This window comes from Spirillospora sp. NPDC029432, assembly GCF_040703975.1.
GTDB lineage: Bacteria > Actinomycetota > Actinomycetes > Streptosporangiales > Streptosporangiaceae > Spirillospora.
In genome coordinates this window covers 1-46,906 of the sequence record NZ_JBEZWH010000062.1, presented here as the reverse complement: position 1 = coordinate 46,906, position 46,906 = coordinate 1, and the positions used below count along the sequence as shown (strand labels likewise).

Below are 46,906 nucleotides of genomic sequence, written 5' to 3'. Positions count from 1 at the left end.
CCCCCCCGCCCCCCCCCCCGCCCGGCCCGGTCAGTGGCCGTCCCAGGCGCGGTCGGCGTGGGCGACCGCGCCCGCGCCGCCCGCACCGCCGGTCCCGGTGATCTCGGTGGTCGCGGCCACCTCCGTCCGGAAGCGCGGCAGCGCCTCCGGGTGGTTCTCGCGGATGTAGGCCACCAGCCGCTCGCGGACGGCGCAGCGCAGGTCCCACCAGTCGGCGTCGTCGGCGGCGCTCATCATCGCGCGCACCTGGAGCAGGCCGTTCGGCATCATGTCGGTCACCGCCAGGCTCCAGTCGCGGCGGTCCCACAGCGGGTTGTCGCGCAGCATCTCGTACAGCTCGGTGCGCAGCTCCTCGACGGGCACCGACCAGTCCACGTAGAACATGACCGTCCCGAGCAGGCGGTTGCTGCGACGGGTCCAGTTCTCGAACGGCTGCTCGGTGAAGTACGAGACCGGCAGCACCAGCCGCCGCTCGTCCCAGACGCGCACGACCACGTACGACAGCGTCAGCTCCTCGACCCGCCCCCACTCGCCCTGCACGACCACGACGTCGTCCAGGCGCAGCGCGTCGCTGAAGGCGATCTGCAGCCCGGCGAACAGGTTGCCCAGCGCGGGCCGGGCCGCGATGCCGACGACCAGCCCGGCCACGCCCGCCGAGGCCAGCATCCCGGCGCCCAGCGTGCGGACGGCCGGGAACGTGAACAGCGCCGCCCCGACCGCGATCACCACGATCACCGCCGCGGCGATCCGGCGCAGCAGCAGCATCTGGGTGCGCGTCTTGCGGGCCCGCCGGTTGCGCTCGCCCTCGATGCGCATCAGCCGCTGCAGCGGCGGATCGGTCAGCGCGTACGAGATCCGCAGCACGAGCCAGGTGGTGGCGCCGATCGCGGCGATCTTGAGCAGGTGCCGCACCACGCCCTCGGCCGGATCGGCCAGGTAGCGGTACGGCATCGCGGCCGCGGTGCTGATCACCACGGCGAACGCGAAGGCGGGCGCGGTGCAGTTCCGGGCCGCCTCGCCGGCGCCCGGCCAGCGCGCCGACAGCCGCCCGGCCAGCAGCCGGCGCGCAGCCTCGACCACGATCACCGAGGTGGCCACCGCGGCCGCCAATACGGTCCAGCTCCAGAACGCCGACACGGCCCTCGCGACCCCCTCCGGTCTCAGATGGTGCGTTCCCGACAGTGCCTTTTCCGACACTATGCACTCTCCCGGGGCCCTCTTTCCGATGATCTGGCCCCGGAACGAGATCTCCGTCACCGGTGCCGGGCGTCCCGGAGCGCCCGGATGTCGGCCCCGGCTACTAGGCTTTCGGGCGTGGCTGACCCGGCGAACTACCGACCCGCCCCGGGGTCCATTCCGGACTCGCCGGGCGTTTACCGCTTCCGCGACGAGCACGGCCGGGTCGTGTACGTCGGCAAGGCCAAGAGCCTGCGCTCCCGGCTCGGCTCCTACTTCGCCGACTTCGCCGGCCTGCACCCGCGCACCCAGACGATGCTGCGGACGGCCGCCGGGGTCGACTGGACCGTCGTCGGCACCGAGGTCGAGGCGCTCCAGCTCGAATACTCCTGGATCAAGGAGTTCGACCCGCGGTTCAACGTCCGCTACCGCGACGACAAGTCCTATCCGTACTTGGCCGTCACCCTCGACGAGGACTACCCGAGGGTGATGGTGATGCGCGGCGCCAAGCGCAAAGGGGTGCGCTACTTCGGCCCCTACTCGCACGCCTGGGCGATCCGCGAGACGGTCGACCAGCTGCTGCGGGTCTTCCCCGTGCGCACCTGCCGCCCGGGGGTCTTCAAGCGGCAGCGCCAGCTCGACCGGCCGTGCCTGCTCGGCTACATCGACAAGTGCTCGGCGCCCTGTGTGGGCCGGGTGACGCCCGAGGAGCACCGGCTGCTGGCCGAGGACTTCTGCGACTTCATGGCGGGCAACACCGGCCGCTTCATCAAGCGGCTCGAACGCGACATGCGCGAGGCCGCCGCCGCCCAGGAGTACGAGCGCGCCGCCCGGCTGCGCGACGACATCCGCGCGCTGGAGCGGGCGCTGGAGAAGCAGACCGTGGTGCTGCCCGACAGCACCGACTGCGACATGATCGCGTTCGCCGAGGACGAGCTGGAGGCGGCCGTCCAGGTGTTCTACGTGCGCGGCGGCCGGATCCGCGGCCAGCGCGGCTGGGTCGTCGACAAGGTCGAGGCGGTCACCACCTCCGACCTGGTCGAGACGTTCCTCCTGCAGGTCTACGGCGACAGCGAGTCGGTGCCGCGCGAGGTCCTCGTCCCGGCCCTGCCGCCCGACGAGGCGGCGATGAGCGAGGTGCTGGCCGAGCAGCGCGGCGGTCCGGTCCGGCTGCGGGTGCCGCAGCGCGGCGACAAGAAGGCGCTGCTCGACACCGTCGCCCGCAACGCGATGGAGGCGCTCAAGCAGCACAAGACCCGCCGTGCCAGCGACCTGACCACCCGCAGCCGGGCGCTGCAGGAGATCCAGGACGCCCTGGAGCTGCCCGAGGCGCCGCTGCGGATCGAGTGCTACGACGTCTCCAACCTGCAAGGTTCCAACGTGGTGGCGTCCATGGTGGTGTTCGAGGACGGGCTGGCCCGCAAGAGCGAGTACCGCCGGTTCTCGATCAAGGCGGTGGAGGGGCAGGACGACGTCCGCTCCATCCACGAGGTGATCACCCGCCGGTTCCGCCGCTACCTCGCCGAGAGCGAGAAGTTCGGCGAGCTGGACGCGATCGGCGACGACCCCGAGGAGCGCGCCGAGAACCCCCAGGACGCCGCCGACCACCAGCCCATCGACCCCGAGACCGGCAAGCCCCGCAAGTTCGCCTACCCGCCCAACCTGGTGATCGTCGACGGCGGCCCGCCGCAGGTCGCGGCCGCGCAGCGGGCGCTGGAGGAGCTGGGCATCGACGACATCGCGGTCTGCGGCATCGCCAAGCGGCTGGAGGAGCTGTGGCTGCCCGCCGACCCCGACCCGGTGATCCTGCCGCGCAACAGCGAGGGCATGTTCCTGGTCCAGCGGGTCCGCGACGAGGCGCACCGGTTCGCGATCACGTTCCACCGGCAGCGGCGGTCCAAGGCCATGACCGCGAGCGAGCTGGACGGCGTGCCGGGGCTGGGGCCGGCCCGCCGGTCGGCCCTGCTGAAACATTTCGGGTCGGTGAAGCGGTTGAAGGAGGCGACGCCCGAGCAGATCGCCGAGGTCCCCGGCATCGGCCTGCGCAGCGCCGGGCAGATCGCCGCGGCCCTGCGCGGCGAGGCCGGGGAGGGCGCGCCGGCCACGGGGAGCGCGGCCGCGGGTAGCGAAGGCAAGGACCGGGGGGAGCCGAGTTGACCACCACCGATACTCAGATACCGGACATCGTGATCGTCACGGGCATGTCCGGGGCGGGCCGCAGCACCGCCGCCAAGTCGCTGGAGGACCTCGACTGGTTCGTGGTCGACAACCTCCCGCCCGGCCTGCTCGCCACGATGGCCGACCTGGGCGGCCGGGTGAAGGACGCGGTGCCGCGGATCGCCGTGGTGGTCGACGTGCGCAGCCGCGCGTTCACCGAGGACCTGCACTCCTCGATCGCCGAGCTGGAGGCGCGCGGCGTCCACCCGCGGGTGGTGTTCCTGGAGGCGTCCGACGCCGACCTGGTGCGCCGCTTCGAGAGCGTCCGCCGGCCGCACCCGCTGCAGGGCGACGGGCGCCTGGTCGACGGCATCGCCCGCGAGCGCGAGCTGGTCCGCGAGGTCCGCGCCGAGGCCGACCTGGTCCTGGACACGAGCGGACTCAACGTGCACGAGCTGCGTGCCAAGATCGTCGGCTACTTCGGCAACGACACCGGCGAGTCCTCGCTGCGCGCCACCGTGGTCTCGTTCGGCTACAAGTACGGCCTGCCCGTGGACGCCGACCTGGTCGTCGACTGCCGCTTCCTGCCGAACCCGCACTGGGTCCCCGAGCTGCGCCCCAAGACGGGCCGCGACACCGCCGTCCGCGACTACGTGCTCGGGCAGCGCGGCGCCAAGGAGTTCCTGGACGCCTACACCGAGGTCCTGCGGCTGCTCGCCGAGGGGTACGAGCGCGAGGGCAAGCACTACGTGACGCTCGCCGTGGGATGCACCGGCGGCAAACACCGTAGTGTGGCCATGGCGGAGCAGATCGCCGCCCGGCTGAGGGACGAGGGCATCGAGGTGCAGGCGTCCCATCGAGACCTCGGCCGTGAGTGACGCTTCCGGGCAGGTCCCGGACGACGAGAAGAACGGTATGCGGCAGAACGGCACGGGGGTGGCGGGGTGAGCCGGTCCGGTGCCGGGCCCGCGGTGGTGGCCCTGGGCGGCGGGCACGGCCTGTACGCCTCGCTGTCGGCGCTGCGCCGGGTCACCGACCGGCTCAGCGCGGTGGTGACGGTCGCCGACGACGGCGGCTCCAGCGGCCGGCTGCGCCGCGAGCTGGGCGTGCTGCCGCCCGGCGACCTGCGGATGGCGCTGGCCGCGCTGTGCGGCGACGACGAGTGGGGCCAGACCTGGCGCGACGTCGTCCAGCACCGCTTCCGCAGCCAGGGCGACCTGCACGACCACGCGGTCGGCAACCTGCTGATCGTCGCGCTGTGGGAGCTGCTCGGCGAGGGCACCGCCGCCTCGACGGTGGCCGGGCTCGACTGGGTCGGCCGGCTGCTGGGCGCCGGCGGCCGGGTGCTGCCGATGGCCTCGGTCCCGCTGGACATCGTCGCCGAGGTGCGCGGCGCCGACCCCGCCGGGCCCGACGAGGTGACCCGCGTCAAGGGCCAGGTGGCCTGCGCCAAGACGCCCGGGACGGTGCTGAGCGTCTCGCTCGTCCCGTCCGACCCGCCCGCCTGCCCCGAGGCCCTGGAGGCCGTCGACGCCGCCGACTGGGTGGTGTTCGGCCCCGGATCCTGGTTCACCAGCGTGCTGCCGCACCTCCAGGTGCCCGAGCTGGCCCGCGCCCTCACCTCCACCCGGGCGCGGCGGCTGGTCGCGCTCAACCTCGCGCCGCAGCCGGGCGAGACCGACGACTTCTCGCCGCAGACGCATCTGGAGGTCCTCCAGGCGCACGCGCCCGACCTGCGCGTGGACGTGGTGCTCGCCGACCGGGGGGTCGTCGACGACCCCGTCGCGCTGGACAAGGCCGTACAGGACCTGGGCGGCCGGCTGGAACTGGCCGACGTGGCCGCCGACGACGGCTCCCCGCGTCATGATCCCGCCCGGCTGGCCCAAGCCTTCGTGAAGATTTTCCGTGAGTGACGTCCGGCGCGGCCGACATCGGCCACACTGCTGGAAGTTCCTAGGGGGAGGGTGTCGAGCATGGCGATGACCGGTGTGGTGAAGGACGAGCTGAGCAGGCTGTCGGTGATGAAGCCCTGCTGCCGCAAGGCGGAGGTGTCGACCCTGCTGCGGTTCGCGGGGGGTCTCCACCTGGTCAGCGGGCGGATCGTGATCGAGGCCGAGATCGACACCGGCTCGGCCGCGCGGCGCCTCCGCAAGGACGTCGCCGAGGTCTTCGGCCACACCTCCGACGTGGTGGTGCTCGCGCCCAGCGGGCTGCGCAAGGGCAACCGCTACGTCGTCCGGGTCTTCCGCGAGGGGGAGTCGCTGGCCCGGCAGACCGGCCTGATCGACAACAACGGCCGCCCGGTCCGCGGGCTGCCCCGGCACGTGGTCGCGGGGGCGGCCTGCGACGCCGAGTCGGCCTGGCGGGGGGCGTTCCTGGCGCACGGCTCGCTGACCGAGCCGGGCCGGTCGATGTCGCTGGAGGTGACCTGCCCCGGCCCGGAGGCCGCGCTGGCGCTGGTCGGCGCCGCCCGCCGGCTCAAGATCCACGCCAAGGCGCGGGAGGTGCGCGGCGTGGACCGGGTCGTGGTCCGCGACGGCGACGCGATCAGCGCGCTGCTGACCCGGCTGGGCGCGCACGACAGCGTGCTGGCCTGGGAGGAGCGCCGGATGCGCCGCGAGGTGCGGGCCACCGCCAACCGCCTCGCCAACTTCGACGACGCCAACCTGCGCCGCTCCGCCCGCGCCGCCGTCGCCGCCGGCGCCCGGGTGGCCCGCGCCCTGGAGATCCTCGGCGACGACGCCCCCGAGCACCTGGTCAGCGCCGGCCGGCTGCGCCTGGAGCACAAGCAGGCCTCCCTGGAGGAGCTCGGCCAGCTCGCCGACCCGCCGCTGACCAAGGACGCCATCGCGGGCCGCATCCGCCGCCTGCTGGCGATGGCGGACAAGCGCGCCCAGGACCAGGGCGTCCCCGGCACCGAGGCCAACCTCACCGCCGACATGCTCGCCCCCTGAGCCGGAACCTGATCGGGCAGGTGGGGCGGTGCCTCCCTCATCGGGGGACGCCGCCTCACCCGCGATATCCCACGGCGCCGGTGTCGGGGTACGGGCAGGGCATTCGATAGGGTCGGGAGCGGGGCAGCCCCCCGCAATCCGCGTAGTGAGAGCCCGGATCCGACCGGGTGAGAGTCGACGTATGAGGAGAGCCGTTCCGTGACCATCCGAGTAGGCATCAACGGTTTCGGCCGGATCGGCCGTAACTTCTTCCGCGCCGTGAAGGCCTCCGGAGCCGACATCGAGATCGTGGCGGTCAACGACCTGACCGACAACGCCACGCTCGCCACCCTGCTCAAGTACGACAGCATCCTGGGCCGCCTCGGCGAGGACGTGCACGCCACCGCGGACGAGATCGTCGTCGGCGGCAAGTCGATCAAGGCGTTCGAGGAGCGCGACCCCGCCAACCTCAAGTGGGGCGAGCTCGGCGTCGACATAGTCGTGGAGTCCACCGGCTTCTTCACCGACGCCACCAAGGCCAAGGTGCACGCCGACAACGGCGCCAAGAAGGTCATCATCTCGGCCCCGGCCAAGAACGAGGACCTCACCGTCGTGCTCGGCGCCAACGAGGACAAGTACGACCCGGCCAAGCACACGGTGATCTCCAACGCCTCCTGCACCACCAACTGCCTGGCGCCGCTGGCCAAGGTCCTGCACGACAACTTCGTCGTCGAGAAGGGCCTGATGACGACGATCCACGCGTACACCCAGGACCAGAACCTGCAGGACGCCCCGCACAAGGACCTGCGCCGCGCCCGCGCCGCCGCGCTGAACGTGGTCCCGACCTCCACCGGCGCCGCCAAGGCCATCGGCCTGGTGCTGCCGGAGCTGAACGGCAAGCTGGACGGCTACGCGCTGCGCGTCCCGGTGCCGACCGGCTCGGCCACCGACCTGACCGCGACCGTGTCCCGCGAGGTCACCGTCGACGAGGTCAACGCCGCGTTCAAGAAGGCCGCGGAGGGCGAGCTCAAGGGCTACCTCACCTACACCGAGGACCCGATCGTCTCCTCCGACATCGTCACCGACCCGGCCTCCTGCATCTTCGACTCCGGGCTGACCAAGGTCATCGGCGACCAGGTGAAGGTCGTCGGCTGGTACGACAACGAGTGGGGCTACTCCAACCGCCTCGTCGACCTGGTCAAGCTCGTCGGCTCGTCGCTCTGATCTCCGCTGATCCGCTCGTGCCCGCCGTGGCGGCGCCGCCCTTGACAGGGCCGCGCGGCCACGGCGGGCCCGTATCCGGAAGGACACCGCATTCCGATGCGCACCATTGACGATCTGGACGTGGCCGGGAGGCGCGTCCTGGTCCGCGCGGATCTGAACGTGCCGCTGGAGGACGGCCGGATCACCGACGACGGCCGGATCCGGGCCAGCGTCCCGACGATCCAGAGGCTGCGCGACAAGGGCGCCCGCGTCGTCGTCTGCGCCCACCTCGGCCGCCCCAAGGGCGAGGTCAAGCCCGAGTTCTCGCTGGCCCCCGTGGCCGCGCGGCTCGGCGAGCTGCTGGGCGCCGACGTGGCGTTCGCCGGCGACGTGGTGGGCGAGTCCGCCCGGGCCGCCGCCGAGGGGCTGGCCGACGGGCAGGTCGCGCTGCTGGAGAACCTGCGCTTCGAGGCGGGGGAGACCAGCAAGGACGACGCCGAGCGCGGCGCGTTCGCCGACCGGCTCGCCGCGCTGGCCGAGGCGTACGTCGGCGACGGGTTCGGCGCGGTGCACCGCAGGCACGCCAGCGTGTACGACGTGCCGAAGCGGCTGCCGCACGCGGCCGGCGGGCTGATCGCCGCCGAGGTCGAGGTGCTGAAGAAACTGACGGAGGACGTCGCGCGGCCGTACGCCGTCGTCCTGGGCGGCTCCAAGGTCTCCGACAAGCTCGGCGTGATCGACAACCTGCTCGGCAAGGCCGACCGCATCCTGATCGGCGGCGGCATGGTCTTCACCTTCCTCAAGGCCCAGGGCCACGAGGTCGGCGGGAGCCTGCTGGAGGAGGACCAGCTCGGCACCGTGCGCGAGTACCTGCGCCGGGCCGAGGAGTCGGGCGTGGAGTTCGTGCTGCCGGTCGACATCGTCGCCGCGACCGCGTTCGCCGCCGACGCCGAGCACTCGGTGGTGGCCGCCGACGCCATCCCCGCCGACCGGATGGGCCTGGACATCGGCCCCGAGTCCGGCAAGCTGTTCGCCTCCCGCCTGGCGGGGGCCGGCACCGTCTTCTGGAACGGCCCCATGGGCGTGTTCGAGATGGAGCCGTACTCCCACGGCACCCGCGCGGTCGCGCAGGGCCTGCTCGACTCCGGCGCGTTCACCGTCGTCGGCGGCGGCGACTCGGCCGCGGCGGTCCGCACGCTCGGCTTCGACGAGAACGGCTTCTCCCACATCTCCACCGGCGGCGGCGCCAGCCTCGAATATCTCGAAGGCAAGACGCTGCCCGGCCTGCAGGCTCTGGAGGACTGACGCATGGCCCCGAAGAACCCCGCTTCCAAGCCCGCCGGCCGCAGGCCGCTGATGGCCGGCAACTGGAAGATGAACAACAACCACTTCGAGACGATCAAGCTGGTCCAGCAGCTGGCGTTCGGGCTCAAGGACGCCGACTTCGACGCCGTCGACATCGCCGTGCTGCCGCCGTTCACCAACCTGCGGACCGTCGAGTCGCTGGTGGAGGCCGACAAGCTGCGGATCACCTACGGCTCGCAGGACATCTCCCCGCACGTCTCCGGCGCCTACACCGGCGAGATCTCCGGGGCGATGCTGGCCAAGCTGCGGTGCACGTACGCGACGGTCGGGCACTCCGAGCGCCGCCAGTACCACAACGAGGACGACGCGCTGGTCAACGCCAAGGCCAAGGCCGCCCTGGCGAACGAGATCACGCCGATCGTCTGCGTGGGCGAGGGGCTGGAGGTCCGCAAGGCCGGCCGCCATGTCGAGCACACGCTGGCCCAGGTCGAGGGCGCGCTGGAGAAGATCCCCGCCGACCAGGCCCGCACCGTGGTGATCGCGTACGAGCCGGTCTGGGCGATCGGGACGGGCGAGGTGGCCACCCCGCAGGACGCCCAGGAGGTCTGCGCGGCGATCCGCGGCAGGCTCGCCGAGCTGTACGACGGCGAGGTCGCCGCCGACGTGCGTATCCTGTACGGAGGTTCGGTCAAGGGCGGCAACGTCGCCGGGATCATGGCGCAGTCCGACGTGGACGGCGCCCTGGTCGGCGGTGCCAGCCTGGACGCGGGCGAGTTCATCAAGATCTGCCGGTACCGGGACCTGCCGGTCACGGTCTGACCGGGCTCGGGACCGGCCATGAGGGCCGGTCCCGGCATGGTCTGTTCTGATCAATTCGGTTGCGGTACGGGGATTCTTGCCGAACCAGCGGGAAGTTCGTCGTACCCTTCCGTACTGACGGGCCGATCGCCCGGCATACCGCGTCCGTGAACCTGAATACAGCGTTCCCTTGAAGAACAAGCGCCCCGCCCCGGCGGGGTCGGCCGGAAGAGGCACTCAACAGTGGCAATCATCGCAACGTCCGCCGTGCTCCTGCTCACCAGCGTGCTGATGGTGGTCCTCGTCCTCGCGCACAAGGGCAAGGGCGGCGGGCTGTCGGACATGTTCGGCGGCGGCGTCACCTCGTCGCTGGGCGGCTCCTCGGTGGTCGAGCGGAACCTGGACCGGCTGACGGTCGCCACCGGCATCATCTGGTTCGCCTCGATCATCGTCCTCGGGCTGCTGTTCAAGAGCAAGGGCGTCGGCTGAACGGGCCGTACAGGCAGAGATGAGAAAGGGCCCCCGCCGCGCGGTCAGGGCGGCGCGGGGCGCACACGAGCGAGGAGTAATCCGTGGGTAGTGGCAACGCGATTCGGGGCAGCCGTGTCGGGGCCGGTCCGATGGGAGAGGCCGAGCGGGGCGACGCCGCCCCCCGGGTCTGGGTGACGTTCTACTGTGCCAACCGGCACGAGACCCGCCCCAGCTTCGCGACCGACGTCGCCGTCCCCGACACGTGGGACTGCCCCCGCTGCGGGTTCCCGGCGGGCCAGGACTCGGACAACCCCCCGGCCCCGCCGAAGACCGAGCCGTACAAGACGCACCTGGCGTACGTGAAGGAGCGGCGCAGCGACGAGGACGGCGAGGCCATCCTCGAGGAGGCGCTGGCCAAGCTCCGCCAGAAGCGCGCCGCGGTCAAGGCCGCCATGGAGTCCGCCGGCCGCGTCTGATCGGCTCCCGGCTCCAGCGAGCAGCGTGCACGGCCCGGTTCCCGTTGGGGAGCCGGGCCGTGTCCGTCACAGCCCCGGCCCGTGGCCGCTCGTCTGGCGGCTCGCGGCGGTGGCCGTGACCGTGCCCGGCGCGAGCGCGACCTCGCTCCGCGACCCGGCCGGTGCGGCCCGCCTGGCCGGTGAGGCGGCGTCCTCGCGCGCTGAGCGGGGCTCCTTGGCGGCGAGCGCGAGGCGCCGGCCGTAGCGGTGCAGGGGGGCCTCGACCGCCCGGTACGTCAGCTCGCTGAGCACCAGGACCAGGATCAGGTAGGGGACCAGCAGCCAGGGTGCGTCCCGGTCGGGGCGGCCGATGGTGAGGTCGAGGCCCATCAGCAGCACCGGATGGACCAGGTAGACCGAGTAGCTGATCACGCCCAGCCGGGCGAGCCACCGCGGTACGGCGCGGTGCCGCAGCGCCATGCCGGCGGCGAACACCAGCGCGGTCACCAGGATCGTGATCACCCAGGACCGCTTGAGGATCTCCTCGCTCTGGCCGGGCGCCCAGACCCGCAGGTGCCACAGGCCGCCCGCGATCGCCGCGACGAGGACGGCCCCGGCGGCGACGGCGGCGGCCCGGACCCGGATCTGGCGCCGTTCGGCACGGTGGATCGCGGTGCCGGCGAACATCACCCCGAGCAGCGTCAGGCCCTCCCAGGGCTCGACGCGGCCGTTGAACAGCACCAGCGCCGCCGCGAGCGCCCCGCCCAGCAGCGCCCCGGCCCGGCTCACGGCGGTCCGCGACGAGCAGGCCGCCCAGATCGCGGCCACCATGATCGCGAAGCCGGCGACCGCGACCGGGGCGACACCGTACCGCGCCGACAGCGCAGCGCTGGGCAGCAGCAGCGCCAGGCTCAGGGCCGCCAGCGCCAGGACGGTGGCGATGGTCGCCGAGTGCCGGTTCGCCCGCCCCGCCGCGAACAGCGCCACCACCATCAGGTAGAAGGCCATCTCGTACGACAGCGTCCACAGGACGTTCAGCGCGCTCGGGACGGCGAGCAGGTCCTGCATCATCGTCAGGTGGGCGAGCGCGGCGCCGAGCGGGTCGAAGTCCGTTCCCAGGCCCTGCCGCAGCGGGGTGAGGCCGGCGAGCGCGACCAGCAGGGTCGCGGCGAGCACCACCAGCAGCAGCGGGTAGATGCGGAACAGCCGGCCGATCCAGAACCGCCGCACCGATCCGCTCCGTTCCAGTGAAGCGGGAATGATGTAGCCGCTGACCAGGAAGAAGACCAGGACGCCGGCGTGCCCGGGATCGACCCAGCGCAGGATCTCGTGCCGGAACTGCGGCAGGTAGTGGTAGCAGCCGTGGTGCAGGGCGACGACGAAGGCGGCGATGCCCCGCAGGCCGTCCAGCCAGCCCAGCCGGACGGGCCCCGCGCCCGCGGCCTGCGCCGCGGCAGGGGCGTCTGGGGTGGGATGTCCGGTTTGCATGGCACGCCGACAGTAGTCGACGTGATCTGTCAAATCCCTGCGAACGGGACGGATGACATCTGATCTTCAGCAAACTGTCAGCCTGGCCGGCCGCGGCGGAACGGGCGGGCGTCGGCGGCCGGGACGGAGCGCCGCATAAAATTCGGAGATGAGCTCGATGGACGCGGTGGATCAGGCGATCCTGCGCCGGCTGCAGCGCGACGGCCGGCAGACGAACCGGGAACTGGCCGACGCGGTGGGCATCGCGCCCTCGACGGCCCTGGAGCGCACCCGGGCGCTGCGCGCCCGCGGCGTGATCACGGGTTTCCACGCCGGGGTCGACCTGGAGGCGCTGGGCCGCGGCGTGCAGGCGCTGATCTCGATCCGGATCCGGCCGCAGTCGCGGGAGGCGATCGAGTCGACCCGCGACCACATGGCCGCGATGCCCGAGACGCTGGGCGTGTTCGTGGTGACGGGCGCCGAGGACATCCTGGTGCACGTGGCGGTGCCGAGCACGCAGTACCTGCGGGACTTCGTGCTCGACCGGCTGGCGCGGCGCAAGGAGTTCGTGGACGTGCGGACGACCGTGGTGTACGACTACGTCCAGCCGGCGGAGCAGTCCGAACTTCCCACGCCGGATCGCCGGGATCGCCGAAACCCGTACGCCTGAGGCGGCGCTCGCGGGCTTCCCGCCGTACAACAGCCGGTCCCCGGTGCTTGAACCGAACGAAATACGGACTCAAAGCGACCAGCCCGCACTTTTGCCTAGCGTTGCGGGCATGGACCAACGAAACGGCTTCTCCGGTGTCCTGCTCGTCCTGGCCGCCGGTGTCCTCTGGGGGACGGTCGGGCCGGCGCAGGTGCTGGCGGACTCGCCGGCCCCGCCGGTCACCCTGGGCGCGGCGCGCATCCTGTCGGGCGGGCTGCTGCTGGCGCTGTTCGTCCTGATGACGGAGCCGCGGGCGGTCCGCGGGCTCGGCGGGACGGCCCGGCTGCCGCTGCTCGCCGCCGCGGCGGCCACGGGCACGTTCCAGGCCGCGTTCCTGACCGCGGTCGACCGTACCGGCGCCGCCGTGGCCACCGCGATCGTCTTCGGCCTGGTGCCGGTCTCCACCGGCGTCTGCGAGCGCCTGGTGCTGCGCACCCGGCTGAGCCGCCGCTGGGCGGCCGGCACGGCCTGCGCAGTCGGCGGCTGCGCGCTGCTGATGGTGCCCGGATTCACGGGCGCCCTCGATCCGGTGGGGCTCGCGCTCGCCCTCGTCGGCGGATGCTGCTTCGGCGTCTACACCGTGTCCGCCAAGATCCTGGGCGAGCGCGGGGTGAACATGGCGGCAGCCGTCGCGGTGACGCTGCTGGCCGGCGGCGCGCTGCTGCTGCCCTGGGCGCTGCGCGGGGCGCCGGAGCTGGCCGTCGGCCGTTCACCGGCGCTGGTGGCCTGGCTGGGCCCGGCCACGACCGCGGTCGCGTACATGTGCTTCGTGATCGGCCTGCGGCGGGTCACCGCCGCCACCGCGGGCACCCTCAGCCTGGCCGAGCCGCTGGTCGCGGCCGTCCTGGCCCTCGCCGTGCTGGGGGAGCGGCTGTCGGCGGCGACCACCGCCGGATGCCTTCTCCTCCTGGGCGGCCTCGTCCTGGTGTCCGTTCCAGGCCGGATCCGCCCGCCCCGCCGGACGCGGCGGGACGCGCCGCTATGCTTGCCGGACGCGACTGGCGCAGTCAAGGTGGAGTCGACCACCGGGGAGCGAAGCTAGTCCGCACACCGCGCGCCTGGGTGTACGGGCCCCTCAGCCGGGGGTCCGCGCACTGGACCGCCGGCGCGACCAGTGCGGAGGCCGCCATGCACCAGCCGTCCCTCTCCCAGCTGCGCGACCAGGACCCCGATCTGGCCGGGCTCGTCGAGGCCGAGGCCCGGCGCCAGTTCGAGAAGCTCCGGCTCATCGCCTCGGAGAACTACGTCTCGCCCGCCGTGCTGGAGGCCACCGGCTCGGTGCTGACCAACAAGTACTCCGAGGGGTACGCCGGCCGCCGCTACTACGAGGGCCAGCAGCTCGTCGACCCGGTCGAGCTGCTGGCCGTCGAGCGGGCCAGGGAGCTGTTCGGCGCCGAGCACGCCAACGTCCAGCCGTACTCGGGCTCGCCCGCCAACCTCGCCGTCTACATGGCGTTCCTGAACCCGGGCGACACCGTGATGGGGCTGTCGCTGCCGATGGGCGGCCACCTCACCCACGGCTGGTCGGTGTCGGCGACCGGCAAGTGGTTCAACCCCGTCCGGTACGAGGTGCGCGCCGACACCGGCCGGGTCGACATGGACCAGGTCCGCGACCTGGCGCTCAAGGAGCGGCCCAAGCTGATCTGGTGCGGCGGCACCGCGATCCCGCGCACGATCGACTTCCCCGCGTTCGCCGAGATCGCCCGCGAGACCGGCGCGGTGCTGGCCGCCGACATCGCGCACATCGCGGGCCTGATCGCCGGCGGCGCACACCCGTCCCCGGTCGGGCACGCGGACGTGATCACCACGACCACGCACAAGACGCTGCGCGGCCCGCGCGGCGCCATGGTCATGGCGACCGCCGAGCACGCCGCCGCGATCGACAAGGCCGTCTTCCCCGGCCTGCAGGGCGGCCCGCACAACCACACCACGGCCGCCATCGCGGTCGCGCTGCGGGAGGCGGCGCGGCCGGAGTTCGCCGACTACGCGCACCGGGTCGTCGCCAACGCCCGGGCGCTGGCCGCCGCGCTGGTGGAACGGGGCTTCGACCTGATCTCGGGCGGTACCGACAACCATCTGATCCTCATCGACCTGACGGGCAAGGGCGTCCCGGGCAAGCCCGCGGCCAAGGCCCTCGACGCGGCCGGGATCGAGCTCAACCACAACGCGGTGCCGTTCGACCCGCGCAAGCCGTTCGACCCCTCCGGGCTGCGGATCGGCACCGCGGCGATCACCACCCGCGGGCTCACCCCGGACCGGATGCCGCAGGTGGCCGCGTGGATCGACGACATCGTCCAGGCCGCCGCGCGCGGCGAGGGCGGGGAAGGCACCGAGGGCGCGGAGGGCAGGGAGCGGGAGCGGGTCGCGGGGGAGATCCGCGAGCTGCTGGCCGATCACCCGATGCCGGGCTGGGCGCCCGCGCCCTGACCGGTCAGCCGGCCCGGCGGAACACCGTGATCATGCGCCAGGCCTCGGGGGCGGTCACCGCCACCTCGCCGAAGTCCCCGTACCGGGCGACCTGCTCCAGGGCGCCCGACAGGCGTGCCGCGGCGTCCAGCTCGGTCGCGCTCCAGAACCGGTAGGGCACCACGTCCCGCAGCACCCGGGCGGGCCCGCCGCCCTCCTCGATGACCACCGTGACGTGGTCGTCGGAGACCTGCGTGATCGGGTCGAGCAGGTCGGTGGGCTCGCCCCAGCGGACGGTGGCGCGCGCGTCGGCGCGCTCCACCGTCCATCCGCCGCTCACGCTGGGCTCGTCGCCGAGCCGGTCGCGCGGGTGCGCCATCTCCACGATGTAGAGGCCGTCGCCGGCGAGGTGCTCGGCGGCGCGGTCGAGGTGGGCGGTGAACGCGTCCAGCGTCATCAGGTGGGAGGTCGAGTCGAGCATCGTCACGACCAGGTCGAACCGGCGCCCCAGCGCGAAGTCGGTCATGTCCTCCTGGACGACCTCCAGTTCCACCCCGGCGGCCGCGGCCTGTTCCGCCGCGTACGCGCACATCGCCGGATGGATGTCGAGGGCGGTCGCCGCCACGCCCCGCCGGGCGAACTCGACGGCGTGCTCGGCCGGGCCGGCGGCCAGCTCCAGGACCGTGCGGACCGGGCCGGGGGAGCGGCGGTGCCGCGCGCACCAGCCGAGCAGCGCGTCCACCTCGGGCGGCACCGTGCGGAACGAGCACGCCAGTTGGTAGGCCCAGGGATCGTCGTAGATGCCGGTCACCCGGACATCCTGCCACCCGCGCTTGGACCGCTCCATCGAGACCGCTCCATCGAGACGGGGCCGCCGCCGGCGGGCCGCCCGTCGAGCCGGAGCCGGACCTCCACGATCCCGGGCTCCTCGGTACGGCGCGTCCGCCCGCCCAGCGAGGTGAACAGCCGCCGCATCCGCGCGTTCTCGCTCAGCGCGGTCGCGCGCGCCTCCACCAGCCCGCGCTCGCGGCCCAGCACCAGCAGCAGTTCCGCGAGAGACCGCCCGAGCCCCCGGCCCTGCCAGGCGTCCTCGACCAGGAACGCCAGCTCCGCCACGCCGGGATCGACGACGTGGATCATGTGCGCGAGCGCGAGCAGCGACCCGTCCGGCCCCTCGGCCACCAGCGTCAGACCGCGCGCGGGGTCGCAGAACCGGTCGATCGCGCGCTGCGGCAGCGACGCCTTGCCGCTGAAGTAGCGCATCCGGCGGCTCTCCAGCGAGCAGCGCCCGTGCATCTCGCGCAGCCCGGTCGCGTCGCCGGGCTCGATCGGCCGCACCAGCACGCGCGTCCCGTCCCGGAGCGTGAGCGTGCGCTGGTCGGGGCGCGCCCGGCCCGGCGGCGGCAGTACGGCCCGTACCAGCGCGTCCGCCCGCGCCGCCTCCGTCGCGGTGAACGGCAGCCCCGCCCGGCGCAGCCGCACGGCCTGCCCGGGCCCGGCCGGTACGGTCAGCACGTCGCGCCCGCTCTCGGCGGTGTCCGTCCACGCGGCCTCGCCCGCGCGCAGCAGCTCGCCCAGCGCGGCGGGCAGCGCCCGCGGCTCGGCGCGCACCCGCGCCACCAGCGCCAGCACGTGCGTCGGCTCGTCCACCAGCTCGTGCGGCCGGGCCGGGACCACGGTGGTCCGGGCGCCGCCCGCCGCCTCCAGCTCCTCGCGGACCCGGTCGGCGGAGGGCATGTCGACGATGAACTCGTCCACCACGCCCTCGGTGCCGACCTGCACCGACAGCCCCAGGATGTTGGCGCCGCGGGCGGCCAGGGCGGACGCGAGCCCGGCCAGCCGGCCGGGCCGGTCGTCGATCTCGGTACGGATGCGCAGCAACGGCATGGGGACCGTTCCCCCTTCGTCGGGTACATCCGCAACGCTCGGTCATGCCTGTTACGGAACCGCTACGCCGCCGTGTGCTGAGAGTTTCTCCTTGGGGACGACGCTTGAGCGCCCTCCCGGCGAGGCCGTAGCGTGCCAGGCATGATCGACCCCGTGAGCCCGACGCCCGGCGACGACCGGCTGCCCCTGCTGAAGCCCGAGGTGCTGGGCGAGGAGCAGCGGGAGGTGTACGAGGCGATCACCGGCGGCCCGCGCCGCGAGCGCCCCGCGCCGCTGCGCTACATGGACGAGGAGGGGCGGCTGCTCGGCCCGTTCAACGCGATGCTCTACAGCCCGGCCGTAGGGCTGCCGCTCCAGGAGCTCGGCGCGGCGCTGCGGTTCCGCACGGCGTTCACCAAGCGGGAGCGGGAGATCGCGATCCTGGTCGTGGCGGCGTGCCGGCGCTCGGACTTCGAGTGGTACGCCCACGAGCGGATCGGCCGCCGCGCCGGCCTCACCGACGGCGAGCTGGCGGCGCTGCGCGGCGGGCGCGCCCCGCTGCTGGGCGACGCGCGCGAGCGGGTCGTGTACGAGGCGGCGCGGCAGCTGGCGGACGACGGCGACCTCAGCGACCCGGTCTACACCGAGGCGGTCGCGACGCTGGGCCGCCCCGCCGTGGTCGAGCTGGTCGCCCTGGTCGGCTACTACGCGGCGCTGGCGCTCCAGCTGCGGGTGTTCCGGGTGGGCGTGCCGGAGGGCGAGGACGCACCCGACTGGGACTGAACCAGACTGGGACTGAACCAGACTGGGAGTGAACCGGACCGGGAGTGAACCGGACCGGGAGTGAACAAGTCCATCGTCGCGTGCCGCGCTTTGCAGCAGGATGAGGCCATGGACGTTCCCGGTGTCCCGCTCGCTCCCGATTTCGACGCCGGCGGGACGCCGTACTGGTTACGCGCCCTCGGCGACGCGCCGCCCGGCAGGCGGCTGCCAGGCCCGATGACGGCCGACGTGTGCGTCGTCGGCGCCGGCTGCACCGGCCTCTGGACCGCCTACTACCTCAAGCGCGCCGATCCGGGCCTGCGCGTCGTCGTCCTGGAGCGGGGGACGCCCGGCCGGGGCGCCTCCGGAGCAGGCGGCGGCCGCCTGTCGGGGGAGTCGCCGGCCTCGTGCGCGCGGCTGGCCCGGCGGCACGGCCGCTTCGCCGTGATCGCCCTGCAGCGCGCGCTGTTCGAGACCGTCGACGAGATCGTCCGGGTGGCCGTCCACGAGGGCGTCGACGCGGACCTGCTCAAGAGCGGGCTCCTGTACGTCGCGCGCAACCCGGCGCAGCTGGCCCGCCTGGAGACTCACGTGCGCCTGAGCCGCACCTGGGGCTGGGCCGAACGCGACCTGCACCTCGACACCCTCGCCCGGGTGAACGTCGCGGGCGCGGCCGGCGCCGCGTGGAGCCCGCACGGCGCGCGCGTCCAGCCCGCCGCCCTGGTCAGGGGGCTGGCGCGGGCCGCCGCCGGGCTGGGCGTGGAGATCTACGATCACACCCCCGTGCTGCGGATCCGCCCGCGTTCGAGCGTCTCGCCCGCCGCGGCCGCCACCCCGCACGGGACGGTCGCCGCCGAGTACGTCATCCGCGCCACCGAGGGCTTCACCGCCGCCCTGGAGGGCCACCACCGGGACTGGCTCCCGATGACCGACTCCATGATCGTCACCACCCCGCTGCCGGACGCGGCGTGGGCGGAGATCGGCTGGGAGGGCGCCGAGCCGCTCACCGACGTGGCGCACGCCGGCGTCCGGCTCCAGCGCACCGCCGACGGCCGCGTCGCCGTCGGCGGCCGCGGCCGCCCGTACCGCTACGGGTCGCGCGTGGCGGACTCGGGCCGTGCCGATCCCGGTGCCGTGGCCGCCCTGTGGCGCGCCCTGGTCGCGATGTTCCCGGCCGCGTCCGCCGCGTCGGTCGCCGGTGCCTGGACGGGCGTGCTGGGCGTGCCCCGCGACCGCTGCCCCTCGGTCACCCTGGACCACCGCACCGGCCTCGGCCACGCGGGCGGCTTCTCCCTGAGCGGCCTGACGGCGTCCAACCTCGCCGCCCGCACCCTCCGCGACCTGCTCCTCGAACGCGACAGCACGCTCACCGCGCTGCCCTGGGTGCACTGGCGCAACCGCCGCTGGGAACCCGAGCCGCTGCGCTGGCTCGGCATCCGGGCCGGCTACGCCCTCTACCGCGCGGCCGACGCCCACGAACGCTCGTCCGCCTCCCCGAAGACCTCGCCCCTGGCCCGCGCCGCCGCCGTCCTGACCCGCCGCTAGGACGCCTCCGCCACCATCCGCTGGACGTCGGCGTAGGAGGGCACGCCCGCCGGGGCCGCCTGATCCAGGGCCGCCGTGACGGCCGCGTGCAGCGCCGTGCGGAAGAGGAGCGAGCCGTAGCTGATCCGCCTGACGCCCATCCGGGCCAGCTCGTCCACGGCCGTCCGTCCCGGCAGGAACAGGACGTTCAGCGGCAGGGGCGTGGCGTCCACGAGGCCGCGCACGTCCCGTTCCGCCGCGACCCCCGGGACGAAGATCCCGTCGGCGCCCGCGGCCGTGTAGGCGCGCACCCGTTCCAGCGCCTCCGCCTCGTGCCCGGGCAGCCAGTGGGCGTCGGTACGGGCGTTCACGAAAAGGTCGGGGGCGGCCGCCTTCACCGCCTCGACCAGGGCGGCGTGCTCCTTCACGGGCCGTAGGGAGCCGTCCGCGCGCCCGTCCTCGATGTTGATCCCGGCGACGCCGTACGAGGCGAGCTCCCCGGCCAGCGCCGCGACCTCTTCAGGACGCTCGGAGAAGCCGCCCTCGACGTCGACCGTGACCGGCACCGGCAGCCGCACCAGCGACCGCGCCAGGCGCAGGGTCTCGGCCCGGGTGGCGTTCTCGCCGTCCGGCAGGCCCGCCGCCGCGGCGACCCCGAGGCTGGTCGTCCCGATCGCCGGGAAGCCCGCCGTCGCCAGCGCCGCGCCGCTGGCGAAATCCCAGGCGTTGGGCAGGAGCAGCGGGCGTTCCCCGTAGTGCAGCTCGCGAAAGGTCATGTCCCCGACGCTACGCCGGGGACATTTCGACACCGCCCGAAGGACGCCCGCCCCGGGCCCGGGCGGTAGGGCGGGCCCTACCCGGAGGTAGGGGGCAAACCAGATTGTCTCAGACGAGACTATCTCTGGAGACTCCTACCTAGCCGACCCAAGGAGTCCCCCATGCGGATCAGCCGCCGTACCGCCCTCCGCGCGGGCGTCCTGGCCACCGCCGGTGCCGCCGCCGGTGCCGCAGGGCCCGCCGCCGCCCACGGCCCCGCCCGGATCGACACCCACCACCACGCGCTGCCGCCCGCCATGCGCAAATGGGCCGTCGAGCACGGCCTGCTCCCGCCCCAGGGCGGCCCCCGCTGGGGACGGTGGGACCTGCGGGAGACCCTCGACGCGATGGACGCCAACCGCATCGAACTCGGCGTCGCCTCGGCCCCCGCCCCGTCCTTCGTCTTCAAGGACAGGGCCCTCGCCGCGTCGGGCGCCCGCACATTCAACGAGTCCCTCGCCGGCCTGGTCCGGGACCACCCCCGCCGCTTCGGCTTCTTCGCGTACCTGCCGCTCCTGCACATCGACGTGGCGCTGGAGGAGGCTGCGTACGCCTTGGACGAGCTGGGCGCCGACGGCGTGCTCATGATGAACACCGCCGGCGGCCGCTACCTCGGCGACAGGGCCTTCGACCCGCTGTTCGCCGAGCTGGACCGCCGCCGGGCCGTCGTCTTGACCCACCCCGACGCCCTCCCGGAGGACCCCGAACCGCTCCCCGGCATCGAGAACTCGGTCGCCGACTTCATGCTCGACACCACCCGCTGCGCGCTCAACCTGATCCGATCCGGGACGCTGGACCGCCACCCCGGCGTGTCGATCATCCTGTCCCACGGCGGCGGCTTCCTCCCGTACATCGGAGGCCGCGTCGAACGCGCCGGCCGGATGGGCGAGGGCCCGCCCCCGGACGCCTTCCGCCGCGCGCTCCGCCGCTTCCACTACGACACGGCCCTGCCCCTGTCGCCGTACGCCTCGCCCACCCTGCTGAAGGCGGCCGGAGCGGGCCGCGTCCTGTACGGCACGGACTGGCCCCAAGTGAACGCGTCCGAGGTCGCCATCGCCCGCCGCGCCTTCGACCGCGACCCCGACCTGACCCCGCGCGCCCGCGCCGCGATCAACCGCCACAACGCCCTCCGCCTCCTCCCCACCGTCGCCGCCCGCCTCACGCGCTGACGAACCCGGCCCACACGACGGTCCGTACACCCTCGGCGCGGTACCCCCAGCGCAGGGCGAGCGCCTCCACGATCCGCAGCCCCCGCCCCGACTCGCCGCCCGCCTCGCCCCGCACCGCCGGCCGCGCCCCGCCCGCCCCGTCGTCCCCGACCTCGACCCGCAGAAGCCCGCCCCCGCCGTACACCCTGACGGTGACCTTCCCGCCGCGCCCTGAGGCGGTGTGCCGCACCGCGTTCCCGACCAGCTCGTCCACGACCAGCGCCATCTCGTACAGGACCTCGCCGTCCCGCCCGAGATGCTCCGGCACGAGCGTCTCCCGCAGGAACCTCCGGGCCTGCGCCGCGGACCGGTCCACCCCGGGCAGCGTCACCTCGCCCAGCAGCCCGCTCACGCCCGAGCCTCCGCCGCGATCCGGCGCGCCACCACGTCCAGCCGGTCCGCCTCCAGCTCGCCGCCCCGCCACACCAGCAGCCACCGCCCGTCCCGCTGCACCGCCAGAACCGCCTCCCGCCGCCCGTCCCGGCACGGCACGTACAGAACGGCCTCCGCGTAGTACGGGAACACCAGCACCGCCGACGCGAGCACCGCCCGCAACTCCCAGGCGAGCCGCACGAGCAGCCCGTACCGCGCCCCACAAGCCCCCATCACCCACTCCTCCCGTTGAACTCACGGCAAGCGTGGTCGCGGACGGTCACCGGCTCAACACTTCGCGGGGAGGTTAGAGGTATCCATCCGTGGTCTGCGGCGCTGCGGATATACCAGTAACGAATATATTCGGATCTTCACGGTCGGGATTCGGGTGGACACGGAGCGTGTCAGGATCGCCGCATGCGATACGACGAACGCATGACGTATCGCCGACGAAAGATCGGCGACACGCTGCGGCGGCTCCGAGAGGAACGCGGCTACACCCAGCGCGCTGCCGGCCGCATACTCGAACGCTCTCAAGCGTCCCTGAGCGCGTACGAGAACGGCCACCGCGCCATCCGCCCCCGCGACCTTAAACACATCCTCGACCAGTACGGAGTCACAGACGTTTTCCTGCGCGAGCGCCTGCTCTCCCTGGCTAAGCAGGGCCGCCAGGACGGCTGGTGGCACGACTTCGACGAACGCCTGGAGCCGGGCGTGGTCGACTTCGCCTCTCTGGAAGCCGATGCTTCCCACATCCGCATCTTCGGGCCGCAGGTCGTGCACGGGCTCTTTCAAACCGAGGAATACGCCCGCCTCATGATCAGTGGCTCCGGAATGGCGCTCCGGAGCACGCCGGACATCGATACCCAGGTCGGCTTCCGCCTGAACCGGCAGAGGATCCTTCAGGGGACGGTTCCCCCGGCAGTCTCCGCGGTCCTGGGTGAGGGGGCGCTGCGTCAGCGGATAGGAGGAGCCGACGTCATGCGACGCCAAGGGCTCCGCCTGCTCGCGCTCGGCGAACTTCCCCACGTCGAGCTTCAGATCCTCCCCTTCTCCGCTGGCATCCACCCGGGTGGAGACGGCGCATTCACGATCCTCGGTGTCGGACAGGGGGCGATGCTCGATGTCGTGGCGATCGACAGCCTGACCCGCAGTTGGTACGTGGATGAGCCTTCGGACGTCGACCACTACGCTGACACGTTCGACATGCTCAGGGAGATCGCCCTTTCCGAAAGCGATTCTCGTACGATGATCGAACGGATAGTGTCCGAGTCATGAGCGACCAGTTCTCCAGCCTTCGGTGGCGGACGAGCAGTTACAGCACTGGAGAAGGCACACAGTGCGTGCAGATCGCCGAGCTGAGTCCCTATTCGATCGTCGCGGCGCGTGACTCCAAGGACCCGGACGGCGGGACGCTCGCGTTCTCGCGCGGGGCGTGGGGTGCCCTCGTCGGGCAGATCAAGGCAGGGGTTCTCGACCCGCGCTGAACGGGTCGACCGCGTGATCACCTCCGGCCTCTGGGGGAGGTCCGCGTCCATCAGGACTGTCGGTGGGGGCTTGTTGGATGGCGGGATGACCGCATTTGAGCTTGCAGCCCGGCTCCCGTCGATCGCGGCGGTCCGGAGGCTGAGCCGGTCCTTCGCCGTGCTGGACGCGATCTTGAGCGATGGCGGGGACGGTACCTACGGTTTCGATCGGCGTTGGGGTCCGGATGCGGAACTGGCCTCGATGGACAACGGCAGCGGGGACGAGTACTCGATCGTCTTCACCGCCGCCGGCGCGTTCGTCCGGGGCTTCGATCATGAATCGGTGATGAGCCCTTACGGCGACGAGAACCACCGCACCTGGCCGGGGCTGATCGAAGCGGTTCCCCTGGAGTTCGCGGAATGGGTGAGCGAACCGGCCTTCTGCGATGACGGCGGCGCGGGGCCGTTCCTGGCCGCCACCGTGTGCCTGTGGCGCCGCCATGACCAACCGGCCTGGCAGACGGGCGACATCGAGTTCCCCACCGGCCGCCGCGCCGGAGGCGACCCGGACGGCGCGTCCTGGCTGTTCCATCTCCTCGCCGACGGCACCCCAGACGCCTACTGCAGATATGCCGCCGACTACTTCGGCCACCCTGTCGACCCGGCGGACGTGAGGCACGTCTTCGAGCACCGCCCGCTCGACCCGGAACTCGTCCGGCGCCTCAACCCCGACGCCAGCCTGGCCGGTCTGGCCGAACCCCTCGACACCATCGGCTTTCCCTCGCCCTAGTACGGCCGCCGGATCAGGTCGTGCGGTAGCGGAGGAGGACGACGCCGTTGCGGAACGGGCGGGCCTCCACCATGCGCAGCTTGTGCGTTCCGGCGTTGTCGGTGAAGAGCCGGGCGCCGTGGCCCAGGACCACCGGATAGACGAACAGCCGGTATTCGTCGACCAGGCCCGCCGCCATGAGGCCGTGGACGAGCGTGATGCTGCCGGTGGTGACGATGTCCCGGCCCGGCCGCCCCTTCAGTGCACGGATCTCTTCGCTCAGATCTCCGCTCAGTACGGTGCTGTTCTCCCATCGCGGGTCGCGGAGTGTGCCGGAGACGACGTACTTGGCGACCTTGTTGAGGTAGTCGCTGACGCCGCTCGTGTCGCCGGTCTGGTTCGGCCAGTAGCCGCGCATGTCCTCGAACGTCGCGCGCCCGAACAGCACGGCGTCGGCCGCCGCGCTCTGCTCCCGGAGCGCCCCGACCAGGTCCGACTGGTCGGCCTCCTCGTCGTCGGCCACGCTGAACCAGCCTTCCGAGGCGTCGATGACCCCGTCGAGCGTGATGTTCTCGGTGACGATCAGGTCCCTCATCCCGGTCCCTCCGTGCGCAGGTCGTGTACGGGAAGGAAGACCGGCGCGGGCGGCCGGAATCATCGATGGCGGACCGGTTCCTCTGGGCGGTCCCCGACTTTGGTCTATCCGGAATAGCCGGGCGACGGGTGCCGGGGCGGGACGGGCGCTCGTAGCGTGTGAATCCGGGTGGCCGGGCCGGCGGAGGGGACACGGGCGTGGACGTCAAGGGGATCTCGTACACGGTCGACGACAGGCCCGAGGAGCTCGTGCGCAGGGATTTGCGCGCCATCGCCGCGGACCTGCACTGCACGACGGTGATGCTGATCGGGACCGACACGTCCCGGCAGATGAAGGCCGCGCGGTGCGCTCTGGAGATCGGGCTGGACGTCTACATCCGGCCCTACCTGCCCGACCGTCCGCGCCGCGCGCTGCTCGCCCATCTGGGGGAGGCGGCGGTGGGCGCGGAGAAGCTGCGGCTCGAGTATCCGGGCCGCGTCACGCTGCTGGTCGGCAGCGAGTTCTCGCTGACGTCCCCGGGCATGCTCCCGGGGCCGCGCGTGTTCGTCCGCCTCCAGGTGCTGGTGCGGCCGCGGCTGAGGCGGCTGTTCGACCGGCGGATCACGCGGAGGCTCAACGGGCTGCTCGCCGCCGCGCTCGCTGTCTCGCGCCGGACGTTCCAGGGGCCGGTCACGTACGCGGCGGGCGCCTGGGAACGGGTCGACTGGGACGGTTTCGACGTGGTGGGCGTCAACCTCTACCGCCAAGGCGGCGACCTCGCGGGCTACCGGGAACGGCTGCGGGCCCTGGTCCGGGAGAGCGGCAAGCCGGTGGTCATCACGGAGTTCGGGTGCGGCGCGCACGAGGGCGCGTGGCGGCGGGGGCCCGCCTCGTTCCTGATCGTGAACTGGTTCGCCGACCCGCCCCGCGTGAAGGACGGGAACGTGCGGAGCGAGCGTACGCAGGCCCGCTACCTGGCCGAACTCCTCGATCTGTACGCGGCGGAGGGCGTCCACGGCGCCTTCGTGTTCACCTTCTCCATGCCCGACTTCCCCCACCACCCCGATCCGCGCCGCGACCTGGACATGGCCGGGTTCGGCGTGGTGAAGCAGGCCGCCGACGCCCCCGACTGGGAGCCCAAGGAGGCGTTTTACGAGGTGGCGCACCATTATGGGGGCGCTGGGCCGAATACCCGTTGAGGGCGAGGCCGGGCGCCCGGAAGACTGGCGGCATGGGCGCCGAGCGGTACGTGTTCCTCGATCCCGACGGTACGGCCGGCGGCTGGCTGTACGTGATCGTCGAAGCTCCGACCGGCGTCGTCTACCAGCAGCAGTACGGCGGGACCGCCTGCCGCCAAGGCCGCCTGGAGGGCTTCCTCGTTCCGGTGCACGGGCCCGACGCCCTGGAAGAGCTCCGGCGGTTGTTCGAGAAGCACTTCCGTGGCGCCGGGACCTGGAACCACGCGTGGGCCGATGAGGAACGCCGCAGGCTGCGCGGGGCCGTCGAAGGGATCGCCTACTGGGCATGCGATGGTGACGACGAGGAGCCGGCCCCGCTGCGCCTCGACGAGACCCGGATGCCGGACGCCGACGAGGCGTGGGTGCCGGTGGCGACGCCCGACGGGCCCGGGATCCTGGTGTGGCTCAACTCCGACTGAAGGCGAGGGCGCGTGGATCAGCCGCCGGCGACCGCCACCGCGTCCACTTCGAAGAGCATGCCCGGCAGCGCGAGCGCCGCGACGCCGTTGAGGGTCTGCGTGGGCGGCCGGGCTCCCCAGATCGCCGCGATCCGCTCGCCGAGGATGCCGAGCTTCGCCTCGTCGTGCCCGACGATGAACGTGCGGAGCTGGACCACGTCCGCGTACCCGACGCCCGCGGCGGCGAGCGCGGTGCCGAGGTTGGCGAAGGACCGTTCGACCTGCTCGGCGAAGTCGTCCGACGTGACCTGGCCGTCGCCGTCGGAGGCGTACTGGCCGGCGATGAAGACCAGGTCCCCCGACGCGCGGGCGACATGGCTGTAACCGAAGCGGGCGGGGTCGTGCAGGCCCTCGGGGTTGATGATCTCGGGCATCGCTGCTCCCAGGCTGATCGTGCGGGTGACCGTGCCGATGATCTTCATGGCACGTCCACGCCAACGCCCGGGCCGCGCGATGCCTTCCCGGGATCAGCGGTGGCGGTTGCGGATCAGGAAGAGCACGGCCGCGATCAGGGCGGCCAGCGCCACGGCGACGGCGACGAGCAGGAGCCAGCCGGGGGCGTCGTTCTCGCGGGCCACGTCGGCCAGGATTCCGGTCATTCGCGTTCTCCCGTCAGATCGCCCGCGCCCGCCAGGAGGGCCAGCAGTACGGGGAATTCCAGATAGGCGTGGTAACTCGCGACGGCACCGTACAGCGTCTTGCCGCCCGCGTAGTCGGTGGCGAAGAGGACGGCGAGCAGCGCTCCGCCGGCCAGGCCCAGCAGCCATGCGCGGCGGCCGCGCAAGGCTCCGGCGCGCCGCTCGAAGCGTTCCGTCGCCGGGCGCGCGTAGCGGGGCATGAACCACACCCACACCACGTAGTGCATCGTCTGCAGGAACGCGAAGACCACGAGCAGGCGCAGCGCGAACGCGGTGTCCAGCCAGGCGGGCGGGGTGTAGGCGGCCATGAGCCGCTCCCCTCCGCCCGCGAACGCCGCGGCGGCCCCGTTCTGGTCGCCGCCGACCCAGGCGTCGAACGTCCCCGCGAGGATCAGCGCCGGGATGAGCAGCACCCACACGACGTGCGTCGCCCGGAACGCGGCGCGGCCTTGCCGCAGCTCCCGCGCCCATTCCCAGAGGAAGAACAGCGGTACGACATTGTGCAGATGCGTGAGGAAGACGAAATGGTAGGCGGGGAACGCGAGTGAGCCGCCGGCGGCCAGTACCAGGAAGGCGAGGGCGGCCACGAGCAGGGGAGCGCGGCGGCGCAGCCCCCACCAGCACGCCACGCCGAGCACGGCGTAGCCGAGCAGGATCTCGGCGGGCGCGGACCAGGAGAGCATCGGCACGAGCCGGCACAGCATGATGCCGGTGATGAGAACGACCAGGAGACCGAGGAAGCGGCCGGTGAGGATCGCGGCGAACCGCCCCGACACGTACCGGATCTCCAGCACGTTGTGCAGAATGCCGAACATGGCCAGGCCGAGCACCGTCACAGTGGCGGGCAGCCGCAGCGCGGCGACCAGCGCGGCGCCGGCCACCACGCAGAAGACGGCGATCGGGGCGGCGGGCGTCGCGGCGGCGAACGGCCGCCGGCCCGGCAGCACCTCGGCGGCGATGACCGTCCCCCTCGTCCCATGACCGGTTACCCGGCCGCGCTCGCTCTGACCCTGGCCGCGGAACTCCCCGTGTACGCCGTCGCGCTGCGCGTCCTGCTCGGCGTTCGCGTCGCGGCGGCCCTGGCGGCGGCCACCGGCGTCAACCTGGTGACACATCCGCTCGTGTGGCTGACGCTGGGCGCGGCGGCGCGGTTCCAGGGAGGGTACGAGATCGCGCTGCTCCCTGTCGAGATCGCCGCCTGGCTCACCGAGGCGGCGATCCTGTACGCACTGCTGCGGCGGCGCGGCCGGAACCTGGTCTGCGTCGCGGTGGCGGCCAACGCGGTCTCGTTCCTGGCGGGCCTGCTCGTCATCGGGATATGAGAACGGCCGTGGCGAGCGGTTCCGGCGCGCCCCCGATCGCGCCGCCTAGACCTTGACACCGTCCATGGCGCGCAGGACGGACGTGGCACGTTCCCGCAGGAACTCCTCGGCGTCCCGCTCCGCGATCGCCCGCAGGTGGGGGAGGAGGTCGCGGTACCCCGTGTACGAGGTGGCGAACACCGAGGCGTAGCGCACCCGCGCGTCCCCGTCCCGGAGGGCCGCGCCGATCCGCTGGGACACCTGCTGGTCCGGCTTGCCCGGCGCCGCCAGCCCCAGCCGCAGCACGGCCCGCCCCCGCGACCGCGGGTCGGCCGCCTGGTCGAGGGCCTGGCAGAGGTCCTGGACGGTCCAGGGCCGCAGCGTCTGGTCCGCCGTCGAGGCCAGCGTCTCGGCGACGTTCTGGGGATCGCCGGTGAAGAAGATGTATCCGATGCCGAACATCGCGTCCTGCACGTAGCGGAGCGAGCCGGTCTTGAGAGTGCGCTTTCCGAGCGTGTGCCCGTCGGCCTGCCAGACGACCTCGCCATCGGTGCCGGCCTCGCGGTCGCGTTCGGTCACGCTGACCATCGGCCACTGGAAGCCCTTGGCGAACTCATCGACATGCTCGACCGTCGTCTCGGGGCGGAGGACGCGCCGTCGCGTCGCGAAACGATCATGTGAACGAGACATGCGCGGCATTGTCCTGGTACATCTGACCCACCGCCACCGGAATGCCACATTTGGCGCACGCCCCTCACGCTGCGTCGTCCGGCTCCCGCGGCCGCAGCGCCCGCCGGAACCGCTCCGGCCGGACGCGCGGCGGCCGGACCTGCTCGTACAGCTCGGCGATGGTGAGTTCGAGTTGCGTGAATCCCAGTGGAACCCAGTGCTCGGGCAGGCAGAATTCCGCCACTCGGACCCAGAGTTCGATCAGGTGGCCGTGGGCGCCGTTCCTGTGAAGCGCGTCGAGGCAGCGTTCGATGACCTGATCGAAATGTTCCAGAAAAGTTGAATCTCCGCGGCAAATAGCCCATTCCTCAAGGAGGCAGCAAGCGGCCTGAAGATATTGTTCGGGCGTGGTCTCGGGAAGTTCGACGATTCGTTTGATGAGTATGGTTGCGCAGAGTGGTGTCTCGCTTCGCGCGCGATCCTGATAGAAATCCAAGACTCTCTGTACGAGTTCGTGGCTCATGCGACCGTTGCCGACCTTGTCGAGGATCCTTTGGAGATCTTCGATGAGACTCGCGTCTCTCGGCATCGCTCCATCCGGGAAGACGATCCGCAGGGTGAACTCGGCCAGGCTCTCCGTGTCGCCGTCGCTCGTGCGGAGGTCGACGACCGCCCAGGAGGCATTCGGAATCGGCTGGACGGCGTGGAGCAGCAGATCAGTGCTCGCGTCGCAGAGGAAGGCGCCTTCGAGCGGTAGATCGATATCGTAGCCGGCTGTACCGGAGAAGTGACGCGGAAAGGGGGTGGTGAACGTCCAGGTGAGGTTGATATTTGCACCCGTGTATGGCGGAAAAGGTCGCAACTCGAGGTCGCCGCGCGCGATTCGTGAGACCTCCACGACGGTGATGAGGTTCTGCCATGCTTCCGTGGGGAACTGGGATTTCCAGAGGAGAGCGTGCCGCCGCCAATGGTCGGCTGCGTCCACCGCATCATTGAACAACCTGGACGCGTGTGCTGTGCCCCGCGCAGAGGAACCTGAGGATGACGGCGTTGGCGCTCAGGTTGGCGCACCTGGCGATTTCGGAGATCGGTGCCGGTGCGTAATCGGCGATATCGGCTTGTGTCGGTGAGTAGAGGGCACCTGCGAGCAGGTCTCCGACGATGCTGTCCGCGATCTCCAACCGCCACGGATCGAAGGCCCGCAGAGCGGCGAAGAACTCGGCCAGGAAGTCGGCGATCGGCCGCCGCGAGACGAGGAGGGCGAAGCGCAACAGGGCTCTCAGCCGACCGACCCCCTGCCGTACGGCCTGCAAGCCGTCGACCTCGTGCAGCCGGACCAGGCGGGCGATCTCGTTGGCGACGAGCCGCGCCGTGAGGTATTCGCCGAACGTGGCGTGCAGAAACTCGTAGGTCCGCCAGCGGGTGTCCCCGTACGACGCCTGCGATTCGTGAACGAAGAAGAACCGGCCGACGATCAGCTGCGCCGGTGTGAGCCGCTCGTCCATATCCGGAGGACGAGACGCCGTGGAGCCCGAAGAGTCCAGAAGCGCGCGCAGATCCCGGTCCACCTCCTCGTCCTTGACGGCTTGGCGGCCCCGGTTGAACATCGCGATCGCGACGACGCTCAGCCGCTCCAGCTCCTTCTGGATCTCCGCGGCCATCGCGTGCGGAGGCAGCCCGGGCCGTGCAGCCGTGCCCGCACGGCCTCGCGGGGCTCGTGCGGGGCGGGGAGCGGGAGGTCCGCGCGGAGCAGTCCGTCGAGCAGTTCGCGGGCGCTCCCGCTGTCGATGACCTCGCCGGTCGCGAGGGTCAGCTGGTCGGCCCTCGCCAGTCGCAGCCTCTTCGGGTTGAACGGGAGTTCGGTCGCCTCGAACGCGTCGAAGTACGCGGTGATCACCAGGATCGAGTGGGCGGCGGCGAGCAGTTCGGTGCGGTCGCGGCCGCGGGCCGGGCCGACCTTCGCGCGCAGGTCGGCGACCAGCATGTGGGAGGCGCGGACGAATTCCGCCCGCGGGTCGAACCAGCTCAGGATCTCCTGGACGCCGGAGACGCCCAGGCCGAGCATGAGCGGGCCGGAGACGCGGTCGATGGCGCGGACGACCGCGCTCTCCTGGCCGCCGAGCAGGCGGACGGCGTCGTCGTAGCTGTACGTCCTCGGCACGCTTCGAAAGTGTGCCGAACGGATGTGTCAGACGTCCGCCGAGCCGACGAAGCGGGCGAGCAGCCGGGCGAACTCGCGGCGTTCGTCCTCGGTCCAGTCCCGCATGCCCGCGGCGAACGCGGCGCGGCGGGTGGCGCGGGCGGCCTCGACGATCTCGCGGCCCGCGTCGGTCAGTTCGAGGTGGATGCGGCGGCCGTCGGACTGGGAGGCGACGCGGCGGACGTAGCCGGCCTTGACGGCCTCGGCGACGATGCGGCTGCCGCGGGAGGCGTCCACGCCGAGGCGGGCGGCGACCAGGCCGACGTTCATCTCCTCGCCGGGACGGTCGGGGCCCTCGTCGATGACGTCGGTGACGTGCAGGACCTGCAGGTCGACCGGCAGGTTGTGCTCCCGGATGGCGGCCCGGCCCAGCCGCTGCCGGCTCATCCCGCGGCGCAGCCGGACCATGCTCCGCTCCACCGCGTCCAGCGCGTCGCCGCCCGTCGTCATGCTCCGAAGTCTAGCCGAGCGGTTGCGTCCCTCATGTAAGTGCGTTAAGCATGTATATGTCTAAAGCAGCTAATTCGGAGGCGGGCATGACCAAGGCTGGAGCGGCGGCGATGTCGCGGCGGGACCGGCTGCTGGTGTTCGGCGGGCTGATGCTGGCGAGCCTGATGTCCTCGCTGGACGCGACGATCCTCGGCACGGCGCTGCCGACGATCGTGGGGGAGCTCGGCGGCCTGGAGCGGATCGCCTGGGTGTCCACGGCGTACGTGCTGGCCACGAGCGTGACCATGCCGCTGTCGGGCAAGCTCGGGGACCTGTACGGGCGGCGCCCGGTGTTCGTGGCCGGGCTGCTGGCCTTCCTCACCGGGTCGGCGGCCTGCGGCGCGGCGCCGTCGATGGACTGGCTGATCGCGTTCCGGGCCGTCCAGGGGGCGGGCGCGGGCGCCCTGATGGCCTCGAACTTCGGGCTCGCCGCCGACCTGTTCGAGCCGCGCGAGCGGGCCAGGTACCAGGGGTACGCGGCGATCAACTTCGCGGTGTCCAGCCTCGCCGGGCCGCTGATCGGCGGGTTCTTCACCGAGCACCTGTCGTGGCGCTGGGTCTTCTACGTCAACATCCCGCTGGGCGCCATCGCCCTGGTGACGGCCCTGGTGTTCCTGCGGCTGCCCCGGCCCGAGGGCAGGCCGCCGCGCGTCGACTACCCGGGGATCCTGCTCCTCGGCGGCGCGGTCGTCTGCTTCACGCTCCTGACCAGCTGGGCCGGGACCCGGTACGGGTGGACCGACCCGGTGATCCTGGGGCTGGCGGCCGGGACGGCCGCGCTCCTCGCGCTCTGGACGGCGGCCGAACGGCGTGCCGCGGAGCCGGTGATCCCGCTCTCGCTGTTCCGGAACCGGTCGTACGCCGTGGCCTGCGCCGTGGCGCTCGCAGGAGGCGCGATCGGGTTCGCGCTGGCCACGTACCTGCCGATGTTCTTCCAGACCGTCGGGGGAGTGGGCGCCACGGACTCCGGGCTCCTGCTGCTGCCGATGATGCTCGGCCTGCTCGCCGCCTCGATGGGCGCCGGCCGCTACATCCACGCCACCGGCCGCTACCACCGGCTGCCCGCGGCGAGCATGGCGGTCGGCGCGGCCGCGATCGTGCTGCTGGCGACGATGACGGCCGGCACCGGGCCCGTCACCGCCGGGCTGTTCATGGCGGTGCTGGGCTTCGGTACCGGCCTGTCGCAGCAGGTCGTCATGCTGGTCGCGCAGCAGGCGGCGCCCAAGAGGGACATGGGCGCCGCCGGGTCGGGGGTCTTCGCCGCGAGGATGGTGGGGACCGCGGCGGGGATGGCGGTCTTCGGGGGCGTGCTCTCCAGCAGGTTCGCCACCGAGATCGCCGCGCGCGTGCCCGCCGGGACGGTCCCCGCCTACGACGACGTCGTACGGCCGGAGTTCCTGAGCACGCTGCCGGATCCGGTACGCGACGATGTCGCCCAGGCGAGCGCGGAGGCGTTCCAGGTCCTCTTCCTCACCGCGCTCCCGGTGGCCCTCGCGGGACTGGCCGCCGCGCTGCTGCTGAGGAACGTCCCGCTCACTTCACCTCCCGGCGGGAGAGGCGGACCAGGCCGATGACCAGCGGGAGCAGCAGCCACACCGCCAGCGACACGCCGATCCTGGCCCATTCTCCGGCGGTCGCGACACCTCCGGCCGGATCGGACAGGACGGCCAGCGTGCGGTTGGCGTCCAGCCACTCGGCGGGCTTCTGCAGCTTCTTGACCAGCTCGTTCAGCGTCGACCAGAGCGTGGGGATCACGAAGAACAGCACGATCGACAGCGCGGGGCTCTGCAGCAGCAGCCCGAACGCGACGCCCATGAAGACCATCGCGAGCGAGAAGACCAGCAGCCCGCCGAGCTGCGCCGGCGGGATCGACCAGTCGCCGGCCGAGCGGCCGAACGCGCCGCCCAGCGCGCGGGTCGCGGCGGCCACGGCCAGTCCGATCACCAGGAACGCCGTGGCCAGCAGGCCGGTGGCCGCCGCCTTGGCGCCGAGCACCCGGAACCGGCCGGGCACCAGGGCGAACGTGGTCAGCGCCGTCCGCTGCGACCATTCGCTGGTCACCGCCAGGATGCCGACGACCGGCAGCAGCAGCGACACCCCGGCCTGCGTGGCGACCAGCATCTCCAGCAGCGTCTGGTCCCGCTCCGGAACGGTGAAGACGATCACCGGCATCAGCGCCACCGTCGACAGCGCGATCACGATCAGCAGCCATCGCCCGGAGCGGGTGTCGGTCATCTTGCGCAGCTCGACGGCCGTCAGCCGCGCCGCCGAGGGCCGGGCCGGCTCGGTCAGGACGGCCGGCGCGGGAGCGGTCATGGTCACTTGAGGGCCTCCTCGGCCGGTACGGGAACGGAGGCCGGGACGGCGGGCGCCCCGGCGGTCAGGGACAGGAACAGCTCCTCCAGGCCGCCCCCGCCCGCCTGGCGCAGCTCGGTGAGCACGACCCCGGCCGCCGCCGCGGCGCGGCCCACGGCCTCGGCCGGCGCGTCCACCGTGAAGGCCCCCGCCCCCTCCGGACGCGCCGCCAGCCCCGCGGCCGCGAGCGCGGCGTGCAGCGCGGCGGCGTCCAGGCCGCGCACCAGCACCCCGCCCGGCGCGGCCAGCAGGTCGTCCTTGGTGCCCTGGGCGGCGATCCGGCCGCCCGAGATCACCACGAACCGGTCGGCGACCGCCTCCACCTCGCGCAGCAGGTGGGACGACAGCAGCACCGTCCCGCCCCGGTCGGCGAACTCGCGCAGCAGCGTCCGCATCCAGAAGATGCCCTCCGGGTCCAGGCCGTTGGCGGGCTCGTCCAGGATCAGCACGCTCGGGTCGCCGATCAGCGCCTGGGCGATCCCCAGCCGCTGCCGCATCCCCAGCGAGTAGCCGCCGACCCGGCGGCGGGCCGCCTTGGCCGGCAGGCCGACCCGGTCGAGCATCTGCTGGGCCCGCGCCTGCTCGACCCCGAGGACCTGGGCGGCCAGGCCCAGCGTCTCGCGGCCGGTCCGGCCCGGGTGCATGGCGGCGGCGTCCAGCAGCACGCCGACGTGCCGGCCGGGGTTGGCGATCCGGGCGTACGGGACGCCCAGCACGGTCGCCTCGCCCGCGCTCGGCGGCGTCAGCCCGCAGATCATCCGCATCGTGGTCGACTTGCCCGCCCCGTTCGGGCCGAGGAAGCCGGTGACGGTCCCGGGCTCGCAGCGGAACGACACCGCGTCGACCGCGGTGACCTCCCGGTAGCGTTTGGTCAGCTGTACGACATCGATCATGCCTTCAGGCTGCCGGGCCGGCCGGGGACCGCGCGTCGGCCGATGGTCGAGGATCCCGCGACCGAAGTCGATTCCCGCCGGGCCGAACGGATCAGGCGCCGGCGGCCGCGTCCTCGCCGCCGCTCGCGTCGTGCACGAGCAGCGCGATCTGGACCCGGTTGTTGAGCTCCAGCTTGGTCAGCATCCGCGACACGTACGCCTTCACCGTCGCCACGCTCAGCGACAGCTCCCTGCCGATCTCGCTGTTGGTACGGCCCCGCCCCACCAGCGTCGCCACCGCCCGCTCGCCGTCGCTCAGCCGGTCCAGCAGCGCGCGGGCGCGCTCCCGGCGCGGGTCCACTCCGGTGCCCGCGACGTAGGTCATCATCCGCCGCAGCACCTCCGGCGAGATCATCGGCTCGCCCGCCGCGACCTGCCGGATCGCCCGGATGATCTCCGGCGGCGGGGTGTGCTTGAGCAGGAAGCCGCTGGCCCCGGCCCGCATCGCGCGCAGGATGTGGTCGTCGGTGTCGAACGTGGTCAGGATGATGATCTCGGGCGGCTCGCGGCGCGCGCGCAGCCGCTCGGTGGCCGCCAGCCCGTCCAGCCGCGGCATCCGGATGTCCATCAGCACCACGTCGGGGCGGTGCTCGTTCACCGCGGGCAGCACCTCGGTCCCGTCGGCGACGTCGGCCACCACCGCCAGGTCGTCGGCGGCGGCCAGCATCATCGACAGCCCGGCGCGCACCAGCGCGTCGTCGTCCACGATCAGCACCCGGATGGGGGAGTCCATCCGGCCACCCTACTGAGAGCCGGTCACCGCCCGTGCGCGGGCGCGCGCAGCGCCGACCGGCGCGGCGGCGAGACGGCCGGGTCGGGCGCTCGCGGGTGCGGGCCGGCCGCTCCTCGATCGCCCGCCGCCGGACACGGTGGTCAGGGGGCGTCGGCGGGGTCGGGCGGTGGCGGGAGACGGGCATGGAGGCGGAAGCGGCCGTCGCCGGTGCGGCCGTGGTCCAGCGTGCCGCCGAGGATGTCCACCCGCTCGCGCAGGCCCAGGAGTCCCGCGCCCGCGCCGGGCAGATCCAGCGCGCGGGCCGGGCCCGGCGGCAGCGGGTTGGTGATCTCGATGTCCAGGCCGCCGCCCTCGGCGGGCCCGATCGCGACATGGACGCGGGCGCCCGGCGCGTGCTTGCGCGCGTTCGTGAGACCCTCCTGGACGATCCGGTACGCGTGCCGCCCGATCCGGGACGGGACCGCGCCGGGCTCGGGCACGCGGTCGTCCAGCGTGACATGGGCCCCGGTCCGCCGGGACTCCTGGACGAGCGACGGGACGTCGGCGAGCGTCGGCTGCGGCCGCTCGGCGCCCTCCGTGCCCTCCGTGCCCTCGCCACCCGGCTCGCCGGGCCCCGGCGGCGGCCCGCGCAGGAGGCCGAGGACCTCGCGCAGATCCTCCATCGCCTCGTACGCGCTGCGGCGGATCACCCCCGCCGCCTCGCGCTGGTCGGCGGGCGCGTCGGCGTGGAACTCCAGCGCCCCGGCGTGCACCGCCAGCAGCGAGATCCGGTGCGCCAGCACGTCGTGCATCTCCCGGGCGATCCGCTCGCGCTCCAGGTGGCGGGCCTCCTCCACGCGCAGCCGCTGGCCCTCCTCGGCCTGCCGGGCGCGCTCCTCCAGCGACTCGATCAGCTGCCGCCGGGACCGGATCAGCAGCCCGGTGCTGATCAGGACCGCGTACCCGAGCGGGAACACGATCATCGACTCGATCCGCTCCTGCCTGCTGAGCGAGGGCACCACCAGGAACGTGACCGTGATGATCGACAGGTTGAGCGCGGTCACCGCCGCCGTGGCCCGCCAGCCGCGGTTGACCGCCACGGTGAACACCGCCATCGCGGTCGCGCCCCAGGCCGAGGAGGCGAACAGGCCGGCGGCCGTCAGGACCAGGCAGATCCGCACCGGCCAGCGCCGCCGGAAGGCCACCAGCACCGTGCACGCGATCGCGCCGATCACCAGGTCCCGGACGAGGTGGGCCTCGCCCGGGTCGGGGTAGGTCTGCCGGGCGCCCTCCAGGACGAGCAGGCCGAGCGCCGCGGCCAGCACCGCGATGCTCGCCTCGCGCACCAGGAAGAGCCTGCGGAGCCTCACGGTGCCAACGCTATCCAGCCCCGGCCCGCCCGGCACCGGCCGCAGGTCGGTGCCGCCACCGACTTTGGTCGGTACGTCAGCCAAGGGGCAGGCCCTGAACGGGCTTGCCGAGGGCGCTCCCGGCGACCCAGTCCTCCCACGACTTGGCCCACGGCGTCGGGCCGTTCCCGAACTCCAGCTTCCGCGTCGTCCCGCGGACCTCGATGACGTCGCCGCGGTTGGTGAAGTCGTAGAACCACTTGGCGTCGCCGGGGGAGGCGTTCACGCAGCCGTGGCTGACGTTCGCGCTGCCCTGCGAGCCGGTCGACCAGGGCGCCGAGTGGATGAACGTGCCGCTGTAGGTCATCCGGACGTTCCACTTGGTCGGCGTCCGGTACTCGCCCGGGTTCCCCGTGGTGGCCGAGTCCATGACCATCTTCGCCTGCTTCTCCTGCGCGATCATCGAGCCGGAGTAGCTGTCGTCGCCGGGCTTGCCGAGGCTGACCTTCATCGTCCGCACGGTCCTGTCGCCGTCGGTCACGGTCGCCCGGTACTTCTTGGCGTCGATCCGGGTGACGTGCTTCGGGCCGACCGTGAAGTTCAGCGTGCGGTCCTTCATGCCGTACAGGCCCTCGCCCGCCCTCACGCCGGCGAGATGCGCGACGACCTGGACCTTCTGCCCGGCGGGCCAGTACTCGCGGGGCCGGAAGTCGACCTCCTTGTCGCTGATCCAGTACCAGGCGCCCTCGACCGGCGTGGACATCCTGACCTGCAGCGAGCGCTCGACCGCGGCCTTGCCCTCCTTGGTCGTCACCGGCCTGCTCAGCAGCAGCTGGATCGGCATCCCCACGCCGACCTTCTCGCCCTCCAGCGGCGACATGCCGCTCTCCAGCTTCTGCTTCGGGGTGAGCGTGGTGAACGTGGACGTCGACGTCATCGGCTTGCCGCCGTCCGCCTCACCCTTGGCGGTGACGGTGTACGTCGTCGCCGGCCGCAGGCCCCAGGTCGTCCGCCAGGACGCGCCGTTCTCCGCCAGCGCGCCCTCGGCCTTGCGGCCCTTGGCGTCCGCGACCGTGACGCTCGTCAGCTTCCCGCCGTCCGCCTTCACCGTCACCGGCTGGTCGGGGGCCACCTCGCGGGCGCCGTTCGCCGGGGTGACGGCCACCTTTCCGGCGGGGGAGCCGTCCCCGCCCGATCCGCCACCGCCGGACGAGCACCCGGCGGCCACCACGGCGACCGCGCAGCCCGCCGCCGCGACGGCCCTGGCCCGCCTCGCCGCGATCCCCTTCGCTCCGACCCTGCCTGACGTGATCGCCCGGCCCATGAGCACTTCGGACCTCCTCAACGCTCGGAGTCTCGCCCCGCGGAAGGGCCTTCCCCCGCCCGCCAGACTATGCCGGGCGGGCGGGGGCGAGCGTCGGATCGGTCAGGGCGAGGCGATGCGCTGGATGCCGGGAGGCAGCCGCCCGGCCGCCGCCCGGTCCAGGAGGAACAGCGTCCGGAGCCGCCCGCGCGCGCCCGCGACCGGGACCTGAACCGGGCCGGCGCCCGACAGCCCCATCCGGACCGCGCCGGCCTTGCCCTCGCCCGCCGCCAGCACCCAGACCTCCTGCGCGGCCTGGATCGACGGCAGCGTCAGCGAGATCCGGGTCGGCGGGGGCTTGGGCGCGCCCCGCACCGCCACCACCGGGCGCTCGTCGTACAGCGCCGGCATCTCCGGGAACAGCGACGCCACGTGCGCGTCCGGCCCCATGCCGAGCATCAGGATGTCGAACGACGGCACCGGCCCGTGGTCCTCGGGACGGGCCGCCGCGCGCAGCTCGGCCGCGTAGCGGGCCGCCGCCGCCTCCGGATCGGCGCCGTCCGGACCATCGGTGGACGGCATCGGGTGCACCCGCGCCGGGTCGGCGCCCACGTGGTCGAGCAGCGCCTCGCGCGCGCCCGTCTCGTTGCGCTCGGGGTCGCCGGACGGCAGGAACCGCTCGTCGCCCCACCAGATGTCCAGCCGCGACCAGTCGATCGCGTCGCGCGCTCCGTTGGCGGCCAGCTCGGCGAGCACGGCCGTGCCCACCCCGCCGCCGGTGAGGACGATCGACGCGGCGCCGCGCGCCGCCTGCACGTCCACCACCCGGGTGACCAGCCGCGCCGCCGCGGCCTTGGCCAGCAGCTCCTGGTCGCGGTGGACCAGGACGGACGGCGGCGTCACTTCCGCTCGCCCTCGGCGCGCGCCTCGGCGGCCGCCGGGCCGGCCTCCGCCGCCTCGGGCGCCGACACCGCGTCCGGGTGGCCGGGCCGCTCGACGACCGAGGCCAGGTCCTTGGCGAAGCGCGCCGCCGCGTCGTGGTACACCTCGTCCGGGTCCAGCCGGCGCAGCTCCTCGGCCAGCAGCTCCGGCAGCGGCCGCCGCATCAGCGACACCTGCCGGTCCGGCTGCTCCGGCCGCGACAGCGTCGCCACCCGGCCGTCCGGCCGGGAGACGCCGATGTCGCCGGCGACCGTGGTCAGCCGCACGCCGGTGATCCCCGGCCCCTCGGACACCACCCGCGACACCGGCACCCCGAGCCGCACCGCCAGCCACGCGGCCAGCAGCTCGGCGCTCGGGCTGTCGGCCTCGGCCGCGACCTCGCCGGACACGATCTCGTCGTGGTCCTGGTCGAGCGCGGCCGCCAGCAGCGCCCGCCACGAGGTCAGCCGCGTCCAGGTGAAGTCGGTGTCGCCCGGCTTGTACGCGTTGGCCAGCCGCGCCAGCGTGCCCAGCCGGTCGCGCGCCGCGTACGAGTCGGTGACCCGCCGCTGCGCCAGCCGCCCCAGCGGGTCCTCGCTCGGCGCCGGCGGCACCTTGCCGCCCGGCCACCACGTCACCACCGGCGTGTCGGGCATCAGCAGCGGCACCACCACCGAGTCGGCGTGCAGCGCCAGCGGCCCGTACATCCGCAGCAGCACGGTCTCGCCGGGCCCGGTCTCGCCCATCCTGATCTCGGCGTCCAGCCGGGACGAGTTGCCCCGCGAGTCCCGGGAGATCACCGTCAGCACCCGGCAGGGGTGCTCGCGGGCCGCCTCCGTCGCCGCCCGGACGGCGTCGTACTGCGCCGACTCGTCGGTCACGATGATCAGGGTCAGCACCATGCCGACGGCCGGGCCGCCCATCAGGTGCCGGGCCTGGGTCAGCGCGTCCTGGATCCGGCGGGTGCTGGTGTTGGTGAGATCGATGTTCAACTTAGAGTCGCCTCCATGCGCGGCCGTCGCGGGCCATCAGCTCGTCGGCGCTGTCGGGGCCGTACCCGCCGGACTTGTACTGGTCGACCGTGCCCTGCGCCGCCCAGTGCTCCTCGATCGGGTCGAGGATCTTCCAGGACAGCTCGACCTCCTCCTGGCGGGGGAACAGCGGCGGGTCGCCGATCAGCACGTCCAGCAGGAGCCGCTCGTACGCCTCGGGGGAGGACTCGGTGAACGACTCGCCGTAGGCGAAGTCCATGTTGACGTCGCGGATCTCCATCGAGGTGCCGGGCACCTTGGAACCGAACCGGACCGTGATGCCCTCGTCCGGCTGGACCCGCATGACCAGCGCGTTCTCGCCCAGCTCCTCGGTGTCGGTCTGCGAGAACGGCAGGTGCGGCGCCTGCTGGAACACCAGCGCCACCTCGGTCACCCGCCGGCTGAGCCGCTTGCCGGTGCGCAGGTAGAACGGCACCCCGGCCCAGCGCCGGTTGTCGATCTCCAGCTTGACCGCGGCGTACGTCTCGGTCCGGGAGCTCTCCGGGATGCCCTCCTCCTCCAGGTAGCCCCTGACGTTCACGCCGCCCTGCCAGCCCGCCGAGTACTGGCCGCGCGCGGTGGCCCGGTCCAGCTCGCCCGGCACCCGCACCGACGACAGGATCTTGGCCTTCTCGGCGCGGACGGCCTCCGCGCTGAACGACGTCGGCTCCTCCATCGCCGTCAGGGCCAGCAGCTGGAGCAGGTGGTTCTGGATGACGTCGCGGGCGGCGCCGATGCCGTCGTAGTAGCCGGCGCGGCCGCCGATGCCGATGTCCTCGGCCATCGTGATCTGCACGTGGTCGACGTACGACCGGTTCCAGATCGGCTCGAACATCGTGTTGGCGAACCGCAGCGCCAGGATGTTCTGCACGGTCTCCTTGCCGAGGTAGTGGTCGATCCGGAAGATCGACTCCTCGGGGAAGACGCGGTGCACGGTGTCGTTCAGGTCCTTGGCGCTCGCCAGGTCGTGGCCGAACGGCTTCTCCACCACCACCCGGCGCCAGGAGCCCTCGCCGTGCTCGGCCAGCCCGCTGCGCTGCAGCTGCTCCACCACCTGCGGGAAGAACTTGGGCGGGATCGACAGGTAGAACGCGTAGTTGCCGCCCGTCCCGCGGCTCTCGTCCAGCTCCTTGACCGCCATCGCGAGCGCGTCGAACGCCCCGGGGTCGTGGAACTCGCCGGGCACGAAGTGCATGCCCTCCGAGAGATGCGTCCAGACGTCCTCGCGGAACGGCGTCCGCGCGTGCTGCTTGACCGACTCGTACGCGATCTGCCGGAAGTCCTGGTGGTCCCAGTCGCGGCGGGCGAAGCCCACCAGCGAGAAGCCCGGCGGCAGCAGCCCGCGGTTGGCCAGGTCGTAGATGGCCGGCAGCAGCTTCTTGCGCGACAGGTCTCCGGTCACCCCGAAAAGCACCAGCACGCACGGGCCCGCCACCCTCGGAAGCCGCTTGTCCCGGGGATCCCGGAGCGGATTGGGTGTCTTGGTCACGTGACGGCCCCCTCTTCTAGCACCATGCCGTGGAGCCTTCCTGCCCACGCTGGCGTCCCTATGCAAGTCGTCCCTATGCGACAAGTCATACGTATGTGATGTGTCATCCGGCCGCCTCGCGGGGGTGCCGGGCCGGGAACCCGTGCCGGCGAGCCCACCACCTCACCGCCCTCCCCGGGCGGACTCCAGCAGCCGGGCCAGACCCGCCCATCGATCCCGCAGGTGCAGCCGGACCACCGGCCGGCCGCCGCGCGCCGCGGCGCGGGCCTCGCCGAGGGCGCGCGCCACCTGCAGCGGGCCGAGCCGCTGGTGCCGGCCCGGAACCGGTACGTCGTGGACGACGTTCCCGGTCACCACCAGGTATACGCCCTTCTCCCGGTGATCATTCCCGATCGCCGGGTAACGGTGGCCCCAGCTGATCGTCACGGGCCGGGCGCAGCGCGCGGCCAGCACCGCGGCCAGCCGCCTGACCTGCGCGCCCTGCCCGCGCTCGGGGTCGGGGTCCAGATGGGCGACGATCGCCAGGTGCCCGTCCGAGGCGGCCCGCCGGACCACCGCGTCCAGCAGCCCGGCCAGGTCCGCCGCCGCGGCGAACGCCGGGTCGGCGGTGTGCACCTCCACGGCCTGCCCGGGATCCCCCTCGGCGAACATCACCGGGTCCGGCGCGGCCTCGGCGGGGTCGCGCTCGGGCGCCCGCAGCGGGTCGATGTCCAGCAGGTGCGCGGCCACGGCGGCGGCGTACTCCCACAGGACGAGCTGCGCGGCCAGCGGACCGGACACGGTCGCGTCGTCCTGCCGCGGCCGCCCCTCCAGCGTCACCAGGAACAGGTCGTCGTCGGGGACCACCGGCAGCCCGCCGTGCTGCACCACCGGCAGCAGCCGACCGCCGGTCGCCTCCGCCAGCAGCGGCGCGATCCAGTCGGCCGTACCGGGCGCGGCCGAGTCCGCGGACCCGGCGAGGTCCGCCGGATAGCCGCCGAGCACCATCGTCTCCCGGCCCGAGCGGACCGCGCCGCCCAGGATGGCGCCCAGCACCAGGCCGGGGTTGTTCTCCGGGCGGGTCAGCGAGGGCAGCACCCGCGCCGCGCCGTCCAGCAGCGCCGCCACGTCGGCGCCCGCCAGCCCGGCCGGGACCAGCGCGTACGGCGACAGCGCGCCGAACGCGGTCGGCTCGGGCGCCTCGATCAGCGGGTGCCCGGCGTCGGCGGCCTTCTTGGCCGGCACGCCGCCCGGGGCGGTCACCACGACGAACCGCCGCGCGATCTCCTCCGGGGCGAGGTCCAGATCCTGGAACAGCTGGACGAAGACCCGCCGCAGCGTGTCGGTGGCCTGGTCGTTGCCCGCCACGACGACCAGCGTCCGGCGCAGCCGCTCCCGGTCGCCGGCCACCCGCAGCAGCGGGCCCGGCTCGAGGCCGTCCAGCACGGTCAGCGACATGCCGCCCGGCCCGCGCGGCGGCCCGGCTGGCCAGGACGCGGTCTCGAACGCCCCCACGGCCGCGGCGGCGCCCGGCGGGACCTCGATCCCGTCCGCGCCGGTGCCGTCCGCGCCGGTCCCATCTGTGCCGGTCCCGTCCGCGTCGATCCCGTCCGCGCCGACCTCATCCGTGCCGGTGCCGTCCGCGCCGCCCTCGCCGCCGCCCGCGTCCGCGTCCCCGTCCTCGGAAGGCGCGGCCCGCCCGGCCGCCGCCTCGGCCTCCGCCTCCGCGTGCAGCGCGGCGAAATGCCGGAAGACCAGCTCGGCGGCGCGGGCCGGGGCGCCGCGGCCCAGCAGCGCCACCTCGGTCAGCCCGTCGGCCTCCGCCGCGGCGCGCAGCTCGGCGATCCGGTCCAGCAGCGCCCGGGACGGGCCCGGCTGGCCGGGCCAGCACAGCTGCCGGCCGTCCTGCCCGGCCCGCGCGGCCGACGGGAACAGCGCCGGATCCTCCGACGCCAGCCGGACCGGGATCTGGTCGATCCACAGCCGGCCCAGCATGCGCTCGGCGGCCTCACGGATCGGGCCGCGGGCCGTGATGGACGCCTTTCCGGAGACGACCGCCGTGTAGGTCGTCACGCCCGCGCCGCCGTCCGTACCGCCTCGGTGAGCCGGCCCGCGCCCGCCACCGGGTCGCGCAGGTGCAGCCGGACGACCGGCAGGCCGCGCCGGCGCAGCGCGCGGACCTCGGCCATCGCCCGCGCCAGCCGCACCTGGCCCAGCGTGTACGGGCGGCCCGGCACCGGCAGGTCGGCGAACGCGTCGCCCGCCGGCGGCTCCCCGGTGACGATCAGGAACGCGCCGCTGCCCGGCCCGTCCTTGTGCACCGCTCCGGTGGCGTGCAGATGCCCCGGGCCCGGCCCGTACGACACCGGGCGGCCGCGGCGGCGGGCCAGCGCGGGCGCCAGGTAGCGGCCGGAGAAGTCGCCCGACAGGTACGTCACGATCGACAGGTAGCCGTCGTCGGGGACCGAGCCCAGCAGCACGTCCAGCGCCCCGGGCACGTCCCGGCCGCCCATTCCGGCGCCGGACGGCCACCCCAGGTCGGTGTGCACCTCGATGTCGCCGTCGACCAGGACGGGCGGATCGCCGGGCAGCGGACCGCCGGCGGCCGTCCGCAGCAGCGTCGCGGCGTCGTCCTCGGCCTCCTGCACCACCGTGCTCCCCGGCTCGAACGGGTTGACGCCCAGCAGCCAGCCGGTCACCGCGGCCGCGTACTCCCAGAGCAGGAACTGCGCGCCCAGCGGCGCCCACAGCGAGGTGTCGGCCTCGTTCTGCGCGTCCCGCGGGTTGATCGCGATCTCGTGCGCGTCGCCGAGCCCGGACTCGGGCATCCCCGGCGGATCGAACACCAGCACGCCGCGGCCGCGCTTGCCCGTGCCGACCGACAGCAGGTGCGAGATCCACGCCGGCAGCGCGCCGGACCCGCCCGGCTCGCGCAGCACCAGCTTGTCGCGGGCGACGCCGCCCTCGCCCTGCTGCGCGCAGCCGCCGAGGATCGCCCCCAGCAGCAGCCCGGGGTTGTCGTCGTCCTTGCCCAGCGACGGCGCCAGCGTCGCCGCCTCCTCCAGCAGCCCGAGCGCGTCGGCGCCCGCCAGCACCGAGGGCACCAGCCCGTACGCCGACAGCGCGCTGTAGTGGCCGGGCAGGTACGGGTCGGTGAGGCCGATCCGGAACCCGCTCTGCCGCGCGAAGTCGTGCAGCGGGCTGCCGTGGTCGGTGATGACCAGGAACCGCCCGGAGATCTCCCGCTCGGACAGCCCGTGCCGGCGGAACGCGTCGGAGAAGATCCGCCGGTACGCGTCGCCCTCCAGCGACACGCCGGACTTGCTGGACAGCACCACCAGCGTGCGGTCGAGCCGGTGCAGCGCCCGGCCCAGCGCGGCGGTGTCGCCGCCGTCGAGGACGGTCAGCTCACCGGCCGCGGACCCGGCCGGCTGCGCCGCCATGATCGCCTCGGCGGCCATGCTCTCCGCGCCCAGCCCGATCAGCACGATGTGGTCGAGGCCGGAGTAGCGGACCTCCCCGATCAGCCCCTCGATCTGGTCGAGCAGGCCGCGGGAGGCGTAGGGCAGGTCGAGCCAGCCCAGCCGGCTGTGGTCGACCGTCCGCCGCCCCCACAGCCGCGGGTCCTTGGCGGCCAGCGCGCCCGGCACGCCGCAGCTCACCAGGTAGTCGCGCGCCTGCAGCGCCGAGTCGAGCACGTCGCCGCGCGTCAGTACGTCGAATCCGGACACCCGTCCCTCCTGGCTTCCTCCCCGGCTCCCTATCGTTCCAGGATTGAACGGGCGTCCGCGACCTTCTCCGCGATCTTCTGGTTCCGCAACGTGAGATACCGCGCGCCGATTCCGCCCCGCCGCGCGCCGTTCACGGGACGTCTCAGGAGGTGAGCGCCTTGGTCAGCTGGGCGAGGCCGTCGACGCGGTCGCGCAGATGCAGCCGCACGACCGGGCGGCCGATCGAGCGCAGCGTCCGCATGTCGCCGTACGCCTGCGCGCGCTGCAGCTCGCCGAGCGTGTACGGCCGGCCCGGCACCGGGAGATCGCCGGCGACCTCGCCGGTGATCTGCAGGAACACCCCGCCGCGCGGGCCGCCCTTGTGGAACTGGCCGGCGGCGTGCAGGCAGCGCGGCGCCCACCCGAACGTGACCGGGACCGGATTCTTGCGGACCGCGGCGCCCCGGTCGGCCAGCAGCGAACGCATCCCCGCCGCGTCCGGGTCGCCCCAGCGGTCCAGGAACGCCGTCACCGCCAGGTAGCCGCGGTCGGGGACCGCGCCCAGCAGCGCCTCCAGCGCCCCCGCCAGGTCCCGGGCGCCCTTCAGCAGCCCGCCCGGGTCGTGCACCTCCACGGCGTCCGACACCAGCGCCGGCGGCCGGTTGACCACCGTCGGCCCCGCGCCGTCCTCCGACCGCAGCAGCCCGGCGGTGTCGTCCCGCGAGGCCCGCACGTCCGGCTCGTCGAACGGGTTGACGCCGATGACCCGGCCCGCCACGGCGACCGCGTACTCCCACAGCAGGAACTGCGCGCCCAGCGGCCCCGCGACGACCAGCCCGGCCTCCCGGCCCGGCCCCGGCGCGTCGGCCCGGCTGCCCAGCAGCACCCGGCAGTGGCCGGGGGCCGCGGTGAAGCCCGGCGCGTCCACGCTCTCGACCACGACCGGCAGCAGGCCCTTGCCGCCCTTGCCGGTCGACTCGGCGACCAGGTGCTCGGCCCAGCCGGCGAAGCCCGCCAGCCCCGAGCTGTGATCGGCGATCACCAGCTTGTCGCGGCCGGCCAGCGCCGCGGCGCCCAGCGCGGCGCCCAGCGCGAGCGCGGGATTGTCGTAGGGCTGGCGGAGCGCCGGCGCCAGCGCCGCCGCCTCCTCCAGCAGCCGCGCCACGTCCGCGCCCGCCAGCGCGCTCGGCACCAGGCCGGGCGCGCCCAGCGCGGCGTACCGGCCGCCGGTGTCGGCGTCGGCGAGCACCAGCCGGTACCCGGCGTCGCGCGCGAGCGCCTCCAGCGGCGACCCCGGCGCGGTGACGGCGATGAACCGGCCGGCCAGCTCGGCGCCGGTGATCCCGGCCCGGCGGAACGCCTCCTCGAAGATCCGGCGGTGCGCGTCGGTCTCGATCGAGGTCCCGCTCAGGCTGGACACCACGACGAGCGTGCGGGCCAGCCGCTCGTCCTCCAGCGCCGCCCTGGCCTGGTGCGGGTCGGAGCCGTCCAGGACGGTCAGCTCCACCCCCGCGGTACGGGTGACCGCCTCGGCGGCGAGCGCGGACCCGCCCGCGCCGGCCAGCACGACCCGGTCGAGCCCCGCGCCGCGCGCCTCGCCCGCCAGCTCGGCCAGCCGGCCGGGCAGCGGGCGCGAGCGCGCGGGCAGGTCGAGCCAGCCCAGCCGGCGGGCGGCGGTCGCGGCGGCGTCCGGCC

The 46,906-nt window shown here is 73.4% G+C and carries 49 protein-coding genes; 22 read left to right on the top strand and 27 right to left on the bottom strand.

Going from position 1 to position 46,906, the window contains the following annotated elements; genetic code table 11:
* Positions 1-30: 30 nt before the first annotated feature.
* Positions 31-1,197, bottom strand: a complete 1,167-nt coding sequence (locus tag AB0881_RS33220; RefSeq protein ID WP_366623407.1) for a mechanosensitive ion channel domain-containing protein — start codon at positions 1,195-1,197, stop codon at positions 31-33.
* 87 nt (positions 1,198-1,284) lie between these two features.
* Here AB0881_RS33220 and uvrC point away from each other — a divergent pair, with 87 nt between their 5' ends.
* From uvrC to AB0881_RS33175, 9 genes are all read left to right on the top strand, one after another.
* On the top strand, positions 1,285-3,333 hold the full coding sequence (uvrC, locus tag AB0881_RS33215) for an excinuclease ABC subunit UvrC (RefSeq protein WP_366623405.1): 2,049 nt from the start codon (positions 1,285-1,287) through the stop codon (positions 3,331-3,333).
* Positions 3,330-4,211 carry an RNase adapter RapZ gene (gene rapZ / locus AB0881_RS33210; RefSeq protein WP_366623404.1) on the top strand — a complete coding sequence of 294 codons (882 nt, stop codon included), beginning with the start codon at positions 3,330-3,332 and terminating at the stop codon, positions 4,209-4,211. The genes uvrC and rapZ overlap by 4 nt, the downstream gene beginning before the upstream one ends.
* A 93-nt stretch (positions 4,212-4,304) precedes the next feature.
* Complete coding sequence (yvcK, locus tag AB0881_RS33205) at positions 4,305-5,246, top strand: uridine diphosphate-N-acetylglucosamine-binding protein YvcK (protein WP_366623412.1); 942 nt, start codon at positions 4,305-4,307, stop codon at positions 5,244-5,246.
* A gap of 60 nt (positions 5,247-5,306) precedes the next feature.
* Positions 5,307-6,287, top strand: coding sequence for a DNA-binding protein WhiA (gene whiA, locus AB0881_RS33200; RefSeq protein ID WP_366623402.1), 981 nt, complete (start codon positions 5,307-5,309; stop codon positions 6,285-6,287).
* Positions 6,288-6,485: 198 nt separating this feature from the next.
* Complete coding sequence (gene gap / locus AB0881_RS33195) at positions 6,486-7,490, top strand: type I glyceraldehyde-3-phosphate dehydrogenase (RefSeq protein WP_366623400.1); 1,005 nt, start codon at positions 6,486-6,488, stop codon at positions 7,488-7,490.
* Between the two features lie 96 nt (positions 7,491-7,586).
* On the top strand, positions 7,587-8,774 hold the full coding sequence (locus AB0881_RS33190; RefSeq protein WP_366623398.1) for a phosphoglycerate kinase: 1,188 nt from the start codon (positions 7,587-7,589) through the stop codon (positions 8,772-8,774).
* Positions 8,775-8,777: 3 nt separating this feature from the next.
* A complete protein-coding gene (gene tpiA, locus AB0881_RS33185) occupies positions 8,778-9,593 on the top strand; it encodes a triose-phosphate isomerase (RefSeq protein ID WP_366623396.1) in 816 nt (271 codons plus the stop codon).
* Positions 9,594-9,821: 228 nt separating this feature from the next.
* Positions 9,822-10,061, top strand: coding sequence for a preprotein translocase subunit SecG (gene secG / locus AB0881_RS33180; protein ID WP_366623410.1), 240 nt, complete (start codon positions 9,822-9,824; stop codon positions 10,059-10,061).
* Between the two features lie 83 nt (positions 10,062-10,144).
* A complete protein-coding gene (locus tag AB0881_RS33175) occupies positions 10,145-10,519 on the top strand; it encodes an RNA polymerase-binding protein RbpA (protein WP_197012671.1) in 375 nt (124 codons plus the stop codon).
* A 66-nt stretch (positions 10,520-10,585) separates the two neighbouring features.
* Here AB0881_RS33175 and AB0881_RS33170 read toward each other — a convergent pair whose 3' ends face one another.
* Positions 10,586-11,986 (bottom strand): acyltransferase, encoded by a 1,401-nt coding sequence (locus AB0881_RS33170; protein ID WP_366623394.1) that lies wholly within the window; start codon positions 11,984-11,986, stop codon positions 10,586-10,588.
* A 148-nt stretch (positions 11,987-12,134) separates the two neighbouring features.
* Between AB0881_RS33170 and AB0881_RS33165 the strand changes: the two genes are divergently transcribed.
* The 3 genes from AB0881_RS33165 (at position 12,135) to glyA (ending at position 15,101) form a co-directional block, all read left to right on the top strand.
* Positions 12,135-12,635 (top strand): Lrp/AsnC family transcriptional regulator, encoded by a 501-nt coding sequence (locus AB0881_RS33165; protein WP_366623392.1) that lies wholly within the window; start codon positions 12,135-12,137, stop codon positions 12,633-12,635.
* A gap of 109 nt (positions 12,636-12,744) precedes the next feature.
* Positions 12,745-13,716 carry a DMT family transporter gene (locus AB0881_RS33160; protein WP_366623390.1) on the top strand — a complete coding sequence of 324 codons (972 nt, stop codon included), beginning with the start codon at positions 12,745-12,747 and terminating at the stop codon, positions 13,714-13,716.
* A gap of 86 nt (positions 13,717-13,802) precedes the next feature.
* Positions 13,803-15,101 carry a serine hydroxymethyltransferase gene (glyA, locus tag AB0881_RS33155; protein WP_366623388.1) on the top strand — a complete coding sequence of 433 codons (1,299 nt, stop codon included), beginning with the start codon at positions 13,803-13,805 and terminating at the stop codon, positions 15,099-15,101.
* Positions 15,102-15,105: 4 nt separating this feature from the next.
* On the opposite strand, the gene AB0881_RS33150 is transcribed toward glyA, so the two are convergent.
* Both AB0881_RS33150 and AB0881_RS33145 read right to left on the bottom strand, forming a co-directional pair.
* Positions 15,106-15,891 (bottom strand): class I SAM-dependent methyltransferase, encoded by a 786-nt coding sequence (locus AB0881_RS33150; protein WP_366623386.1) that lies wholly within the window; start codon positions 15,889-15,891, stop codon positions 15,106-15,108.
* Positions 15,888-16,967 (bottom strand): GNAT family N-acetyltransferase, encoded by a 1,080-nt coding sequence (locus AB0881_RS33145; RefSeq protein ID WP_366623384.1) that lies wholly within the window; start codon positions 16,965-16,967, stop codon positions 15,888-15,890. The genes AB0881_RS33150 and AB0881_RS33145 overlap by 4 nt, the downstream gene beginning before the upstream one ends.
* A 141-nt stretch (positions 16,968-17,108) precedes the next feature.
* Between AB0881_RS33145 and AB0881_RS33140 the strand changes: the two genes are divergently transcribed.
* A complete protein-coding gene (locus AB0881_RS33140) occupies positions 17,109-17,729 on the top strand; it encodes a carboxymuconolactone decarboxylase family protein (RefSeq protein WP_366623382.1) in 621 nt (206 codons plus the stop codon).
* 108 nt (positions 17,730-17,837) lie between these two features.
* Positions 17,838-19,253 (top strand): FAD-dependent oxidoreductase, encoded by a 1,416-nt coding sequence (locus AB0881_RS33135; protein ID WP_366623380.1) that lies wholly within the window; start codon positions 17,838-17,840, stop codon positions 19,251-19,253.
* Here AB0881_RS33135 and AB0881_RS33130 read toward each other — a convergent pair.
* Positions 19,250-20,008: an isocitrate lyase/phosphoenolpyruvate mutase family protein gene (locus AB0881_RS33130; RefSeq protein ID WP_366623378.1), complete on the bottom strand. Its 759-nt coding sequence runs from the start codon at positions 20,006-20,008 to the stop codon at positions 19,250-19,252. The genes AB0881_RS33135 and AB0881_RS33130 overlap by 4 nt on opposite strands.
* Before the next feature lie 162 nt (positions 20,009-20,170).
* On the opposite strand from AB0881_RS33130, the gene AB0881_RS33125 reads away from it, so the two are divergent.
* Positions 20,171-21,217, top strand: a complete 1,047-nt coding sequence (locus tag AB0881_RS33125) for an amidohydrolase family protein (RefSeq protein ID WP_366623376.1) — start codon at positions 20,171-20,173, stop codon at positions 21,215-21,217.
* Here AB0881_RS33125 and AB0881_RS33120 read toward each other — a convergent pair.
* Together AB0881_RS33120 and AB0881_RS33115 are read right to left on the bottom strand one after the other, a co-directional pair.
* A complete protein-coding gene (locus AB0881_RS33120) occupies positions 21,207-21,608 on the bottom strand; it encodes an ATP-binding protein (RefSeq protein ID WP_366623374.1) in 402 nt (133 codons plus the stop codon). The genes AB0881_RS33125 and AB0881_RS33120 overlap by 11 nt on opposite strands.
* Positions 21,605-21,862: a hypothetical protein gene (locus tag AB0881_RS33115; RefSeq protein ID WP_366623372.1), complete on the bottom strand. Its 258-nt coding sequence runs from the start codon at positions 21,860-21,862 to the stop codon at positions 21,605-21,607. The genes AB0881_RS33120 and AB0881_RS33115 overlap by 4 nt, the downstream gene beginning before the upstream one ends.
* 183 nt (positions 21,863-22,045) lie before the next feature.
* Between AB0881_RS33115 and AB0881_RS33110 the strand changes: the two genes are divergently transcribed.
* From AB0881_RS33110 to AB0881_RS33100, 3 genes are all read left to right on the top strand, one after another.
* Positions 22,046-22,906, top strand: a complete 861-nt coding sequence (locus AB0881_RS33110; protein ID WP_366623370.1) for a helix-turn-helix transcriptional regulator — start codon at positions 22,046-22,048, stop codon at positions 22,904-22,906.
* Positions 22,903-23,115 (top strand): DUF397 domain-containing protein, encoded by a 213-nt coding sequence (locus tag AB0881_RS33105; RefSeq protein WP_366623368.1) that lies wholly within the window; start codon positions 22,903-22,905, stop codon positions 23,113-23,115. Before AB0881_RS33110 ends, AB0881_RS33105 begins: the two co-directional genes overlap by 4 nt.
* A 157-nt stretch (positions 23,116-23,272) precedes the next feature.
* Entirely contained in the window at positions 23,273-23,884 is a 612-nt protein-coding gene (locus AB0881_RS33100; RefSeq protein WP_366623366.1) for a hypothetical protein, read from the top strand.
* Positions 23,885-23,897: 13 nt separating this feature from the next.
* On the opposite strand, the gene AB0881_RS33095 is transcribed toward AB0881_RS33100, so the two are convergent.
* A complete protein-coding gene (locus tag AB0881_RS33095; RefSeq protein WP_366623364.1) occupies positions 23,898-24,458 on the bottom strand; it encodes a dihydrofolate reductase family protein in 561 nt (186 codons plus the stop codon).
* Between the two features lie 197 nt (positions 24,459-24,655).
* Between AB0881_RS33095 and AB0881_RS33090 the strand changes: the two genes are divergently transcribed.
* Both AB0881_RS33090 and AB0881_RS33085 read left to right on the top strand, forming a co-directional pair.
* Positions 24,656-25,636, top strand: coding sequence for a hypothetical protein (locus AB0881_RS33090; RefSeq protein WP_366623362.1), 981 nt, complete (start codon positions 24,656-24,658; stop codon positions 25,634-25,636).
* 32 nt (positions 25,637-25,668) lie between these two features.
* Positions 25,669-26,094: a DUF6210 family protein gene (locus AB0881_RS33085; RefSeq protein ID WP_366623360.1), complete on the top strand. Its 426-nt coding sequence runs from the start codon at positions 25,669-25,671 to the stop codon at positions 26,092-26,094.
* Positions 26,095-26,111: 17 nt separating this feature from the next.
* Here AB0881_RS33085 and AB0881_RS33080 read toward each other — a convergent pair whose 3' ends face one another.
* The 3 genes from AB0881_RS33080 to AB0881_RS33070 are packed head-to-tail and all read right to left on the bottom strand — an operon-like array spanning position 26,112 to position 27,718.
* On the bottom strand, positions 26,112-26,555 hold the full coding sequence (locus AB0881_RS33080; RefSeq protein ID WP_366623358.1) for a Rid family hydrolase: 444 nt from the start codon (positions 26,553-26,555) through the stop codon (positions 26,112-26,114).
* A 45-nt stretch (positions 26,556-26,600) separates the two neighbouring features.
* Positions 26,601-26,732, bottom strand: a complete 132-nt coding sequence (locus AB0881_RS33075; RefSeq protein WP_366623356.1) for a hypothetical protein — start codon at positions 26,730-26,732, stop codon at positions 26,601-26,603.
* Positions 26,729-27,718, bottom strand: coding sequence for a hypothetical protein (locus tag AB0881_RS33070; RefSeq protein ID WP_366623354.1), 990 nt, complete (start codon positions 27,716-27,718; stop codon positions 26,729-26,731). The genes AB0881_RS33075 and AB0881_RS33070 overlap by 4 nt, the downstream gene beginning before the upstream one ends.
* Before the next feature lie 30 nt (positions 27,719-27,748).
* Between AB0881_RS33070 and AB0881_RS33065 the strand changes: the two genes are divergently transcribed.
* Complete coding sequence (locus tag AB0881_RS33065; RefSeq protein WP_366623352.1) at positions 27,749-28,093, top strand: hypothetical protein; 345 nt, start codon at positions 27,749-27,751, stop codon at positions 28,091-28,093.
* 45 nt (positions 28,094-28,138) lie between these two features.
* Here the strand turns inward: AB0881_RS33065 and AB0881_RS33060 are convergent, their stop codons facing one another.
* From AB0881_RS33060 to AB0881_RS33040, 5 genes are all read right to left on the bottom strand, one after another.
* Positions 28,139-28,762, bottom strand: coding sequence for a HEAT repeat domain-containing protein (locus AB0881_RS33060; protein ID WP_366623350.1), 624 nt, complete (start codon positions 28,760-28,762; stop codon positions 28,139-28,141).
* Positions 28,763-28,826: 64 nt separating this feature from the next.
* Positions 28,827-29,726, bottom strand: coding sequence for a hypothetical protein (locus AB0881_RS33055; protein WP_366623348.1), 900 nt, complete (start codon positions 29,724-29,726; stop codon positions 28,827-28,829).
* Between the two features lie 4 nt (positions 29,727-29,730).
* Complete coding sequence (locus AB0881_RS33050; protein ID WP_366623346.1) at positions 29,731-30,402, bottom strand: hypothetical protein; 672 nt, start codon at positions 30,400-30,402, stop codon at positions 29,731-29,733.
* Entirely contained in the window at positions 30,366-30,902 is a 537-nt protein-coding gene (locus tag AB0881_RS33045; protein WP_366623344.1) for a hypothetical protein, read from the bottom strand. The genes AB0881_RS33050 and AB0881_RS33045 overlap by 37 nt, the downstream gene beginning before the upstream one ends.
* Positions 30,903-30,929: 27 nt before the next feature.
* Positions 30,930-31,391, bottom strand: a complete 462-nt coding sequence (locus AB0881_RS33040) for a MarR family winged helix-turn-helix transcriptional regulator (RefSeq protein ID WP_366623342.1) — start codon at positions 31,389-31,391, stop codon at positions 30,930-30,932.
* 86 nt (positions 31,392-31,477) lie between these two features.
* Between AB0881_RS33040 and AB0881_RS33035 the strand changes: the two genes are divergently transcribed.
* Positions 31,478-33,004, top strand: coding sequence for an MDR family MFS transporter (locus AB0881_RS33035; RefSeq protein WP_366623340.1), 1,527 nt, complete (start codon positions 31,478-31,480; stop codon positions 33,002-33,004).
* Here the strand turns inward: AB0881_RS33035 and AB0881_RS33030 are convergent.
* From AB0881_RS33030 to AB0881_RS32980, 11 genes are all read right to left on the bottom strand, one after another.
* Positions 32,964-33,746 carry an ABC transporter permease gene (locus AB0881_RS33030; RefSeq protein WP_366623409.1) on the bottom strand — a complete coding sequence of 261 codons (783 nt, stop codon included), beginning with the start codon at positions 33,744-33,746 and terminating at the stop codon, positions 32,964-32,966. The two genes, AB0881_RS33035 and AB0881_RS33030, sit on opposite strands and share 41 nt — an antisense overlap.
* Before the next feature lie 2 nt (positions 33,747-33,748).
* Entirely contained in the window at positions 33,749-34,678 is a 930-nt protein-coding gene (locus AB0881_RS33025; protein WP_366623338.1) for an ATP-binding cassette domain-containing protein, read from the bottom strand.
* Positions 34,679-34,769: 91 nt separating this feature from the next.
* Entirely contained in the window at positions 34,770-35,450 is a 681-nt protein-coding gene (locus AB0881_RS33020) for a response regulator transcription factor (protein WP_366623336.1), read from the bottom strand.
* Positions 35,451-35,590: 140 nt separating this feature from the next.
* Positions 35,591-36,799 carry a histidine kinase gene (locus tag AB0881_RS33015; protein WP_366623334.1) on the bottom strand — a complete coding sequence of 403 codons (1,209 nt, stop codon included), beginning with the start codon at positions 36,797-36,799 and terminating at the stop codon, positions 35,591-35,593.
* A gap of 76 nt (positions 36,800-36,875) precedes the next feature.
* The gene (locus AB0881_RS33010; RefSeq protein ID WP_366623332.1) at positions 36,876-38,123 is read right to left on the bottom strand and encodes an Ig-like domain-containing protein; all 1,248 of its coding nucleotides are present in this window, start codon (positions 38,121-38,123) and stop codon (positions 36,876-36,878) included.
* A gap of 81 nt (positions 38,124-38,204) precedes the next feature.
* Positions 38,205-38,984: a 6-phosphogluconolactonase gene (gene pgl / locus AB0881_RS33005; RefSeq protein ID WP_366623330.1), complete on the bottom strand. Its 780-nt coding sequence runs from the start codon at positions 38,982-38,984 to the stop codon at positions 38,205-38,207.
* Entirely contained in the window at positions 38,981-39,994 is a 1,014-nt protein-coding gene (locus AB0881_RS33000; protein WP_366623328.1) for a glucose-6-phosphate dehydrogenase assembly protein OpcA, read from the bottom strand. The genes pgl and AB0881_RS33000 overlap by 4 nt, the downstream gene beginning before the upstream one ends.
* A 1-nt stretch (position 39,995) precedes the next feature.
* The gene (zwf, locus tag AB0881_RS32995; protein WP_366623326.1) at positions 39,996-41,522 is read right to left on the bottom strand and encodes a glucose-6-phosphate dehydrogenase; all 1,527 of its coding nucleotides are present in this window, start codon (positions 41,520-41,522) and stop codon (positions 39,996-39,998) included.
* Positions 41,523-41,684: 162 nt separating this feature from the next.
* On the bottom strand, positions 41,685-43,574 hold the full coding sequence (locus tag AB0881_RS32990; protein ID WP_366623324.1) for a glucose-6-phosphate isomerase: 1,890 nt from the start codon (positions 43,572-43,574) through the stop codon (positions 41,685-41,687).
* Entirely contained in the window at positions 43,571-45,232 is a 1,662-nt protein-coding gene (locus AB0881_RS32985; RefSeq protein ID WP_366623323.1) for a phosphoheptose isomerase, read from the bottom strand. The genes AB0881_RS32990 and AB0881_RS32985 overlap by 4 nt, the downstream gene beginning before the upstream one ends.
* A gap of 142 nt (positions 45,233-45,374) precedes the next feature.
* On the bottom strand, positions 45,375-46,906 hold a 1,532-nt coding region (locus AB0881_RS32980), incomplete at its 5' end, for a glucose-6-phosphate isomerase (RefSeq protein ID WP_366623321.1).

Bases quoted from the DNA above. Each gene is read 5' to 3' on its own strand.
- uvrC (WP_366623405.1), top strand. From the start codon at position 1,285: ATGTCGGCCCCGGCTACTAGGCTTTCGGGCGTGGCTGACCCGGCGAAC.
- whiA (WP_366623402.1), top strand. From the start codon at position 5,307: ATGGCGATGACCGGTGTGGTGAAGGACGAGCTGAGCAGGCTGTCGGTG.
- AB0881_RS33190 (WP_366623398.1), top strand. From the start codon at position 7,587: ATGCGCACCATTGACGATCTGGACGTGGCCGGGAGGCGCGTCCTGGTC.
- tpiA (WP_366623396.1), top strand. From the start codon at position 8,778: ATGGCCCCGAAGAACCCCGCTTCCAAGCCCGCCGGCCGCAGGCCGCTG.
- AB0881_RS33170 (WP_366623394.1), bottom strand. From the start codon at position 11,986: ATGCAAACCGGACATCCCACCCCAGACGCCCCTGCCGCGGCGCAGGCC.
- AB0881_RS33165 (WP_366623392.1), top strand. From the start codon at position 12,135: ATGAGCTCGATGGACGCGGTGGATCAGGCGATCCTGCGCCGGCTGCAG.
- AB0881_RS33160 (WP_366623390.1), top strand. From the start codon at position 12,745: ATGGACCAACGAAACGGCTTCTCCGGTGTCCTGCTCGTCCTGGCCGCC.
- glyA (WP_366623388.1), top strand. From the start codon at position 13,803: ATGCACCAGCCGTCCCTCTCCCAGCTGCGCGACCAGGACCCCGATCTG.
- AB0881_RS33145 (WP_366623384.1), bottom strand. From the start codon at position 16,967: ATGCCGTTGCTGCGCATCCGTACCGAGATCGACGACCGGCCCGGCCGG.
- AB0881_RS33140 (WP_366623382.1), top strand. From the start codon at position 17,109: ATGATCGACCCCGTGAGCCCGACGCCCGGCGACGACCGGCTGCCCCTG.
- AB0881_RS33135 (WP_366623380.1), top strand. From the start codon at position 17,838: ATGGACGTTCCCGGTGTCCCGCTCGCTCCCGATTTCGACGCCGGCGGG.
- AB0881_RS33130 (WP_366623378.1), bottom strand. From the start codon at position 20,008: ATGACCTTTCGCGAGCTGCACTACGGGGAACGCCCGCTGCTCCTGCCC.
- AB0881_RS33125 (WP_366623376.1), top strand. From the start codon at position 20,171: ATGCGGATCAGCCGCCGTACCGCCCTCCGCGCGGGCGTCCTGGCCACC.
- AB0881_RS33115 (WP_366623372.1), bottom strand. From the start codon at position 21,862: ATGGGGGCTTGTGGGGCGCGGTACGGGCTGCTCGTGCGGCTCGCCTGG.
- AB0881_RS33110 (WP_366623370.1), top strand. From the start codon at position 22,046: ATGCGATACGACGAACGCATGACGTATCGCCGACGAAAGATCGGCGAC.
- AB0881_RS33105 (WP_366623368.1), top strand. From the start codon at position 22,903: ATGAGCGACCAGTTCTCCAGCCTTCGGTGGCGGACGAGCAGTTACAGC.
- AB0881_RS33095 (WP_366623364.1), bottom strand. From the start codon at position 24,458: ATGAGGGACCTGATCGTCACCGAGAACATCACGCTCGACGGGGTCATC.
- AB0881_RS33085 (WP_366623360.1), top strand. From the start codon at position 25,669: ATGGGCGCCGAGCGGTACGTGTTCCTCGATCCCGACGGTACGGCCGGC.
- AB0881_RS33080 (WP_366623358.1), bottom strand. From the start codon at position 26,555: ATGAAGATCATCGGCACGGTCACCCGCACGATCAGCCTGGGAGCAGCG.
- AB0881_RS33075 (WP_366623356.1), bottom strand. From the start codon at position 26,732: ATGACCGGAATCCTGGCCGACGTGGCCCGCGAGAACGACGCCCCCGGC.
- AB0881_RS33065 (WP_366623352.1), top strand. From the start codon at position 27,749: ATGACCGGTTACCCGGCCGCGCTCGCTCTGACCCTGGCCGCGGAACTC.
- AB0881_RS33060 (WP_366623350.1), bottom strand. From the start codon at position 28,762: ATGTCTCGTTCACATGATCGTTTCGCGACGCGACGGCGCGTCCTCCGC.
- AB0881_RS33050 (WP_366623346.1), bottom strand. From the start codon at position 30,402: ATGGCCGCGGAGATCCAGAAGGAGCTGGAGCGGCTGAGCGTCGTCGCG.
- AB0881_RS33040 (WP_366623342.1), bottom strand. From the start codon at position 31,391: ATGACGACGGGCGGCGACGCGCTGGACGCGGTGGAGCGGAGCATGGTC.
- AB0881_RS33035 (WP_366623340.1), top strand. From the start codon at position 31,478: ATGACCAAGGCTGGAGCGGCGGCGATGTCGCGGCGGGACCGGCTGCTG.
- AB0881_RS33030 (WP_366623409.1), bottom strand. From the start codon at position 33,746: ATGACCGCTCCCGCGCCGGCCGTCCTGACCGAGCCGGCCCGGCCCTCG.
- AB0881_RS33025 (WP_366623338.1), bottom strand. From the start codon at position 34,678: ATGATCGATGTCGTACAGCTGACCAAACGCTACCGGGAGGTCACCGCG.
- AB0881_RS33020 (WP_366623336.1), bottom strand. From the start codon at position 35,450: ATGGACTCCCCCATCCGGGTGCTGATCGTGGACGACGACGCGCTGGTG.